At 72.7% G+C, this 53,600-nt stretch carries 53 protein-coding genes; 32 read left to right on the top strand and 21 right to left on the bottom strand.

Annotation, left to right across the window (positions count from 1 at the left end; genetic code table 11):
- Positions 1-182: 182 nt before the first annotated feature.
- Both ABD644_RS22110 and ABD644_RS22105 read right to left on the bottom strand, forming a co-directional pair.
- Complete coding sequence (locus ABD644_RS22110) at positions 183-812, bottom strand: alpha-ketoglutarate-dependent dioxygenase AlkB (protein WP_344691423.1); 630 nt, start codon at positions 810-812, stop codon at positions 183-185.
- Between the two features lie 173 nt (positions 813-985).
- Positions 986-3,220, bottom strand: coding sequence for a RecQ family ATP-dependent DNA helicase (locus ABD644_RS22105; protein ID WP_344691421.1), 2,235 nt, complete (start codon positions 3,218-3,220; stop codon positions 986-988).
- A gap of 115 nt (positions 3,221-3,335) precedes the next feature.
- Between ABD644_RS22105 and ABD644_RS22100 the strand changes: the two genes are divergently transcribed.
- From ABD644_RS22100 to ABD644_RS22040, 13 genes are all read left to right on the top strand, one after another.
- Positions 3,336-4,133 (top strand): PHP domain-containing protein, encoded by a 798-nt coding sequence (locus ABD644_RS22100; RefSeq protein ID WP_344691419.1) that lies wholly within the window; start codon positions 3,336-3,338, stop codon positions 4,131-4,133.
- The gene (locus ABD644_RS22095; RefSeq protein ID WP_344691417.1) at positions 4,130-4,663 is read left to right on the top strand and encodes a GNAT family N-acetyltransferase; all 534 of its coding nucleotides are present in this window, start codon (positions 4,130-4,132) and stop codon (positions 4,661-4,663) included. Before ABD644_RS22100 ends, ABD644_RS22095 begins: the two co-directional genes overlap by 4 nt.
- Positions 4,664-4,778: 115 nt before the next feature.
- Positions 4,779-5,483: a hypothetical protein gene (locus tag ABD644_RS22090; RefSeq protein ID WP_344691414.1), complete on the top strand. Its 705-nt coding sequence runs from the start codon at positions 4,779-4,781 to the stop codon at positions 5,481-5,483.
- Positions 5,484-5,543: 60 nt separating this feature from the next.
- A complete protein-coding gene (locus tag ABD644_RS22085) occupies positions 5,544-6,494 on the top strand; it encodes a carbamate kinase (RefSeq protein WP_344691412.1) in 951 nt (316 codons plus the stop codon).
- Between the two features lie 34 nt (positions 6,495-6,528).
- The gene (bar, locus tag ABD644_RS22080; protein ID WP_344691410.1) at positions 6,529-7,635 is read left to right on the top strand and encodes a barbiturase; all 1,107 of its coding nucleotides are present in this window, start codon (positions 6,529-6,531) and stop codon (positions 7,633-7,635) included.
- A 211-nt stretch (positions 7,636-7,846) separates the two neighbouring features.
- On the top strand, positions 7,847-8,158 hold the full coding sequence (locus ABD644_RS22075; protein WP_344691408.1) for a rhodanese-like domain-containing protein: 312 nt from the start codon (positions 7,847-7,849) through the stop codon (positions 8,156-8,158).
- 11 nt (positions 8,159-8,169) lie between these two features.
- Positions 8,170-9,552 (top strand): MBL fold metallo-hydrolase, encoded by a 1,383-nt coding sequence (locus tag ABD644_RS22070; RefSeq protein ID WP_344691406.1) that lies wholly within the window; start codon positions 8,170-8,172, stop codon positions 9,550-9,552.
- Positions 9,549-10,139 (top strand): rhodanese-like domain-containing protein, encoded by a 591-nt coding sequence (locus tag ABD644_RS22065; RefSeq protein ID WP_344691404.1) that lies wholly within the window; start codon positions 9,549-9,551, stop codon positions 10,137-10,139. The genes ABD644_RS22070 and ABD644_RS22065 overlap by 4 nt, the downstream gene beginning before the upstream one ends.
- Positions 10,140-10,143: 4 nt before the next feature.
- Positions 10,144-10,998 (top strand): sulfite exporter TauE/SafE family protein, encoded by an 855-nt coding sequence (locus ABD644_RS22060; protein WP_344691402.1) that lies wholly within the window; start codon positions 10,144-10,146, stop codon positions 10,996-10,998.
- 124 nt (positions 10,999-11,122) lie between these two features.
- Positions 11,123-12,718: a SulP family inorganic anion transporter gene (locus ABD644_RS22055; protein ID WP_344691400.1), complete on the top strand. Its 1,596-nt coding sequence runs from the start codon at positions 11,123-11,125 to the stop codon at positions 12,716-12,718.
- A gap of 71 nt (positions 12,719-12,789) precedes the next feature.
- On the top strand, positions 12,790-13,389 hold the full coding sequence (locus ABD644_RS22050; RefSeq protein WP_344691398.1) for a rhodanese-like domain-containing protein: 600 nt from the start codon (positions 12,790-12,792) through the stop codon (positions 13,387-13,389).
- Positions 13,390-13,417: 28 nt separating this feature from the next.
- The gene (locus ABD644_RS22045; protein WP_344691396.1) at positions 13,418-14,209 is read left to right on the top strand and encodes a GntR family transcriptional regulator; all 792 of its coding nucleotides are present in this window, start codon (positions 13,418-13,420) and stop codon (positions 14,207-14,209) included.
- Between the two features lie 152 nt (positions 14,210-14,361).
- Complete coding sequence (locus tag ABD644_RS22040) at positions 14,362-14,901, top strand: hypothetical protein (RefSeq protein ID WP_344691394.1); 540 nt, start codon at positions 14,362-14,364, stop codon at positions 14,899-14,901.
- A 13-nt stretch (positions 14,902-14,914) separates the two neighbouring features.
- Here the strand turns inward: ABD644_RS22040 and ABD644_RS22035 are convergent, their stop codons facing one another.
- From ABD644_RS22035 to ABD644_RS22020, 4 genes are read right to left on the bottom strand one after another with little or no spacing between them, the layout of a single operon-like run.
- Positions 14,915-15,067 (bottom strand): hypothetical protein, encoded by a 153-nt coding sequence (locus tag ABD644_RS22035; RefSeq protein ID WP_344691392.1) that lies wholly within the window; start codon positions 15,065-15,067, stop codon positions 14,915-14,917.
- Between the two features lie 11 nt (positions 15,068-15,078).
- Positions 15,079-16,194, bottom strand: a complete 1,116-nt coding sequence (locus ABD644_RS22030; RefSeq protein WP_344691390.1) for an Mrp/NBP35 family ATP-binding protein — start codon at positions 16,192-16,194, stop codon at positions 15,079-15,081.
- Positions 16,191-19,034, bottom strand: a complete 2,844-nt coding sequence (locus ABD644_RS22025; protein WP_344691388.1) for a molybdopterin-dependent oxidoreductase — start codon at positions 19,032-19,034, stop codon at positions 16,191-16,193. Before ABD644_RS22025 ends, ABD644_RS22030 begins: the two co-directional genes overlap by 4 nt.
- 10 nt (positions 19,035-19,044) lie before the next feature.
- Positions 19,045-20,577: a 4Fe-4S dicluster domain-containing protein gene (locus ABD644_RS22020; protein WP_344691385.1), complete on the bottom strand. Its 1,533-nt coding sequence runs from the start codon at positions 20,575-20,577 to the stop codon at positions 19,045-19,047.
- Positions 20,578-20,763: 186 nt separating this feature from the next.
- Between ABD644_RS22020 and ABD644_RS22015 the strand changes: the two genes are divergently transcribed.
- The 3 genes from ABD644_RS22015 (at position 20,764) to ABD644_RS22005 (ending at position 22,895) form a co-directional block, all read left to right on the top strand.
- Entirely contained in the window at positions 20,764-22,110 is a 1,347-nt protein-coding gene (locus ABD644_RS22015; RefSeq protein WP_344691383.1) for an MBL fold metallo-hydrolase, read from the top strand.
- Positions 22,111-22,208: 98 nt separating this feature from the next.
- Complete coding sequence (locus ABD644_RS22010; protein ID WP_344691380.1) at positions 22,209-22,475, top strand: metal-sensitive transcriptional regulator; 267 nt, start codon at positions 22,209-22,211, stop codon at positions 22,473-22,475.
- Between the two features lie 30 nt (positions 22,476-22,505).
- Positions 22,506-22,895 (top strand): DUF302 domain-containing protein, encoded by a 390-nt coding sequence (locus ABD644_RS22005; protein WP_344691378.1) that lies wholly within the window; start codon positions 22,506-22,508, stop codon positions 22,893-22,895.
- Positions 22,896-22,982: 87 nt separating this feature from the next.
- Here the strand turns inward: ABD644_RS22005 and ABD644_RS22000 are convergent, their stop codons facing one another.
- The 4 genes from ABD644_RS22000 to ABD644_RS21985 form a co-directional block, all read right to left on the bottom strand.
- The gene (locus ABD644_RS22000; RefSeq protein WP_344691376.1) at positions 22,983-23,267 is read right to left on the bottom strand and encodes a DUF2510 domain-containing protein; all 285 of its coding nucleotides are present in this window, start codon (positions 23,265-23,267) and stop codon (positions 22,983-22,985) included.
- A 149-nt stretch (positions 23,268-23,416) separates the two neighbouring features.
- Positions 23,417-24,571, bottom strand: coding sequence for an alpha/beta hydrolase (locus ABD644_RS21995; protein WP_344691374.1), 1,155 nt, complete (start codon positions 24,569-24,571; stop codon positions 23,417-23,419).
- Positions 24,568-25,089, bottom strand: a complete 522-nt coding sequence (locus tag ABD644_RS21990) for a VOC family protein (protein WP_344691372.1) — start codon at positions 25,087-25,089, stop codon at positions 24,568-24,570. The genes ABD644_RS21995 and ABD644_RS21990 overlap by 4 nt, the downstream gene beginning before the upstream one ends.
- A 41-nt stretch (positions 25,090-25,130) precedes the next feature.
- Complete coding sequence (locus ABD644_RS21985; RefSeq protein WP_344691370.1) at positions 25,131-25,763, bottom strand: NADPH-dependent F420 reductase; 633 nt, start codon at positions 25,761-25,763, stop codon at positions 25,131-25,133.
- Positions 25,764-25,864: 101 nt separating this feature from the next.
- Between ABD644_RS21985 and ABD644_RS21980 the strand changes: the two genes are divergently transcribed.
- Positions 25,865-26,311 (top strand): MarR family winged helix-turn-helix transcriptional regulator, encoded by a 447-nt coding sequence (locus ABD644_RS21980; protein WP_344691368.1) that lies wholly within the window; start codon positions 25,865-25,867, stop codon positions 26,309-26,311.
- 5 nt (positions 26,312-26,316) lie between these two features.
- Here ABD644_RS21980 and ABD644_RS21975 read toward each other — a convergent pair whose 3' ends face one another.
- The 3 genes from ABD644_RS21975 to ABD644_RS21965 form a co-directional block, all read right to left on the bottom strand.
- Positions 26,317-26,943 carry a hypothetical protein gene (locus tag ABD644_RS21975; protein WP_344691366.1) on the bottom strand — a complete coding sequence of 209 codons (627 nt, stop codon included), beginning with the start codon at positions 26,941-26,943 and terminating at the stop codon, positions 26,317-26,319.
- A 104-nt stretch (positions 26,944-27,047) separates the two neighbouring features.
- Positions 27,048-28,466, bottom strand: a complete 1,419-nt coding sequence (locus tag ABD644_RS21970; RefSeq protein ID WP_344691364.1) for a YlbE family protein — start codon at positions 28,464-28,466, stop codon at positions 27,048-27,050.
- Positions 28,463-30,001, bottom strand: coding sequence for an AllF/FdrA family protein (locus ABD644_RS21965; protein ID WP_344691362.1), 1,539 nt, complete (start codon positions 29,999-30,001; stop codon positions 28,463-28,465). Before ABD644_RS21965 ends, ABD644_RS21970 begins: the two co-directional genes overlap by 4 nt.
- 183 nt (positions 30,002-30,184) lie before the next feature.
- On the opposite strand from ABD644_RS21965, the gene ABD644_RS21960 reads away from it, so the two are divergent.
- From ABD644_RS21960 to ABD644_RS21935, 6 genes are all read left to right on the top strand, one after another.
- Entirely contained in the window at positions 30,185-31,642 is a 1,458-nt protein-coding gene (locus tag ABD644_RS21960; protein WP_344691360.1) for a uracil-xanthine permease family protein, read from the top strand.
- 14 nt (positions 31,643-31,656) lie between these two features.
- On the top strand, positions 31,657-32,532 hold the full coding sequence (locus ABD644_RS21955) for an FAD binding domain-containing protein (protein ID WP_344691358.1): 876 nt from the start codon (positions 31,657-31,659) through the stop codon (positions 32,530-32,532).
- Positions 32,529-33,047, top strand: a complete 519-nt coding sequence (locus tag ABD644_RS21950; protein WP_344691356.1) for a (2Fe-2S)-binding protein — start codon at positions 32,529-32,531, stop codon at positions 33,045-33,047. Before ABD644_RS21955 ends, ABD644_RS21950 begins: the two co-directional genes overlap by 4 nt.
- A gap of 70 nt (positions 33,048-33,117) precedes the next feature.
- Positions 33,118-35,541, top strand: coding sequence for an aerobic carbon-monoxide dehydrogenase large subunit (gene cutA / locus ABD644_RS21945; protein ID WP_344691354.1), 2,424 nt, complete (start codon positions 33,118-33,120; stop codon positions 35,539-35,541).
- Positions 35,538-36,191 carry an SRPBCC family protein gene (locus tag ABD644_RS21940; protein ID WP_344691353.1) on the top strand — a complete coding sequence of 218 codons (654 nt, stop codon included), beginning with the start codon at positions 35,538-35,540 and terminating at the stop codon, positions 36,189-36,191. The genes cutA and ABD644_RS21940 overlap by 4 nt, the downstream gene beginning before the upstream one ends.
- The gene (locus ABD644_RS21935; protein WP_344691351.1) at positions 36,191-37,249 is read left to right on the top strand and encodes a DUF4062 domain-containing protein; all 1,059 of its coding nucleotides are present in this window, start codon (positions 36,191-36,193) and stop codon (positions 37,247-37,249) included. The genes ABD644_RS21940 and ABD644_RS21935 overlap by 1 nt, the downstream gene beginning before the upstream one ends.
- 446 nt (positions 37,250-37,695) lie before the next feature.
- On the opposite strand, the gene ABD644_RS21930 is transcribed toward ABD644_RS21935, so the two are convergent.
- From ABD644_RS21930 to ABD644_RS21915, 4 genes are all read right to left on the bottom strand, one after another.
- On the bottom strand, positions 37,696-38,091 hold the full coding sequence (locus ABD644_RS21930; protein ID WP_344691349.1) for a type II toxin-antitoxin system VapC family toxin: 396 nt from the start codon (positions 38,089-38,091) through the stop codon (positions 37,696-37,698).
- On the bottom strand, positions 38,088-38,357 hold the full coding sequence (locus tag ABD644_RS21925) for a type II toxin-antitoxin system Phd/YefM family antitoxin (RefSeq protein ID WP_344691347.1): 270 nt from the start codon (positions 38,355-38,357) through the stop codon (positions 38,088-38,090). The genes ABD644_RS21930 and ABD644_RS21925 overlap by 4 nt, the downstream gene beginning before the upstream one ends.
- A gap of 94 nt (positions 38,358-38,451) precedes the next feature.
- On the bottom strand, positions 38,452-39,204 hold the full coding sequence (locus tag ABD644_RS21920; RefSeq protein ID WP_344691346.1) for a hypothetical protein: 753 nt from the start codon (positions 39,202-39,204) through the stop codon (positions 38,452-38,454).
- Between the two features lie 18 nt (positions 39,205-39,222).
- Complete coding sequence (locus tag ABD644_RS21915; RefSeq protein ID WP_344691345.1) at positions 39,223-40,095, bottom strand: ABC transporter ATP-binding protein; 873 nt, start codon at positions 40,093-40,095, stop codon at positions 39,223-39,225.
- Positions 40,096-40,285: 190 nt separating this feature from the next.
- On the opposite strand from ABD644_RS21915, the gene ABD644_RS21910 reads away from it, so the two are divergent.
- The 4 genes from ABD644_RS21910 (at position 40,286) to ABD644_RS21890 (ending at position 43,979) form a co-directional block, all read left to right on the top strand.
- A complete protein-coding gene (locus tag ABD644_RS21910; protein WP_344691343.1) occupies positions 40,286-41,428 on the top strand; it encodes a sensor histidine kinase in 1,143 nt (380 codons plus the stop codon).
- Positions 41,425-42,081, top strand: coding sequence for a response regulator transcription factor (locus ABD644_RS21905; protein WP_344691341.1), 657 nt, complete (start codon positions 41,425-41,427; stop codon positions 42,079-42,081). Before ABD644_RS21910 ends, ABD644_RS21905 begins: the two co-directional genes overlap by 4 nt.
- A 696-nt stretch (positions 42,082-42,777) precedes the next feature.
- Complete coding sequence (locus ABD644_RS22775; protein WP_425547497.1) at positions 42,778-42,978, top strand: response regulator transcription factor; 201 nt, start codon at positions 42,778-42,780, stop codon at positions 42,976-42,978.
- Positions 42,979-43,058: 80 nt separating this feature from the next.
- Positions 43,059-43,979, top strand: a complete 921-nt coding sequence (locus ABD644_RS21890; RefSeq protein ID WP_344691339.1) for an oxidoreductase — start codon at positions 43,059-43,061, stop codon at positions 43,977-43,979.
- Between the two features lie 78 nt (positions 43,980-44,057).
- On the opposite strand, the gene ABD644_RS21885 is transcribed toward ABD644_RS21890, so the two are convergent.
- From ABD644_RS21885 to ABD644_RS21875, 3 genes are all read right to left on the bottom strand, one after another.
- Positions 44,058-44,600, bottom strand: coding sequence for a hypothetical protein (locus tag ABD644_RS21885; RefSeq protein WP_344691337.1), 543 nt, complete (start codon positions 44,598-44,600; stop codon positions 44,058-44,060).
- A gap of 2 nt (positions 44,601-44,602) precedes the next feature.
- Positions 44,603-45,742, bottom strand: a complete 1,140-nt coding sequence (locus ABD644_RS21880; protein ID WP_344691335.1) for a serine hydrolase domain-containing protein — start codon at positions 45,740-45,742, stop codon at positions 44,603-44,605.
- Between the two features lie 91 nt (positions 45,743-45,833).
- Positions 45,834-46,184: an iron chaperone gene (locus tag ABD644_RS21875; protein WP_344691332.1), complete on the bottom strand. Its 351-nt coding sequence runs from the start codon at positions 46,182-46,184 to the stop codon at positions 45,834-45,836.
- 92 nt (positions 46,185-46,276) lie between these two features.
- Between ABD644_RS21875 and ABD644_RS21870 the strand changes: the two genes are divergently transcribed.
- The 4 genes from ABD644_RS21870 to ABD644_RS21855 all read left to right on the top strand — a co-directional run bounded on the left by ABD644_RS21870 (position 46,277) and on the right by ABD644_RS21855 (position 51,341).
- The gene (locus ABD644_RS21870) at positions 46,277-47,098 is read left to right on the top strand and encodes a dienelactone hydrolase family protein (RefSeq protein ID WP_344691329.1); all 822 of its coding nucleotides are present in this window, start codon (positions 46,277-46,279) and stop codon (positions 47,096-47,098) included.
- Between the two features lie 79 nt (positions 47,099-47,177).
- On the top strand, positions 47,178-49,877 hold the full coding sequence (locus ABD644_RS21865; protein WP_344691327.1) for a hypothetical protein: 2,700 nt from the start codon (positions 47,178-47,180) through the stop codon (positions 49,875-49,877).
- Positions 49,867-50,697 carry an ABC transporter ATP-binding protein gene (locus ABD644_RS21860; protein WP_344691325.1) on the top strand — a complete coding sequence of 277 codons (831 nt, stop codon included), beginning with the start codon at positions 49,867-49,869 and terminating at the stop codon, positions 50,695-50,697. Before ABD644_RS21865 ends, ABD644_RS21860 begins: the two co-directional genes overlap by 11 nt.
- Positions 50,694-51,341, top strand: coding sequence for an ABC transporter ATP-binding protein (locus ABD644_RS21855; RefSeq protein ID WP_344691322.1), 648 nt, complete (start codon positions 50,694-50,696; stop codon positions 51,339-51,341). The genes ABD644_RS21860 and ABD644_RS21855 overlap by 4 nt, the downstream gene beginning before the upstream one ends.
- A 127-nt stretch (positions 51,342-51,468) precedes the next feature.
- Here the strand turns inward: ABD644_RS21855 and ABD644_RS21850 are convergent, their stop codons facing one another.
- Positions 51,469-52,089 (bottom strand): dihydrofolate reductase family protein, encoded by a 621-nt coding sequence (locus ABD644_RS21850; RefSeq protein ID WP_344691321.1) that lies wholly within the window; start codon positions 52,087-52,089, stop codon positions 51,469-51,471.
- 156 nt (positions 52,090-52,245) lie between these two features.
- Here ABD644_RS21850 and ABD644_RS21845 point away from each other — a divergent pair, with 156 nt between their 5' ends.
- Positions 52,246-53,460, top strand: a complete 1,215-nt coding sequence (locus tag ABD644_RS21845) for a sensor domain-containing phosphodiesterase (RefSeq protein WP_344691320.1) — start codon at positions 52,246-52,248, stop codon at positions 53,458-53,460.
- The last annotated feature ends 140 nt before the right edge of the window (positions 53,461-53,600 follow it).

Below are 53,600 nucleotides of genomic sequence, written 5' to 3'. Positions count from 1 at the left end.
GAGCGGACGCGCACGAAACACACCCTTACGGGCTTCCCTCGTGGCTGGATGTCCAACTCTACGCCGGTTTCCAGCTGCCCCACACAGGAGGGCTGGTCCGGCGGCCCTCACGGGCCGCGCGGCGCAGGAGGAACAGTACACGACCTCCGAGGGCCCCTGCAGGGGGGTGGCGAGGTCCTTCCTCAGGCCACGCCGTGCGGGCGGAACTGGACGCTGACCCGGGGCCCCACCGGCTTCGTCGTCTTGGGGATGCAGTGCTCCCACGTGCGCTGGCACGAGCCGCCCATGACCACGAGGTCGCCGTGTCCGAGCGGGTACCGCCGGCTCTCCCCGCCACCGACCGGGCGCAGCATCAGCGGCCGGGGGGAGCCGAACGAGACGATCGCGACCATCGTGTCGGCGGTCCGGCCGCGGCCGATCCGGTCACCGTGCCAGGCGACGCTGTCGCGGCCGTCCCGGTACAGGCACATTCCGGCGGAGACGAAACGCTCGCCGAGTTCGGCCCCGTAGTGGCGGTTCAGCGATGCGCGGGCGTCGGCCAGCAGCGGGTGGGGCAGATCCTCGTCGCCGCCGTACCACCGGAGCAGCCGCGGGACGGCGACCTCCCGCTCGTACATCTGCCGGCGGTCCGCGCGCCAGCCGATGTCGCCGAGCAGCACCTCGAGGACGGCGTCCGAGCCGGAGACCCATCCCGGCAGGTGGTCCACCCACGCGCCCCGACCGAGGTCGTGCCGGACCACCCGCCCGGCCAGGGGCGTGAGCGTCGCCTCCTCGGCGAGATCCCACATCGAGGGTTGGTGTGCGAGCGCCATGGCGCTGCACGCTACTCCGGTTTCGTACACATGTGCGAATGGGAGACGGGTTCACGCCTTCGACCGGGACCTGCGGTCGCCCGGCCGTGGGCGAGCGACCCGGCTCGACTGAAGGTTTCGCACATGTGTGCGAAACCCTGTGGACAGGCCCCGCCCGGGCGGAGGGGCGTGCCCTACGCAGTGAGAGCGAGCGCGAACGGCAGGACGGCCGTCGCACCTGCCCGGCGCAGCTCCCTCCCGGCCACGGTCATGGTCCAGCGCGAGTCAGCCAGGTCGTCGACGAGCAGGACCGGGCCGTCGACCGATGCCAGCCGCTCCCGCAGCTCCTCGCCCACCACGATGCGTTGCCAGACGGCGGCCAGGCGGAAGGCGCTGTTGCCGCCCGGGCCGCCGGTCGGCCCGCCGTGCGCGAGGGACATCTCGCCGAGGTAGGGCAGCCGCCCCAGCCGGGCCAGCCCCTGTGCCAGGCCCGTCACCAGCTGGGGGCGGCGGCGTGACGGGACCGCGACGACCGCGGCCGGCCGCTCCGCCCAGTCCCACGCCCCGAGCACGCGCGCGCACGCACGGAGGAGGTCGTCGTCCGGCGGCACGTCGGACACCGAGCGCTGGACCGGGACGTCGAAGGCGGCGTCCGGGTCCTCCTCGATGCCGGGCGCCTCGTGGTCCAGGGTCACCGTGCCGCCGACGCCGTCGTCACCCAGGAGCGTGCGCAACCGCTGACCCCAGCCGAGGTCGGTCAGTCGGGCGACGGCCCGGCCGGGCTCCAGCTGGTCGCCGGGCGCGATCTTTCCCTTGACCTCGACGCCGAGCCGGTCGGCGCCGGTGGGCCACTGCGCCCGCGGCGCGAGCTCGACGCCGGGGCGGTCCAGCGCCGCCGACGCGGCCTGGGCTGCGGCCTCGGGAACCTCGGCGGAGTACCAGGCCCCGGCACAGACGTCGCACCGGCCGCAGGGGGCCGCGGTGGGGTCGTCGAGGGCCTCCTGCAGGAACGCCATGCGGCAGGACGCCTCGTCGACCGGCCGGGCGTAGGCGATCATCGCCCGCTGCTCGGCCTCCCGGGTGCGGGTCACGCGGGCGTACCGGTCGGCGTCGTAGACCCACGGCTGCCCGGTCGACCGCCAGCCGCCCTGCACGCGCTCCACCGCGCCGTCGACGGCGAGAACCTTGAGCAGGAGCTCGAGCCGGGAACGTCGCACGTCGGCCACCGTCTCCAGCCGCGCGACCGACCAGGCCTTGCCGTCGGCCATCGCGCCCAGGACCGCGGCCGCGTGGTCCTCCCGTGGCATGGACGACGTCGCGAACCACTGCCAGATCGCGAGGTCCTCCGGGCCGGGCAGCAGCAACACGTCGGCGTGCTCGACGGCCCGCCCCGCACGGCCCACCTGCTGGTAGTAGCTGACCGGGGACGACGGCGCCCCGAGGTGGACGACGAAGCCGAGGTCGGGCTTGTCGAAGCCCATGCCGAGGGCGGAGGTGGCGACCAGGGCCTTCACCGCGTTCGAGCGCAGCGCCTCCTCGGCGTCCTTGCGGTCGGCGTCGTCGAGGCGGCCGGTGTAGGCGCGCACCTCGTGCCCGGCATCGCGCAGCAGCGACGCCGTCTCCTCCGCGGCGGCGACCGTCAGCGTGTAGACGATCCCGCTGCCCGGGAGGTCGCCGAGATGACTGGCGAGCCAGGCCAGGCGGGCGCGGTCGGACGGCAGCCGGAGCACGCCCAGCCGCAGGGAGTCGCGCGAGAGGGGGCCGCGGACGGTCGTCACACCCACGCCGCCGGCGCCGAGCTGCTCCGCGACATCGGCGACCACCCGCTCGTTCGCCGTCGCGGTCGTCGCGAGGACCGGCGTCCCGGCCGGCAGCGTGCCCAGCAGGTCGCGGATGCGCCGGTAGTCGGGCCGGAAGTCGTGCCCCCAGTCGGAGACGCAGTGCGCCTCGTCGACCACGACCAGCCCGCAGCGGGCCACGAGCCCGGGGAGCTGCTCCTCCCGGAAGCGGGGGTTGGTCAGCCGTTCCGGCGAGACGAGCAGGACGTCGACGTCGTCAGCGGCCAGGCGCGCGGCGATGTCGTCCCACTCGGTCATGTTCGCGCTGGATATCTCGACGGCGCGGATGCCGGCCCGCGCCGCGGCGGCCACCTGGTCGCGCATCAGGGCGAGCAAGGGGCTCACCAGCAGCGTGGGGCCGGCACCGCGGCGGCGCAGCAACGCGGTGGACACGAAGTAGACGGCCGACTTGCCCCAGCCGGTGCGCTGCACGACCAGCGCGCGCTCCGAGCGCTCGACCAGCGCGGCCACGGCGGCGTCCTGCCCTTCCCGGAACACCGCGTCGGGCCGGCCGGTGAGTTCGCGCAGGATCTCCAGCGCCTCGGTGCTCACGGAGCGGGCGAGCTCGGACGGCGGCGCTGCGGTGCTCATGCGACGACAGTAGGCAGCGCGTCCGACAGAAGGTGCCCCCGAGCGAGAGCTGGGGACGGAGGGGGAGAATCCACAGGCGATGCGACCACCGGACAGCAGGCCACCGGACAATCACGTGCACACCGGGTGGTCCTGGGACACCCCGACCTCCTCGACCATGCGTCGGGCGTGCGAGCGCGCGGTGTCGCTGGGCCTGCCGGCGATCGCGTTCACCGAGCACCTGGACTTCACCGACTGGCTGGACAACGACCGGGCGACCACCGACGGCCTGCTGGGCCGGCACCCCGCGCACCAGTTGCCGATCAACGTCGAGGGCTACTTCGCCGAGCTGACCGAGGTGCGCGAGCGGTTCCCGGAGCTGCGCATCTGGTCCGGGGTCGAGACCGGGGAGCCGCACCTGTTCGCCGCCAGCGTCGCGGCGCACCTGCGCGACTCCCCCGTCGACCGCGTCCTCGGCTCGCTGCACTCGCTCGACCTCGACGGCCACCTGGTCGGCGTCGGCCGGGTCCTCTACACCGATCCCGACACCACGATGCGCCGCTATCTCGGCGAGCTCGTCGAGATGATCGAGGAGAGCGACGTGTTCCAGGTGCTCGCCCACGTCGACTTCCCGCGCCGCTACTGGCCCGGCGGGCACGACCGGTACGTGGAGAAGGACTACGAGGAGGAGTACCGGGGGGTGTTCCGGGCCCTGGCGTCCACCGGCCGCGCGCTCGAGGTGAACACCACCAGCCCACTCGCCTCGGTCGACCAGGTGCGCTGGTTCTACGAGGAGGGCGGCGAGGCGGTCAGCTTCGGCAGCGACGCCCACGCCCCGACGGCGATCGGGCAGAAGTTCGACCTCGCCGTCGACGTCGTCGAGGCGGCCGGGTTCCGCCCCGGACGCGACCGGTTCGACTTCTGGCGCCGGTGACGGCCGTCCGGAACGCCGGGCCCGACGACGGCGCGGCCTGCGCAGCCATCTACCGGCCCTACGTCACCGACACGGTCATCACCTTCGAGGACGAGCCGCCGACGGCGGCGGACATGGCCCGGCGGATCGTCGCGGCGCAGGAGCGGCACGCCTGGCTGGTCCTCGAGGACGACGCGGCCCGGGGTGGCGGCCGGGTCGTCGGCTACGCCTACGCCGCCCCGGTCAAGGAGCGGGCGGCCTACCGGTGGGCGTGCGAGGTCAGCGTCTACCTCGAACAGGGACGGCGACGCGGTGGCGCGGGACGGGCCCTCTACACCGCGCTGTTCGACCGGCTGGCCGCCCGCGGGTACCGGCGGCTGGTCGCCGGCATGACGCTGCCCAACCCGGCGAGCGAGGGGCTGCACCGGGCGATGGGGTTCGAGCCGATCGGCGTGCAGCGGCGGATCGGGTGGAAGCACGGCGGCTGGCACGACGTGGCGTGGGTCCAGCGCCCGCTCGGCGACGACGGTCCGCCGACCGAGCCGCGCTGACCCGGCTGCTCGGGAGAACGTCCCGGCTGGGGCGGGAAGGCGCCTCACGACGGCACGGCGGCGCGGCGGCACGGTTTCCGGTGACCGGATCGACCGGTCATCGAAGGAGGGCCAGATGTCCAGGACGACGTGGCGGGTAGCAGGGGCTCTGGCCCTGGGGCACGTGGGCCTGATCCTGGTGGGGATCAGCCAGCAGAGCTCTCCTCGACTCGGGGACGACGCCGCGGCGGTCACCACCGAGTTCGTGGACAGTTCGCTGGCGCGCGTGCTCGCCGGCGGCTACGTCGAAGCCCTCGGGTTCCTGCTCCTGCTGCCGGTCATGGTGTTCCTGGCACGTGCCGTCGGCCGTCGGACCGAGGTCGGTTCGTGGGCCGCGCAGACCGCCTTCGCGGCGGGGACGGGCTACGTGGTGCTGAGCCTGGCGCCGGGCCTCGCCGCAGGAGGAGCGGCGCTGTACGGGGCCCAGCGCGGCGCCGACCTCGGCACGGTGATCGTGGTCAACGACGTGCGGAACTTCGCCTTCTTCCTGAGCCTCCTGCTTCTCGCCGTCCACGCGGCGGGTGTCGGCATCTCGGTCCTGAACGACCGTGCCCTGCCGTCGTGGCTCGGGTGGGCGGGACTGGCGACGGCCGTCGTCCTCGCGGTCAGCGTCCCGCTGGCAGGTTCGGGGGCCGCAGACCACGCAACGCTGGTGTGGATCGTCTGGTTCGTGACCCTGGCGGGCGCCATGATCGTCCGCCGGCCCGACCAGGTCGGCAGAGCGGCCGCATCGGGCGGTGGGCGCGGATCGGGCATCGCCACCACCGCGACTCTCCGCTGACGATCGTCGTGCCGATCCGGGTACTTCACCGCTAAGAGAAATCCCGCTAGGGTGGCCGGGGTGACCTCCTCCCGCGTCGTGATCGCTCTCGGCGGCAACGCCATGACCGGCCCCGACGGGTCGGCGACGCCCGGCGCTCAGCGGGACGCGATCGCCGTCGCCTCGGGTCACATCGCCGACGTCGTCGCCTCGGGCGTCGACGTCGTCCTCACGCACGGCAACGGACCGCAGGTGGGCAACCTGCTGGTCAAGAACGAGATGGCCGCCCACGTCGTCCCGCCGGTGCCGCTGGACTGGAACGTGGCGCAGACCCAGGCGACCATCGCCTTCACGCTCGCCGACGAGCTCGATGCGGCTCTGGAGCTGCGCGGGCTCCCGCAGCGGACAGCCGGTCTGGTCACCCGCACGCTGGTCGACGCCGACGACCCGGGCTTCCGCGAGCCGTCGAAACCCGTGGGCCGATTCGTCCCGGAGCAGGAGGCCGAGCGGTTCATCGCGCACGGCCAGATCTGGGAGGACCGCGGCGAGAAGGGCTGGCGCCGCGCCGTGGCCTCGCCGGAGCCGCTGTCGGTCGTCGACTCCCCCGCCATCCACGCCCTGGTCGACGCCGGGTTCGTCGTCGTCTGCGCCGGCGGCGGCGGGATCCCGGTGGTCGACGACGGCCAGGACGGGCACGCGCTGCGCGGCGTCGAGGCCGTCATCGACAAGGACCTGACCGCCGCGATCCTGGCCCGCGAAGTGAATGCCGACACCCTCGTCATCGCGACCGACGTCCCGAACGTCATGATCGACTTCGGTACGCCGGCGGCCCGCCCGCTGGGCCGGGTGACCGTCGCCGAGCTGCGCGAGCACGCCGCGGCCGGCCAGTTCGCCCGCGGCAGCATGGGCCCCAAGGTCGACGCCGCCCTGCGCTTCGTCGAGGGTGGCGGGTCCCGCGCCGTCATCACCTCCCTCGAGCACATCGCCGACGCCGTCGCAGGTGACGACGCCGGCACCGTCCTTACCGTCTGACCACCCGCCCGCCACACCCGCGAGAGGAACCGCTGTGCCCGCACCGATCGAGGTCCGCAAGGTCCCACTGCACAACGTCAGTGACGCCTCCGAGCTGGCCAAGCTCATCGACGACGGCGTCATGGAGGCCGACCGCGTCATCGCCGTCATCGGCAAGACCGAGGGCAACGGCGGCATCAACGACTACACCCGGATCATCGCCGACCGCGCGTTCCGCGAGGTGCTGCTGGAGAAGGGCTCGCGTCCGCTCAAGGAGGTCAAGCAGATCCCGATCGTCTGGTCCGGCGGTACCGACGGCGTGATCAGCCCGCACGCGACGATCTTCGCGACGCTCCCCGAGGACTCGGTCGAGAAGACCGACGAGCCGCGGCTGACCGTGGGATTCGCGATGAGCGAGGTGCTGCTGCCCGAGGACATCGGCCGGGTCGCGATGGTGGAGAAGGTGGCCGAGGGCGTGCGGCGCGCCATGGAGGCCGCCGGGATCAGCGACCCCGCCGACGTGCACTACGTGCAGACCAAGACGCCGCTGCTGACCATCGACACGATCCGCGACGCCCACGAGCGCGGCCAGACCACCATCCTGGAAGAGCCGCACGGCTCGATGGACATCTCCAACGGCACGACGGCGCTGGGCATCGCGGTGGCCCTGGGCGAGATCGAGATGCCGACCCAGGAGCAGATCATGCGTGACCTCTCCCTCTACAGCGCCGTCGCCTCCTGCTCGTCGGGCGTCGAGCTCGACCAGGCGCAGATCGTCGTCGTCGGCAACGCCCGCGGGCACGGCGGCAACTACCGCGTCGGCCACTCGGTCATGAAGGACGCCCTCGACCAGGACGGCATCTGGGCCGCGATCCGCGACGCCGGCCTCGAGCTGCCCGAGCGCCCGCACCACACCGACCTGGGCGACCGGCTGGTCAACGTCTTCCTCAAGTGCGAGGCCGACCCCACCGGCAAGGTGCGCGGCCGCCGCAACGCGATGCTCGACGACTCCGACGTCTCCTGGCACCGCCAGATCAAGGCCTGCGTCGGCGGCGTGACGGCGTCGGTCACCGGCGACCCGGCCGTGTTCGTGTCCGTGGCCGCGGTGCACCAGGGCCCCTCGGGCGGCGGCCCGGTGGCCGCCATCGTGCGCGCGTCGTAGGGCTCGGACACCCAGCCACGGGGCTTCCTGAGGGGAAGGTGCGGCCCGGACACCCGTCCGGACCGCACCTTCCCCTCAGTCGTGTCAGGTGTCACTCCCTCGGAGGGATCAGCAGCGCCCCCGAGCCTCCGGGAATGTCCGGACAACTGGTACGGTTCGACGAGTCATACCCCCAGGGGTATCCACGACCAGTCGAACACAGGAGGTCCCCGTGGTTCCCGAGATCGACCAGCACGCCTTCGCCGACCGCCTGCAGGACGGCGCCTACGTCGTCGACGTCCGCGAGGCGCGCGAGTACCGGCCCGGGCACGTGCCCGGCGCGATCAACCTGCCGCTGAGCCTGCTCCCCGTGCGCCTGTCCGAGGTGCCCAAGGACCGGCCGGTCTACGTCATCTGCCAGGCCGGTGGGCGCAGCGCGCAGGCCACCCTGCTGATGCGTGGTGTGGGCATCGACGCACGCAGCGTCGCCGGCGGCACCGGCGAGTGGATCGCGTCCGGCCGGCCCGTCGACACCGCCGCCTGAGAGGACCCGTCATGATCACCGTCCTTCCGCTCGACACCCCCGGTCTGGGTGACCGGACCTACCTCGCCCACGACGGCGAGGTGGCCCTCGTCGTCGACCCGCAGCGCGACTACGACCGCGTCCTCGGTCTCGCCGAGGCCGCCGGGGTGCGCATCACCCACGTCTTCGAGAGCCACATCCACAACGACTACGTGACCGGCGGCCTCGAGCTCGCGCGCGCGGTCGGCGCGCAGTACCTGCTCAACGCCGACGACGACGTGTCCTTCGAGCGGACCGGCGTCCGCGACGGCGACGTCGTCGAGGTCGGCGACCTGATGCGGGTGCGGATCCTGCACACCCCGGGTCACACGCACACCCATCTCTCGTTCGCCCTCGAGGCCGACGGCGAGTCGGTGGCCGTCTTCACCGGCGGCTCGCTGCTGTTCGGCTCCACCGGACGCCCCGACCTGCTCGGCCCCGACCACACCCAGACGCTGGCGCACGCCCAGTGGCACTCGGCCCGTCGCCTGGCGGCCGAGCTGCCCGACGAGACCGCCGTCTACCCGACGCACGGTTTCGGCAGCTTCTGCTCGGCGACCCAGTCCGGCGGTACGGCGAGCACGATCGGCCAGGAGAAGCTGGCCAACCCGGCGCTCACCACCGACGAGGCGCGCTACGTCGACGAGCTGATCGCCGGCCTGGACGCCTACCCGGCGTACTACGCGCACATGGGTCCGTCGAACTCCGCGGGCCCGGGCACGCCGGACCTGTCCCTGCCCCAGCAGGCCGATCCGGCCGAGCTGCGCCGGCGCATCGAGGCCGGCGAGTGGGTCGTCGACCTGCGCAGCGGGACGGCGTTCGCGGCCGGCCACGTCGGCGGCACGGTGAACTTCGGCCTGGACGGCCAGTTCGTCACCTACCTCGCCTGGCTCATGCCGTGGGGCACCCCGGTGACCCTGCTCGGCGAGACCGCCGACGACGTCGCCGAGGCCCAGCGCGAGCTGGTCCGCGTGGGCATCGACCGGCCGGCCGCCATGGCGACGGGCAAGCCCGAGGACTGGACCGGCGACGACGAGCTCGCCCGCTTCCCGCAGGCGACCTTCGCCGACCTGGCCGGCGAGCTGACCCAGCCGGAGCCGCCCGTCGTCCTCGACGTCCGCCGCAACCAGGAGCGCGCCGAGCGCTTCATCGACGGCTCGGTGCACATCCCGATCCACGAGGTGCTCGACCGGATCGCCGAGGTCCCGGCCGGCCGCGTGTGGGTGCACTGCGCCGGCGGCTACCGCGCCGGTGTCGTGGCCGCCCTGCTCGACGCCCACGGTCGCGACGTCGTGGCCGTGGACGACTCCTTCGACAACGCCGGCCCGGCCGGCCTTCCCCTGATCACCCCGAACCTCCAGGAGCTGCCCGCATGACCAGCACCACCGTCCGGTCCACCGTCGATGCCCCCTCGCTGCAGGAGCGCCTCGAGGACACGGCGAGCTCGGACCCGACCCTGATCGACGTCCGGACGCCGGTGGAGTTCGAGGCCGGGCACATCCCCGGTGCGATCAACGTGCCGCTGGACCAGCTGCGCGGCCAGCTCGACGACATCTGCGAGGTGCTCAGCGAGCACGACGTCGTCCTCGTGTGCCGCTCCGGCCAGCGCGCCGGGCAGGCCCAGGAGGCCCTGCACGGGGCCGGGCTCGGCCGCAGCACGGTGCTGAGCGGCGGCATCGTCGACTGGCAGGCCACCGGGGGCGACCTGAACCGGGGCCGGCAGGCCTGGGAGCTCGAGCGGCAGGTCCGCCTCGCTGCGGGCTCGCTCGTCGTCACCGGGATCGCCGCCAGCACCGTCGCCCCCAAGGCCAAGTGGTTGTCCATGTTCGTCGGCGGCGGGCTGATGTTCGCCGCCCTGACCAACACCTGCGCCATGGGCATGGCCCTGGCCAAGATGCCCTGGAACCAGCGCGGCGCCCGTGCGACGGGTTCGGCCCTGGACCAGCTGACCAGGAAGCAGTGATCTGATGCTCCTCGCCGTCACCGCAGTTCTCGCCGTCGTCGTGGGCGTCACCCTGGGCCTGCTGGGCGGCGGGGGCTCGATCCTCATGGTCCCGCTGCTGGTGTACGTCGCGGGGCTGGACGCCAAGGCCGCGATCGCCACGTCACTGCTCGTCGTCGGCGTCACCTCGGCGGTGAGCGTGTTCGGTCACGCGCGGGCGGGCCGGGTCCGCTGGCGGACCGGGCTGATCTTCGGCGCCGCGGGCATGGGCGGCGCGCTCGTCGGCGGGTTGATCGGCGGCCATCTCCCCGGCCAGCTCCTGATGGGCGCGTTCGCGGTGATGATGGTCGCCACCGCGATCGCGATGCTCCGGGGCCGCAAGGCCGTGGACGCCTCCGCGGCACACACGGAGCTGCCGATCGGACGGGTCCTGCTCGACGGCGCGGTCGTGGGCCTGGTCACCGGCCTGGTCGGGGCGGGTGGCGGCTTCCTCGTCGTCCCGGCGCTGGCACTGCTCGGCGGGCTGCCCATGGCCGTGGCCATCGGCACCTCGCTGCTGGTCATCGCGATGAAGTCCTTCGCCGGCCTGGCCGGGTACCTGGCCACCGTGCCGATCGACTGGGCACTGACGGGTGTGGTCACCGCGGCCGCCGTCGTCGGCAGCCTGCTCGGGGCGCGGCTCGTGGCGCGCATCCCGGCGGAGTCGCTCCGGCGGGGCTTCGGCTGGTTCGTGCTGGCGATGGGCGCGTTCGTGCTGGTGCAGCAGGTGCCCGGCGACCTCCGGCTGGTCGCGCTGGCCGGCGTCGCGGCGGTGGGCGTGGCCATGGGCACGTGCTCGGCCTTCGTCCCCCGCTGCCCCCTGCGGGCCGCCCGCGCCTGACCAGCCCCTGCCAACACCGCCAGATCTGGACACTCGCCCCCATCAGGGTCCTGACAGGGGCGAGTGTGCAGATCTCGCGCGTTCGGCGGGGGATGTACGGACAACGCCCCCTACGATCCGGCGTGTGGGAGGTCCGGTGGGCTCGGGACGTCGGCGGGGCCGCCGCCGCCTGACGCCGCCCGAACGCGGTGACGTCATCGCCGCCGTCACGGTCGCGCTGGTCCTCGTCCCGCAGTCGCTGGCCTACGCCAAGCTGGCCGGGCTGCCCGTCGTCACCGGGCTCTACACGGCGGTCGTGGCCACCATCGCCGGCGGGCTCGTCGGCTCCTCGCGATACCTGCAGACCGGGCCCGTCGCGCTGACCAGCCTGCTGACCTTCGGTGCCCTGACATCGGTGGCCGACGCCGACAGCGGCGACTTCGTGGGCCTGGCCGCGGTGCTGGCCCTGGTCGTCGGCGCGACGCGCATCCTGATCGGCCTGCTGCGGTGGGGATTCGTCGCCTACCTGATGAGCCAGCCGGTGGTGGCCGCCTTCACCGTCGGCGCGGCGCTGCTGATCGCGCTCTCGCAGGTGCCGGCGCTGCTGGACGTGCCGGCCACCGGCAGCCCGTTCACCGCGGCCGTCGACGCCGCCAGCCGGCCGGCCGAGTGGGATCCCGTCGCCATCGCCCTGGGGCTGGTGATGGTCGCCCTGGTCCTGGGCGGACGGCGGATCGGCCCCCGCTTCCCCGGCGCGTTCCTGGGTCTCGTGGGTGCTCTGGCGCTCACCGGCCTGGGCCTGATCGCGGTGACCGAGGTGGGCGACGTGCCCAGCGGCCTGCCGACGCCGACGCTGGACCTGCCCTGGTCGGCCACGCCGTCGCTGGTGCTGGCCGGCGTCGTCATCGCCCTGGTCGGTTTCGCCGAGGCGTCGAGCATCGCGCGGCAGTACGCGTCCGAGGACCGCGAGACCTGGGACCCCGACCGCGAGTTCGTCGGCCAGGGCCTGGCCAACGTGGCGGCGGGGGTGTTCCAGGGCTATCCCGCCGGGGGCTCGTTCTCCCGCTCGTCCCTCAACCGGCTCGCCGGGGCCCGCACCCGCTGGAGCGGCGTCCTCGCCGGGGTGGTCGTCCTCGCGGTCATGCCCGTGGCGTCGGTGCTCTCCGGCCTCCCCCAGGCCGCACTGGCCGGGCTGATCATCGCCGCCGTCGTCCCGCTGATCCGGCTCCGGCCGTTCGCCGAGCTGTGGCGGGTGTCCAAGCCGCAGTTCGCCGTCGCCGCGCTGACCTTCGCCGTCACGGTGGCCTCGGCACCGCACGTGGAGCGCGGCGTGCTGGTGGGGGTCGCGCTGTCGCTCGGCGTCCACCTGTGGCGGGAACTGCGGATCGAGATCGAGACGTGGAGCGAGGGCAGCACACTGCACGTCCGGCCGCAGGGCGTCCTCTACTTCGGTTCCGCGCCGGCCCTGGAGGAGCGCGCCGCCGCCCTGGTGGCCGCCGACCCGGGTATCGAGACCGTCGTCCTGCACCTGGAACGCCTGGGCCGGCTCGACGTCACCGGCGCGCTGGCCCTGCGGTCGCTGGTGGCCGACATGCACCTCTCCGGCGTGACCGTCGTCCTCGCCGGCAGCCAGCCGCAGGCCCAGCGGGTGCTGCGGACCGCGCTCGGTGACGCGTTCGACGCGGTGGATCCCGGGGAGCGGCGGGTGGCGGACCGGCGGCGCGAGGTGCGCGACGAATGAATGTCCTGACCTCCCTTGCGTGAACCAGGTCACGAGGTGAGACTTGTCCGAACATCTCGGAGGAGATCGCCGTGGCCACGACCGCTGTTCAGGACACCGTCCGCCGCCCCCTGCCGCCCCGGGTGTCGCCCGCCGAGCTGCAGTTCCACCTGCGCGCCGATCCCGGCAGCGTCCGGCTGCTCGACGTCCGGACCGCCGGCGAGTACCTCACCTGCCGGATCCCCTCGGCGCTGAACGTCCCGCTCGACCAGCTCCCCCGCTACCGCGACGAGGTGTCCGGCTGCCCCGACCCCGTCGTCCTCGTCTGCCAGCTGGGGTCGCGGGCCGAGCAGGCCCAGCGCCTGCTCACCGAGGCCGGTCACCCGCAGGCCCACGTCCTGGACGGCGGGATGGTGGCCTGGCAGCAGGCCGCGGGCGAGGTGGAGCACGGGGAGCCCCGGTGGGCGCTCGAGCGGCAGGTACGGCTGGTGGCCGGGTCGATCGTGCTCGCCGGAGTGCTGGGCAGCGTGCGGATCCCCCGGCTCAAGTGGATGTCGGGCGCGATCGGCGCCGGCCTCACGTTCGCCGCGCTCAGCAACACCTGCATGATGGGGACGATGCTGTCGAAGCTGCCCTACAACCGCGGCAGCCGGCGCGACGTGGAGCTCGCGGTCTCAGCGCTGGCCGCGTAGCCGCTCGCACCGACTACCTTCTCGGAGCATGACGACGGCCGAGGGAGCACGCAGCGGCCTCCTGGACCGACGCTCGTCGCAGCCGTTGTGGGCGCAACTCGTCGACGACCTGGACCGGCGGCTGCACCGGAACGAGTTCACCGACGAGTTCCCCGGCGAGCACGAGCTCTGCCGCGAGTACGACGTCAGCCGCCACACGGTCCGCGAGGCGCTGCGCAGGCTGCGCGAACGCGGGCTGCTCGACAGCGGCCGCGGCCGGCCGACCCGCGTGCGCCAGCACCTGATCGAGCAGCCGCTCGGCGCGCTGTACAGCCTGTTCCGCGAGGTCGAGTCGCGGGGGCTGGTGCAGCGCAGCCATGTGCTCGCGCTGGCGGAGGTGACCGACGCCGCCGCGGCCGACCGGCTCGGGGTGGTGGAGTCGACGCCTCTGCTGCACCTGGCCCGGCTGCGGCTGGCCGACGACGAACCGCTCGCCGTCGACCGCGCCTGGCTGCCGATGTCGATCGCCGGGCCACTGCTCGGCGTCGACTTCACCCACGCTGCGCTCTACGACCAGCTCGAGCTGATCTGCGGCGTCCGGCCGACCGGTGGGCGGGAACTGCTCACGGCCGGGGTGCCCGACGACGGCGACCGGGCGCTGCTCCAGCTGCCGGACGACGTGGGCACGCTGCGCATCGAGCGCACCGCCGACATCGACGGGCAACCCCTCGAATGGCGCGTCACCTGGCTGCGCGGCGACCGGTTCGCGGTGTCGGCCGACTGGTCGCGCTACTCCGAGTACCGCATGGACCTCGCGGCCGCGAACCCTCCGCGCACGTGACCTGATGCCGCGTACCTGACCTGATCCCGCGCTGATGCGCATTCCTGCGGTCGTGGCGACGCCAGAACCGCACCCATGCGCATCGCAGCGGCGCCTCCGAAACCCACCGCGGCCCGATGATCGATCGGACCCTACGAGAAGGACGTGCTGACGTGGCAGAACCGGGTGGGCAGGTCCCCCGACCGCCGAGCGGACCCGAGGGCGGCCCGTGGTCGCCCCCGCAGGCGCCTGCGTGGCACGCCTACCCGTCGCCGCCCTACCACCCGGCGATGCCCCCGCGACGCCGCCGCAGCCGGTGGCTCACCGTCGGGTTGCCCGTCGGGGCCGCTCTCGCGCTCGGTGGAGCCCTGGTGTGGTTCCTCGTCGGGGCCGTCAGCGACCTGACCGGCTCCCTGGGCTCCGCCCAGGAGAGCACTGCCGCCTACGCCGACGCCCTCGTCGACGAACGCTGGGTCGACGCCCACGCGTTGCTCTGCGCCGAGAGCCGAGCAGCAGTCACCGCCGAGGACCTGGAGGAGCACTACGCGGGGCGCGAGCTCACCGGGTACCGCGTGACCGGCGTCAACGTGCGCAACCACAACGGAGTCGAGTCCGGCCAGATCGACATCGTGTTCACGACGGCGGACGGGCTGGACGACGCGACGACCATCCCGCTCGCTCGGGAGGGCGACGACTGGCGTCCGTGCCCCTGACGGTGCGGACCCGCTAGCCCGAGCTCGATTCCGCTCCCGTGGCCCCGGTCTCGCCGGAGGCGTCCTCCGCGCCGTAGGCGACCTGGCCGGCCTCCTCGGCGGCGGTCATCTCCTCGGTCCCGTCCGACGGGTCGGACCGTTCCGTCCGGCGTTCCGGCTCGGTCATGCAGGGCCTCCTCAGGCGACGCTGAGCGGGAGCGGCACACCCACGAGGCTGCGCCGCACGACGGGGAGATCGGCCGCGAGCTGCCGGAGCACCTGCGCCGAGGCGGCCGTCGGGTCGCGCCGGACGACCGGCACGCCCGCGTCGCCGGCCTCGCGCAACGCGGCGTCCAGCGGCACCTGCGCCAGCAGCGGCACGCCCATCTCGCCGGCCAGCTGCGCCCCGCCGCCGGAGCCGAACAGGGCCGTCCCGTGGCCGCAGGCCTCGCACACGGCCGCCGACATGTTCTCGACGACGCCGGCGACCGGCATGCGGGCATCCTTCGCCATCCGCCCGACCCGGCTGGCCACGACGCGGGCCGCCGGCTGCGGCGTGGTGACGGCGAGCAGCGCGGCACTGGGCACGAGCTCGAGGAGGGAGAGCGTGATGTCGCCGGTGCCGGGCGGCAGGTCCAGGAGGAGGACGTCGAGATCGCCCCAGTGCACGTCGGCGAGGAACTGCTCGAGTGCCTTGTGCAGCATCGGCCCGCGCCAGACGACCGGCTCGTCCTCGGGCACCAGGAAACCGGTGCTCATCAGCCGGACGCCGTGCGCCTCCACCGGGAACATCAGCCCGGACAGTGCGACCGGTGCCCGGCGGGTGCCGAACAGGTGCGGCACCGAGTAGCCCCACACGTCGGCGTCGAGCAGCCCGACCGAGAGCCCCTGATCGGCCAGCGCGACGGCGAGATTGGCCGTCACCGACGACTTGCCGACGCCGCCCTTGCCGCTGGCGACGGCGTAGATGCGGGGTGCGGGCACCGGGATCCCGCGCTCCGGGCCGCGCAGCCGCGCCGAGAGGTCGCGGCGGGCCCGCTCGTCGAGAGCGCCGAACACGACCTCGACGACGGCTCCCGGCGCGACCGAGTGGACGGCGGCCGTGACGGCGACCCCGAAGGCGTCGCGGAGCGGGCAGGTCGGCGTCGTCAGTCGGACCTCGACGCGGACGCCGCCGTTGCGCGCCGTGACCTCCCCCAGCATGCCGAGGTCGGCGATGGGCCGGTGGATCTCCGGGTCCTCCACCCGGCCGACCGCGTCGCGGATCGCGGCCAGGTCCAGGTCGAGGTCGGCCCCGCGGCGGAACCGGCTCATCGCCGGAACGCCCGGCGCTTGGGCTTGACCGGCCGCATGAGGAACTCCGGCCGCCGCTGCCCGTCGGGGCCCAGCGCGGGCCGGGTCTTGGCCAGCCACTCGGCGTAGACCTCGCGCGACTTCGTCGTGTCGACGACGACGTCGGCGTACCGGTCGCCGGGGTGCGCGCGCTCCAGGGTCACCTTCTGCAGCCAGCAGTGCGCCCCGGACCACGGGTCGGGCTGCACCGGGAAGGTGAGGTTCTGGTGCACACCCGGGTCGTCCCAGTAGATGCGCTCGCTGTCCTTGTCGGCGGAGGAGAAGGCCTTCACCCCCTGCTTCTGCCGCATCGTCCACACGCCGTCGGCGTGGTCGAGGTCGACCAGGCCGGTGACCCACCGGCTGCCCTCGCCGTCGCGCAGCCGCCAGCGGCCCATGTGGTGCGAGAGCGCGACGACGCCGGGCCGGATGCCCTCGGTGGCCCACACCTTGACGACGAAGTGCCCGATCCGGGTCGAGACGCGGACCAGGTCGCCGGTGCGCACGCCGACCCGGGCGGCGTCGCGCCCGTTCATCCAGAGCGGGTGGGTGTTGCTCAGCTCGTTGAGGTACTTGGCGTTGCCCGACCGGGTGTGGATCAGCGTCGGCAGCCGGAACGTGGGCACGAGGACGAACTCGCCACGGTCGGGCTCGACCTGGCGGCGACTGACGTGGCTCTCGATGTAGGTCGGGGTCGCGTACTCGGCCCAGCCCCAGTCGCGCATCGCCGTGCTGTACACCTCGAGCTTGCGCGAGGGCGTGAGCCAGCCGAAGGTGCGGCTGCCATCCGCGTGCTCCAGCCCGACCGCGCCCGCCTCGCCGACCAGCGGCGGGGCGGAGTCGAGGGTCACGGGCTTGCGCAGGACGCCGTCGTCGTCGGGGACCGCGCCGTCCAGCTCGACGTCGGTGAGCGGCCGCTCGTCGACGCGGTAGATGTCCGAGGCCACCTCGACGACGCCGAACTTGCGCATGTACTGCAGCGGGGACATGCCCAGCGCCTCGGCCTTCGCCGGCAGGCCGGGCACCTGGTTCTCGAAGATCCACCGGTAGTACTCGTCGACGGTGACCTTCTCGCCGGGGCGGTAGGGCGACTCGAAGTACTTCCGGATGCCGAGCGAGCCGTCGGGGTCGATCCGCCACGACAGCTCGAACCAGTACTCGTTCTCCTCCCAGACCTCGCCGGGGTTGGACTCGCGGGTGTCGGCGACCGGGCGGCCCATCTTCTCGGCGGCCACGCGGGCGACCGGCTGGCGGAAGCCGAGCCACTTGCCGGCGTGCGTCTCGTAGGAGTGGGTGTCGTGCCGCTCCAGCGAGTGCCCCATCGGCAGCACGTAGTCGGCGAACTCGGCGGTCTCGCTCCAGGTCGGGGTCAGCGCGACGTGCAGGCCGACCATCGACTCGTCGGTGAGCGCCTCCATCCACGTGAAGCCGTCGGGGTTGGTCCAGATCGGGTTGTAGACCCGGCTGAAGTAGACGTCGAGCTTGCCCCGACCGTCCTTGAGGAAGTGCGGCAGCAGGATCGACATCTCGTTGGTCGACATCGGGTACTCGGCCGGCCAGGTCAGCTCGTTCCACGAGTCGATGGCGGGCGGCATGTTCGGCCCGTGCGGGATGAACTTGTCCCAGCCGTTGGGGCTCGTCCCGCCCTTCGTGCCGATGCTGCCGGTCAGCGCCAGCACGAACCACAGCGCCCGCGACACCGCCCAGCCGCCGTAGTTGCCGGCCGCCGCGGAGCGCCAGACGTGCGCCGAGAGCCGGCCGTCGCACTGGGCGACCAGGCGCGCCATCTCCTCGATGCGCTCGACCGGGATCTGGGCCTCGCCGGCCGCGAACTCGAAGGTGTAGCGGGCGTAGTCCTCGGTCAGCAGCTCGAGGAAGGTGGCGAAGTCGCGCGGGGCGTCCGGGTGGACGTTCTCCAGGTAGACGTCCCAGTTGAACCAGCGCTCGAGGTAGGCGGCGTCGATCTGCTTCGTGCGCAGCAGGTAGGAGGCGATGGACAGCAGGATCGCCGCCTCGCTGCCCGGCCACGGCGCCACCCAGAGGTCGGCATGGCTGGCCGTGTTCGACATCCGGGGGTCGACCACGATCAGCTTCGCGCCGTCGAGCTTGCCCTCCATGATCCGCTGGGCGTGCGGGTTGAAGTAGTGGCCGGTCTCCAGGTGGCTGGAGAGCAGCAGGATGACCTTGGCGTGCGCGTAGTCGGGCGAGGGCCGGTCGAACCCGCCCCACAGCGTCTGGCCGAACCGGGCACCCGACGAGCAGATGTTGGTGTGGCTGTTGTGCCCGTCGACGCCCCAGGCCATGAGGAAGCGCTCGGCGAAGCCGTCCTCGCCCGGGCGGCCCACGTGGTACATGACCTCGTTGCGGCGGCCCTCGGTGATGGCGGTGCGGATGCGGCCGGCGATGTCGTCGAGCGCGGCGTCCCAGCTGACCTGCTCCCACTGCCCCGCGCCCCGCGCCCCGACCCGCTTGAGCGGGTGCAGGATCCGCTCGGGGTCGTTGATCTGGTTGATCGTGGCCGGTCCCTTGGCGCAGTTGCGCCCGCGCGAGCCGGGGTGGGCGGGGTTGCCCTCCACCTTCTTGATGGAGAGGTCTTCCTTGTCCACGTAGGCGAGCAGCCCGCAGGCCGACTCGCAGTTGAAGCACGTGGTCGGCACGAGCATGAACTCGCGCGGCACCTTGCGGGGGTGGGCCTTGGCGTCGTTGACGACGACGGAGTCCCACCGGTCGGGGTGCGGGAAGTTGTGCAGGTTCTCGTGCGTGCGCGCGCCGGGCAGGTCCGGCTGGGCAGCCTGCTGCGATCGGACGTCCTCGATGGTCACGCCGGCTCCTTCACGACAGGGGGACGTCCTGGCCGGCGCGCACGTAGACGCTCTCGTACGCGAGCAGGACGACCTGGACGAGCAGTCCGGCGACGGCCGCCAGGACGAGCAGGTCGCCGTCCCAGCTCGGCACCGCCAGGGCGGCGGCGACGACCGCCAGGCCGATCGACGCCCGGAACAGCGGTGCGTACCGGCCGGAGGTGACCATGTGCGCGGCGGCGGCCGCGTGCCGGGTGGCGTGCCGGCCGCCGTACTCCACGGCGAGGATCAGCACGTGCGCGGCGGTGGCCAGCACCAGGGTGCGGACGACGAGCGCCGCGCCGTCGGCCCCGGTGTCGGTGAACGGCAGCGCGAGGGCCAGCGCGCCGGCCCCGACCATCAGCGCCTGAGCCTGCAGGTGCCAGAACAGGACCGGGGACTGCCAGAGGTCGCGGCCCTCGGCCTGGCCGAACAGGAACGCCGTGTAGCCGGCGGTCATGACGGCGGCGGGGATCGCCACCCACGCCAGGACGTCGAGCGCCGGGCCGAGGTCGAGCAGGTCGAACTCGGTGGCGACGCCGGCCAGGAACCACAGCCCGGCGACGAGCGCACCCACGCCGAGGGCGACCCCGCCCAGGAACAACCAGGAGGTCGGATTCGGCTTCAGCAGGATGTAGAGGAAGCGCTCGGGGCGCTTGAGGTCCCAGATCAGCAGCCCCGCGGTGGCGGCGAGCATGACCAGGGCGAGGGCCGGCGCGACCACCGTGCCGAGGATGCCGAGGTCGACACCGGTGATCAATGCGAGCGCCGCCACCAGCAGCGCGCCGGCCGCGATGCCCTTGGTCCACAGGTACGTGGTGACCTTCCAGCCCCACGGGCGAGGGTGGGCGGTGTTGTACACCGTGCGGGCCCCGCGGACCGCGTCGGCGCGGGTGTCCTGCGCGACCTCGAGGCGGTGCGCATCGGGGTGCGACCAGATGTAGGTGTCGTCGACCGGGGCGTCGAGCGGTTCGAGCACGGCGCGGTCGGCGCCCAGGTAGAAGACGTTCGGCCCGGTGTTCTGCTCCGGCGAGCGCACGCTGGTCGCGTTGCCGTTGATCAGCCGGCTGATGCCCGAAGTCGGGTCGTCGAGGTCGCCGACCCAGATCGAGTGGGTGGGGCAGACGACCACGCAGGCCGGCTCGAGGTCGTCGTCGATCCGGTGGGCGCAGAAGTTGCACTTGGCCGCGGTGTGGGTGTCCTCGTCGATGTAGATCGCGTCGTACGGGCAGCCCTGCATGCAGCTCTTGCAGCCGATGCACCGGTCGCGGTCGAAGTCGACGATGCCGTCGTCCCGCTTGTAGAGCGCCTTGGTCGGGCAGATCTTCACGCACGGGGCGTCGGTGCAGTGGTTGCACCGCATGACGCCGAACTCGCGGGTCGTGGCCGGGAACTCGCCCTTCTCCACGTACTTGAGCCAGGTGCGGAACTGGCCGACCGGCACCTCGTGCTCGGTCTTGCAGGCGACGGTGCACGCATGGCACCCGATGCACGTGCGCTGGTCGATCGCGAACCCGTACTGCATCCGGCTCCCCTGAACGTGATCCGCGTCGCCACGGTTGTGCGGACATTACGGCGGCCCGGGCACCGGCTGCAAGGCTTGTCCGGACAATAAACAGGGATCGATGAGATCGATTGCATCACTTGCCCGCGTCGACCCACCGGCCTAATGTCCGGACATCCCCCGACCGAGCCGGCCCCTGGAGGCACCGTGCGCGTCGATGTGATCGAGACCCCCGACCTGGGCGACCGCAGCTACGTCGTCAGCGACGACACCTGTGCGATCGTCATCGACCCGCAGCGCGACGTCGACCGGGTGGAAGCGCTGCTCGAGCGACTCGGCGTCCCCGTGACGCTGGTGCTCGAGACGCACATGCACAACGACTACGTCACCGGCGGGCTGGTGCTCGCGCAGCGCACGGGCGCCACGTACGTGACGTCGGCCCGCGACGAGGTCGCCTTCGAGCGGCGCGGGGTGAACGACGGCGACGAGCTCACGGCCGGCTCGATGACCGTGCAGGTGCTCGAGACCCCGGGGCACACCTACAACCACCTCTCCTACGTCGTCCGCCACGGCGACGAGCCGCCCGCGGTCTTCTCCGGCGGGTCCCTGCTCTACGGCAGCGTCGGGCGCACCGACCTGCTCGGCTCGGACCGCACCGACGACCTGACCCGCAAGCAGTTCCACTCCGCGCGGCGGCTGGCCGAGCTGCTCCCCGACGAGGCGCCGCTCTACCCGACGCACGGGTTCGGCAGCTTCTGCTCCTCCGGCGGGGCGACCGGCGGCAGCTCGGGCACCATCGGGGAAGAGCGCAAGCAGAACGACGCGCTCCTCGAGGAGGACGAGCAGGCCTTCGTCGACCGGCTGGTCGCGGGCCTCACCGGCTACCCGGCCTACTACGTGCACATGGGGCCGCTGAACCAGCAGGGTCCCGGCGCCCCCGACCTCTCACCGCCGACGCCGGTGGACCCGGTCGAGCTCGCGGCCCGGATCGGCGCCGGCGAGTGGGTCGTCGACCTGCGCGACCGGTCGGCCTACGCGGGCCGGCACCTCGCGGGCACCCTCTCGATCGAGTTCGGCCAGCAGTTCTCCACCTACGTGGGCTGGCTGCTGCCCTGGGGCGCCCCGATCACGCTCATCGGCGAGTCGCCCGAGGATGTCGCCGACGCCCAGCGCCAGCTCGTCCGGATCGGCATCGAGCGCCCGGCCGGGGCGGCGACCGGCGAGGTGGATTCGCTGGCCGAGGGCATCCCGGTGCGCTCCTACCCCCGCGCGGACTTCGAGCAGGTGGCGGCGGAGGAGGGCGCGCAGATCCTCGACGTCCGCCGGCACGACGAGCGCAAGGACGGCTACATCGCCGGCTCGGCGCACATCCCGATCGACGAGCTGACCGACCGGCTCGACGACGTCCCCGGGGGCACTGTCTGGGTGCACTGCGCCAGCGGCTACCGGGCGGGGATCGCCGCCAGCCTGCTCGACCGGGCCGGGCACGACGTGGTGCACGTCGACGACGACTACGCCAACGCGGAGAAGGCCGGCCTGCGCATCACCCGCTGAGGAATGCCCTCCCCGCGCGCGACGCTGCACCCCTCGGGTACCCACCGGGGTATCCTGGATGTCGTGCGCGGCGCGGGTCGCGCCTGGGAGGACGGGTCATGCAGCTGGAGAACACACAGGTCGTCGGGGACGTGGTCAAGCGGCTGCGCCGCGCCGAGGGCCAGCTGGCCGGCGTGATCCGGATGCTCGAGGCCGGGCGTGACTGCGAGGACGTCGTCACCCAGCTCGCCGCGGTCTCCCGCGCGCTGGACAAGGCGGGGTTCGCGATCATCTCCACCGGGCTCGAGCAGTGCATCACCCAGGGGCAGGCAGGCGACTCGGTCGACCGCGCCCGCCTCGAGAAGCTCTTCCTCTCCCTGGCCTGACCGGTCTCGCCCCCGAACGCGGAGGACCTCGTGAAGTACTTCGACAGCGTCCGGCTCGATCTGCCCTACGACCAGGCGCTCCCCCGCGTCCGCGAGGCGCTCAAGGAGCAGGGCTTCGGCGTCATCACCGAGATCGACATGCGCGCGACCATGCAGCAGAAGCTGGGCGAGGAGATCGAGGACTACACGATCCTCGGCGCCTGCAACCCCGGCCTCGCCTTCCAGGCCCTCGGCGTCGACCGGTCACTCGGCCTGCTGCTGCCGTGCAACGTGGTGGTGCGGGCCGACGGCGAGGGCAGCGTGGTGGAGATGCTCGACCCGCAGACCATGGTCGACATCCCCGAGCGCGAGGACCTGCGCCCCGTCGCGAACGAGGCCGGCACCCGACTCTCCGCCGCGCTGGCCTCGCTCAGCGGGTAGCCGCCCGATCCGTTCCGAGCCCGAACCAGATCTGCACACTGGCCCCTGTCAGGCGCTGCAAGAGGGCCACTACGCCGATCTCGCCGGTCAGTTCTGGGTGTTCGGCGTCCACTGGGCGCCGTCGAACCACCGCAGCCGTGCCTGGCGCTGGGGATCCGGGTACCAGCCCGGCGCCATGGGCGACTGGGGCATGGGCCGCGGGGGCATGGGCTGGCCGTACGGGCCGCCGAACGCAGCCGGCTGCGCCGGCGCGGGATTCCGCCTGGCCAGCCAGACCGCGAGGCCGATGGCGGCCAGCACGAGCACGACCCCCACGGCGATCAGCACGAACAGCAACGAGTTCGAGGACGACTCCTCCGCGGTCAGCACCACGGGGCGGCACCCTGCCCGATCGAGGACGCACCCGTCCAGCACCACGCCGCGCGACGGGGAGCGCAGGCCGACCTCTGACTGCGCGAATGCGACGAACTCGTGGCCATCAGCGGTTGATGGCCACGAGTTCGTCGCACTCGACCGCTCCGTCAGTCGGCGCCGGTCGCCCAGGCGTGACTGGTCTCGACGATCGCGGTGACGACGGCGAGTTCGTCGTCGTCCCTCGGGCCGTAGACCATCACGAAGCCGGGCGAGAGCCGGACGCCGGCCCACGGGTGCGGGACCGCCCAGCCCTGGCGGACCGCGTCGGCGGCCAGCGCCGGCGGGAGCGCCAGGTGCAGCGAGCCGTCGTAGCCGGGGTGCAGGTGCGCGAACTCCCGGGCGGCCGGGACCAGGTAGGCGTCGGCCGGGCCACGCAGCGGCGGGTCGAGGACGAAGCCGCGGGCGCCGGGCACGGAGATGGCCGACGGTCCGCTGGTGACCCCGGCCAGCGCGGTCGCGGAAGCGAACAGCCGCTCCTGCAGCTCGACCGGCGCGTTGTCGGAGATCTGCTGCTGCGGGATGGAGTGGCTGATCGCCGGCCGGGGACCTCGCCGCTCGCGCAGCGCCCCTCCGGGGAGGCGCGACCAGGACGTCGGACCGGGTGCCGCCGGCCCGTGGTGCGCCAGGAACGACAGCCGGTCCTGCAGCCACGCGGCCAGCTCGCCGACGGCGCCGGCCGTGATGGCGTGCCCGACGGGGTCGCGGCGGCCGGTGGTGGGCGCCCCGGACTCGTCGTGCAGGTAGTTCCAGGTGCGGTCGAGCAGCTCGCGCGGGATGACCACGTCCTGCTCGCCCTGGGCCACGAACACCGGGACGCCGACGAGCCGGCCGGGCGTCACCGGCAGCCCGGCGTCGAACGGCAGGGTGCCGGAGAGGATCGCGGCGCCGGCGTAGCGGGACGGGTCGTCGAGCAGCAGGCCGCCGGCGAACGCGGCACCGCCGCTGAAGCCGATCAGCACCACCGGGCGGCCGGCGGGTGCGACACCGTCGAGCCAGCCGCGGAACCAGTCCATGGTGGCGCGCAGCGACGCCTCGACCGGCCGGCCGATGCCCTGGTTGGCGAACCAGGCGTAGCCGCCGCCCTCGCCGATCGGCGCCCGCACCGCGGCGTAGGCGACGCCGCCGGGCAGGTGGTCGGCCAGGCCGATGATGGCGGCCTCGTCGGCACCGCGGCCGTGCAGCAGCACGGCGAGCGGTGCCCGGGGGTCGGTGCTCCCGGCGGTGACGACGACGGGTGCGGTGAAGGCGGTCGCCGTCGTCATGCCGTCGCCTCCACCGAGCCGGGCACCAGCCGCCCCGCCGTGCCGACGCCGGACCAGCGGCTGACCTCGGCACCGAGGTCGAGCCGGTCGACCGGCGCCGCGTTCTCGTACTCGCCCCAGGCCTCGCGGGGCAGCATCCACATGACCTCGAACTCGTTGCCGTCGGGGTCGATGCCGTAGACGCTCTTGGTCGCGCCGTGGCTGGACTCGCCGGTGAAGGCGCCCAGTTCGGCGAGGGTCAGGCGCGCGTGCTCGAGCTCGTCGATCGTGTCGACCTGCCACGCGAGGTGGTAGAGCCCGACGGTCCCCCGCTGCCGCGGGGCCGCACCCTTCCCGATCCCGAACAGGCCGAGGTCGTGGTGGTTGCCCGAGCGCGGCAGCCGGAGGAAGGCGGCGTTGGCCCGGAGCTCCCGAGCGACGATCTCCATGCCGAACGCCTCGGTCCAGAAGCGCAGCGAGCGCTCCAGGTCGGAGACGAAGAGCACGGCGTGGTTGAGGCGGACGGCTGCGATGGTCATGGCGATGTCCTCTCGGTCCTCTCGGGAGCTTCCCGCGGCGATCAGGCGGCGGTGGGGCCGACCAGCTGGAAGTGGCTCTGCCACACCCAACCGTTGCCCGCGTTCAGCGCGATGTTGAGGAAGGCGACCTCCTCGAGGGTGCGGGCGAAGCGGAGGCTGGGCGCCTCGACGGGGGCGAAGCCGAGCGAGGTGGCGAGCTGCGCGACGGTGCCGCGGGCGGTCGCGTCGTCCCCGGCGACCAGGACGGCGAGCGGGGCGCCCTGCTCAGCGGGGTTGCCGTAGCGGCCGGCGAAGACGGTGTTGAACGCCTTGACGACCGGGGTGCTGCCGGCGGCCAGCTGCACGGCGGCGGCACCGGAGAGGCCGTCGATCGCGAGGCCGTCGAAGCTCGCGTTGAGCGGGTTGGTGGCGTCGACGACGACGGCGCCGGACAGGGCCGGGGCGATCTCGGCGGTGACGGCCGGCGCCTCGGTGCCGGGCACGGCGAGGACGACGACCTGCGCGCCCTGGACGGCCTCGGTGTTGCTGTCGGCGGCCTGCGCGCCGACCTCGGCCGCGACGGCCCGGGCCTTCTCCGGGTGGGCGGCACTGATGACGACGTCGTGCCCTGCCGCGACGGCGGCCCGGCTGAAGCCGCCACCCACGTTGCCGGCCCCGATGACTGCGATGCGCATCTCGATCCCCTCAGATAGTTGACGGCTCAGATATTGAGCACGCAGCAGACGTTAGGTCCAGATAGTTGCGCTGTCAACTACTGACGCAGTAACTTTCTCCCGTGACCCCCATCTCCTCGAGCGACGACGCACTCATCAGCACGTTCGGCCGCATGGTCGAGGTGCAGAGCCGTCTGGAGCGCCGCCTCGGGGCCGATCTGGAGGCACGGTTCGGGCTGCCGCACGCGTGGTTCGAGGTGCTCGTCCGGCTGTCCCGCTCGGACGACGGCCAGCTGACGATGGGGGCCCTCGCCGAGCAGGTGACGCTGACGACCGGCGGGGTGACGCGACTGGTCGACCGCATGGAGGCAGCCGGGCTGGTCGAGCGCATGCCCTGCCGGACCGACCGCCGGGTCTCCTACGCCGCGATCACCGATGCCGGACGCGCGAGGCTCGATGAGGCCGCGGAGGCCCACGCCGCCAACCTGCGCACGGTGTTCGACGGCTTCAGCGCGAAGGAGCTCAGCCTGCTCGACGGTCTGCTCGACCGGCTGCGCGCCGGCTCCTGACGACGTCAGGAGCCGGCGAACCAGCTGTCGGCCGGTAGGTCCGGCGGTGCGGGGGGCTCCCGCTGGTCCATCTCGGGTGGGGGCGCCCACGGCCAGAGCACGACGACGTCGTCGACTGCCGCCCGGATCGCCGCGCCGTCCAGGACGACGCTGCGCTCGGAGATGCCCAGATCCGGGCAGCGGACCACGATCCGCAACGGCCCGTCCGGCGGCAGCGGGTGCAGCCACCACGACTGCTCGACCGACGCCTGCCCGCCCGAGCCACCCCCACTGACGAACACTACGTCCTCGCCCTCGCCGGGCCCGTGCCGTCCGGATGCGTTGCTCGCCCGGCGGCCGTCGGCGAACTCCACCCCGAGCAGGAACCGGCCACCCCCGGGCCCGCCGTGCCAGATGAGCTCGTTCAGGTCTCGGCCGTCCGCCCGGGCCGCGTCGGGACGAAGGCGGACGACGAGGTCGAACGCGATCCCCGTCGTGTAGACGCTCAGCCGCTGGAGTGCGATCACGGCGTCGTCCGTCCGGCCGAGCACGACGTTCTGCGGCAGCGCGACCGGGATCTCGTTCTCCGGCGCGCTCATCCGTCGGTGGAACTCCTCCGGGTCGTCTCCGTCGTGCCCGTACGCGGTCCACATGGGGCGGAGCTTGTCGGCCGGGGCGCCCAGCGGCAAGCCAGATCTGCACACTCGCCCGCTTCAGGGGCCCGAAAGGGGCCAGTGTGCAGATCTCGCCGGGAAGGTCAGGCGGTGCGGGCGGCCTCCGCGAGGGCGGCCAGCGCCTGCTCGAAGCACTCCTGCGGCGGCTGGACCAGGCCGGCGCCCACCTGGCCGGTGCCGGCGACCCGCCCGGCCATGCCGGTGTTGATCTGCGGCAGCCAGCCGGTGCGCGCGACCTTGAGCACGTCGATGCCCGTCGGTGAGCCGCGGAAGCCCATGATCGGGATCGCCATCGCCGGGTTCTCGGCCAGCGTGAGCTGGTACATGCGCTCCGTCGTCGCCAGGGCGTCGGGCACGGTGCCGCCGACGAACCGGACGATCGCCGGGGCCGCGGCCATCGCGAACCCGCCGACGCCGTAGGTCTCCATGATCGCGGAGTCGCCGATGTCGGGGTTGGCGTCCTCCGGCCCGTAGTCCCCGAGGAACAGGCCGACCGGGGTCTGCGCCGGTCCGGTGAACCAGCGGTCGCCGGTGCCCGCCGTCTGGATGCCGAACTCGGTGCCGTTGCGCGACATCACCGTGAGCATCGTCGAGCCCGGGACGTCGCGGGCGGCGTCGAGCGCGAGCTTCGCCGTCGGCATGCCGAGGTTGAGGAAGAAGTGCTCGTTGCCGCCGGCGAACTTCAGGACGGCGGCGATGTCGGACGACGGCGCGTCGACGGCGACGATCGACGGCGACAGCTCGCGCAGCGCCATGAGCGACCCGGCCCGGTTGCGGTTGTGCCCCTCGTCGCCCATCTGCAGCATCTGGGCGAGGATCCCCTTGACGTCGATCGGGTCGTTGCCCGCGTCGATCGAGCCCCGCACCGCCTTCGACAGCACCGGGCCGAGCACGTCGCGCATCCAGCGCAACCGCTCCTGCACCTCGTCGTTGAAGGCGCCCATGCGCAGCACCTTGCCGAGGCCCTCGTTGAGGTTGCAGTAGGCCTTGCCGCCGGAGACCGGGTCCTCCAGGCACCACATCCACATCGACGGCGACGTCACCCCGGCCATCGGCCCGACGGTGCGGTGGTGGTGGCAGGGGTCGAGGGTGACCTCGCCCGAGGCCAGGATCTTCTCCGCGTCCTCGACGGACGACGCCCAGCCCTCGAACAGGCAGGCGCCGATCAGCGCACCGCGCATCGGGCCCGACGCGTTCTCCCAGAGCAGCGGCGGGCCGGAGTGCAGCAGCATCCGGTCGCCGATGTCGAGCACCTCGCGGGCCGGCCGGACGTCGACCAGCACCGAGCCGGCGGCGAGCAGGCGCTCCACTGCCGTCCGGTTGGCCGCGGCGCGCCGCCGGTCGAGCGCCAGGACGGCCAGGTCGGCGGGGTCGCCGAAGTGCGGCGGCCGCCACTCGACGTCGTGGACGTCGGCGCCCTGGGCGCGCAGCGCGTCGGAGAAGACGTCGACGCCGGCGGCGACGATCGCCGGCGGTCCGTCGAGCAGTCCGCCGAGTGTCATCTCGCAGCTCCCAGCAGGTCGAGGGCGTACCGCGTGGCCGCGGAGTTGGAGGCGAAGACGGCAGCGCCGGCGGCGGCGAGCGCGTCGGCCTGCTTGCTCCAGCCCTGCGGGTCGCCCTCGGTGCCGACGAGCGCGATCACGACGGGCAGCGGGTGCTCGGCGGCGTCGCGGGCCGCGCTCAGCGCCGGCACCAGCGCGCCGGCCGGGTCGGGGTCGGCGCCGTACCCGAGCACGACGTCGAGCAGGAGCACCGCCGGCTCGTCGGAGGCGGCCACGGCGGCGATCGCCTCCAGCCGCAGCGTCGGGTCGATCATCGGGTGCGCGCGGCCCACGGTCAGGGCGTCGTCGCCGAAGTCGATGACGACGTGCCCCGGGGCGAACTGGTCTTGGGCGGATGGGTCGAGGGCAAGGTGCAGGTGCGGGCTCAGCGGGGTGTTGGACCGGATCTCGCCGAGCGCGGGGGCTGCGATGAGCATCGTCTCGTCGGCCAGCGTGCCGCCGGAGTAGAGGCCCTTGAGCACCGCACCCGGGGCCGCAGCCTCGGCCGCGCCGGGGCGCGACGGCCACACCGGCACGTCGAGGCCCATGTCCCGCAGGAGGCCCTCGACGGCGGCGGTCAGGTCGGGCGTCTCGGCCGAGAGGACGGCGGAGCGCACCGGCACCGACAGCGTCGCGGCGGCGGCCTCGACGGTCGCGGCCACCGACGGCGCCGGCGGCTTGGACACCACCATCACCCGCTCGGTGGCGGGGTCGGCGTCCAGGGCCGCCAGCGCGTCGAGCGTGGCCAGCCCGCCGACGGCCTCGGACAGGTCGCGGCCGCCGACCCCGAGCACGTGTGAGACCCCGACGCCGGCCATGTCGAGCAGGCAGGAGACCTGTTGCGCGCCGGTGCCGCTGGCCGCGACCAGGCCGACCGGCCCCGGGCGGACCACGTTGGCGAAGCCGAGGGCGACGCCGGAGACGATCGCCGTCCCGCAGTCGGGGCCCATGACCAGCACGCCGGCGTCGTGCGCCGCCCGCTTCAGGGCGACCTCGTGCTCGACCGGGACGCCGTCGGAGAAGACCAGGACGCTGCGGCCGGCCGCGATGGCGTCGGCGGCCTCGGCGACGGCGTACTGGCCGGGAACCGAGACGATCGCGAGCGCCGGGCCGTCGGTGGTCCGCTCGGCCAGGCCGCCCCCGATCGTGCGCTGCGGGATCGCCTCGGCCGATCCGGTCGACCGCTCCCGCTCGGCCAGGGCGGTCTCGACGGCGGCGACCGCGGCGGCCAGCGCCTCGTCGTCCTCGGCTGCGACACCGATCAGGAGCTGCTCGGGCGAGGCGGCCTCCTCCGGCGCCAGACCCATGTTCGTCGCGAGCTCGAGGTTCAGCGGCGTCGCCATCGCGACGATCACGCCGGTCACCCCGGGCAGCGCCGCGACCGTGCGGCTGACCTGCATGAGACGGACCGAGTCGGCGTAGACGCCGGACCGCAGGGTGACCGAGCGAGCGCCGGCCGTGACGGATGGGGCGCCCGAGGGCGGTGATGCAGTCACCCGTCGAACCGTACTCAGAGATGTCTCAGCGGTGAAGTATCGGCATCTCACCGCAATAACGATTTAGCAGTGAGGTACTTCCCCCCGACCGGTTCTGGTGCGACATTGGCGCCTCCCGGTGGGCCGACACCCGTCGACCGGCACCGGTTCGGTCGGAAAGTGCACGTCGAGGAGGCACTGGAGATGGCGTTCAGCTGGAAGCTCTACGGGGACGGCAAGACCCCGCCGCTGGGCGAGGCCGTCGCCCCGGACGAACGGTTGTCCTGGCCGCGGACCGTCGGCATCGGTGCGCAGCACGTGGTCGCCATGTTCGGCGCCACCTTCGTCTTCCCGCTCATCATGGGCCTGGACCCGAACCTCGCGATCATGATGAGCGGCGTCGCGACGATCCTGTTCCTGCTGATCGTGAAGGGTCAGGTGCCCAGCTACCTGGGCACCAGCGCCTCCTTCGTCGGCGGTGTCGTGGCGATCCGCGCCAACGGCGGCGAGTCCAGTGACGTCGTCGGTGCGATCCTGGTCGCCGGTGTCGTCCTGGCCATCGTCGGCCTGGTCATCCACTTCGCCGGCGTCGGCGTCGTCAACAAGGTGCTGCCGCCGGCTGTCACCGGCGCGGTGGTCATGCTGATCGGGTTCAACCTGGCCCCGGTCGCCGCCGGCATCTACTGGCCCCAGGACCAGTGGGTCGCCCTGGCCACGATGGCGTTCGTCATCGTCTGCTCGCTGGCGCTGCGCGGCTTCCTCGCCCGCATCGCGATCTTGCTCGGCCTGATCTTCGGCTACCTGCTCTCGGTGCTGCTCGACGTCACGACCGGCCCGATCACCTCGGTGCTCGGCGGCGCGACGGAGGCCACGGAGCACGACCGGATCAACTTCGACGCCGTCGGCGCCGCCGACTGGTTCGGCCTGCCGACCGTCACCTTCCCGACCTTCTCGCTGAACTTCAGCCTGCTCGTCCTGCCCGCTGTGATCGCCCTCGTGGCCGAGAACGCCGGGCACGTCAAGGCCGTCGCCGAGATGACCAAGCGCGACCTCGACCCGATGATCGGCCGGGCCGTCTTCGCCGACGGCGTCGGCACGGTCGTCGCCAGCGCGGTCGGTGGCTCGCCCACGACGACCTACGCCGAGAACATCGGCGTCATGGCCGCCACCCGGGTCTACTCGACCGCGGCGTACTACGTGGCGGCGATCGTGGCGATCCTGCTCGGCCTGATCCCGAAGTTCGGCGCGCTGATCAACATCGTCCCGGGCGGCGTCCTCGGCGGCATCACCGTTGTCCTCTACGGGATGATCGGCCTGCTGGGCGCCAAGATCTGGAAGGAGAACCGGGTCGACTTCGCCAACCCGATCAACCTGGTGCCGCTCGCCGCGGGCATCATCATCGGTATCGGCAACGTGACGCTGACCTTCACCGACAACTTCTCCCTCGCGGGGATCGCGCTCGGTTCGATCGTCGCCGTCGTCGCGTGGCACGTGGCGCGCGCAGTGGCGCCGGCCGACATGAAGGCGGCTCTCCTCCGTGAGGGCAGGCACCCGGCCGCCGGCTCCACGTTCGGCCACGTGCACGGCGAGGAGGCCCTCGTCGGCGGGCACGAGGTGACCGAGTCGGGCGCTGACACCGTGCGCCGCGACACCAACCGATAGGACACGCTCGCCCCGTGAAACCTGCTCCCTTCCGTTACGCCGACCCCGGCACCCTCGACGAGGCCCTCGCGGTCCTGTCCGACGAGGGTGAGGGCGCCAAGGTGCTCGCCGGTGGCCAGTCGCTGCTCCCGCTGCTCTCCATGCGGCTCGCGGCGCCGACCACGCTGGTGGACATCAACCGGGTGCCCGGCCTCGACGCCGTCGAGGCCACCGGGGACGGCGTGACGGTGGGAGCGCTCGTCCGGCACAACGCACTGCTCCACGACGCCGCCGCCGCCCGGGTCCAGCCGCTGCTGGCCCGGGCGACGGCGAACGTCGCCCACCCGGCGATCCGCAACCGGGGCACCACCGTCGGCTCGATCGCGCACGCCGACCCCTCCGGCGAGATGACCTCCGTCCTCGCCCTCACCGACGGCTCCGTCACGGTCGCCACGCCCTCCGGTCTGCAGACCGTCGAGTGGCGCGACTTTTTCGTGGGCCCGCTGGAGACCTCGGTCCACGGGCCGGCCGTCGTCACCTCTGCCTTCTTCCCCGCGCTGCCGCCGCGCTCGGGCACCGCCTTCGCCGAGGTCGCCCGCCGCAAGGGCGACTACGCGGTCTGCGGCGCCGGCGTCGTCGTCACGCTGGACGCCGACCGCCGGGTCGAGCGCGTCCGCGCCTCCTACGTCTCGGTGGGCCTGGTCCCCGAGGTGCACGACCTGACCGAGGCCGTCGCCGGCTCGCCGGTGGACAGCGCCGACTGGGCCGCTGCGGGGGCCCTGGCGCGCACACTGGTCGACCCTGACACCGACATCCACGCCAGCGCCGACTACCGGCGCCTGCTCGTGGGTGTCCTCACCGAACGAACTCTTGCTTCTGCGGCCGCCGAGGCGGCGGAGAGGGCGGCATGACCTCCGTCGACACGGAACGCACGATCACCGTCACCGTGAACGGTGTTCCACGTGAAGCCACGGTCCCGGTGCGGCGGCTGCTGTCGGACGCGCTGCGGCACGACCTCGGGCTGACCGGCACGCACGTGGGCTGCGAGCACGGCGTCTGCGGGGCCTGCACGGTGCTGGTCGACGGCGACCCGGTGCGCTCGTGCCTGCTGCTCGCCGTCCAGGTGGACGGGCACGAGGTGCAGACCGTCGAGGGTCTGGCCCGTGACGACGGCCGCGGCGGCCAGATCCTGCACCCGGTGCAGGAGGCGTTCCGCGAGTGCCACGCGCTGCAGTGCGGCTTCTGCACGCCGGGCTTCCTGATGACGATCGCGGCCGGGCTGGAGAAGCGGGACAACGCCGTCGAGCTCACCGAGGACGAGGTCGACGACATGGTCGGCGGCAACCTCTGCCGCTGCACCGGGTACGCCAACATCAAGAAGGCCGTGCACCACGCCGCCGCCACGATGAAGGACAGCCCCCGATGACGCTTTCGGTACAGAAAGCTGCGGTTCCCCGCTCAGCTTTCGGTACAGAAAGCGGGAAGGGGGGACGGCGGTGACGACGAAGCTGTTCGGCGAGCCGGTCCGCCGGCGCGAGGACGCCCGGCTGATCATCGGCAAGGGCCGCTACCTCGACGACATCGGGCACGACGCCCTGGCCGCCGCCTTCGTGCGCAGCCCGCACGCACACGCGCGCATCACCGACATCGACGTCGAGGGCTGTCTCGACATCGAGGGTCTGGTCGCGATCTACACCTACGAGGACCTGCACGGCCCCATGGCCGAGCCGCTGCCGGTGCTCATTCCCCACCCGCAGATGCACGCCCCGCGCACCGGCTACCCGCTGGCGCGCGGAGAGGTCAACCACGTGGGCGAGCCGATCGTCATGGTGGTCGCCACCGACCGGTACATCGCCGAGGACGCCGCCGAGCGGATCCTGGTGTCGTACGAGGAGCTGCCGGTCGTGGTCGGCGTCGACGCGGCCCGCGCCGCGACGACCGCCGTCCACGAGGACATCCCCGACAACGTCGCCGCTCGGCACCACCAGGAGACCGGCGACGTGGCGGCGGCCCTGGCCGCCAGCCCGCACACGCTGGAGTTCACCCAGTACATCGAGCGCAGCGCCTGCATGCCGATGGAGGGCAAGGGCGTGCACGCGAAGTGGGACGCCGACGACTCGTCGCTGCGGGTCTACACGAGCACCCAGGCCTCGACGTCGGTGCGCGCGGCGATCGCGGCGAAGCTCGAGCTGTCGCTGGACAAGGTCGAGGTGATCGCGCCCGACGTCGGCGGCGGCTTCGGCGTGAAGATCGTGCACCCGTGGCCCGAGGAGCTGCTGGTGCCGATGGCGGCGATCGCGCTGGGGCGGGAGGTGAAGTGGGCGGAGGACCGCCGGGAGCACTTCATCTCCAGCGCGCACGAGCGGCAGCAGCGGCAGGAGATCCGGGTCGGGTACGACGACGACGGCCGGCTCACCGCCCTGGACGTGCACATCTGGCACGACAACGGTGCCTACACGCCCTACGGGATCATCGTGCCGATCGTGACGGCGACCCAGCTGGTCGGCCCGTACGTGATCCCGACGTACCGGGTGATCGTCGAGAGCGTCTACACGAACACCGTCATCGTGACGCCGTACCGCGGCGCCGGGCGGCCGCAGGGCTGCTACGCGATGGAGCGGACGATGGACCGCATCGCCGACGCGCTGGGGCTCGACCGGGCCGTCGTCCGCGAGCGGAACCTGATCACCCCCGACCAGTTCCCCTACGACCACCACCTAACGTTCCAGGACGGCCGGCCGGTCATCTACGACTCGGGCGACTACCCGGGGCTGCTCCAGAAGCTGCGTGCGCTCGTGGGCTGGTCGGAGGCTTCCCGCCTGCGGGACGACGCCGCCGCCCGCGGCAAGCTGCTCGGCATCGGCATGGCCATGTACGTGGAGGGCACCGGGCCCGGCCCGTACGAGGGCGGGCACGTGCAGGTGCTCGGCAGCGGCAAGGTGCTGGTCTCCACCGGACTGACCTCGCAGGGCCAGGGCCACGAGACGGCGTTCGCACAGATCGTCGCGTCGGAGCTCGGCGTCCCGATGGAGGACATCGAGGTGACCACCGGCGACACCCGGCGCTTCGGGTACGCCGTAGGCACGTTCGCCTCGCGGGCCGCCGTGATGAGCGGCAACGCGATCGCGCTGGCCGCGCGCGGCGTGAAGGAGAAGGCGCTGCGGATCGCGGCCGACGTCCTGGAGGTCGACCCGGGCGATCTGGAGATCGAGGAGGGTCTGGTGCAGGTTCGCGGGACGCCGGGGGCGTCGATCCCGCTGCGCACGGTCGCCGTCCTGTCGAACCCGCTGCGGTACGCGTTCGACGAGGCCGCCAAGCAGGCCACCCAGTTCGCCGTCCCGGGGGACGACTCCAAGCCGCCGGTCGCCGTCGGCGACGCGCCGGGCCTGGAACACCGCGACTACTACTCGCCGATCCGGTCGACCTTCGCGTCGGGCGCGCACGCGGCGATCGTGGAGATCGACCCGGCGACGTGGGAGATCGACGTCGTGAAGTACGCGGTCGTGCACGACTGCGGCAACGTGGTGAACCCGATGATCGTCGAGGGCCAGGTGCACGGCGGCGTCGCGCAGGGCGTGGGCGGCGCGCTGTACGAGCGGATGGCCTACGACGCCGACGGGCAACTGCAGAACGCCTCGTTCATGGACTTCTTGATGCCGTACGCATCCGAGGTGCCTGACATCGACATCGACCACCAGCAGACGCCGTCGCCGCTGAACCCGCTCGGGATCAAGGGCGCCGGCGAGGCCGGCGTCATCCCCGGGACGGCGGCGATCGCCTCGGCCATCGAGGACGCCGTGGGACGGCGGATCGCGGCGATGCCCATCTCCCCCACCCAGCTGTACGACCTGATGCGAGACGACTCTTCCGAACGGACCGCGGCGTCTTCGCGCCGCGAGGGAACAGGAGCGATGGCGTGAACCTCGACGGATCTGCGGTGCTGCATGCCGAGCCGGAGAAGGTCTGGTCGGTGATCACCGACCCGGCGGTGCTGGCGCGGACGATCCCGGGCTGCGAGACGCTCGAGCAGGTCGGCGACGACGAGTACAAGATGAACGTCACTGTCGGGGTCGGCGCGGTGCGCGGGACGTACGCCGGCGAGGTGCGGCTGGCGGACAAGGAGCACCCGAAGTCCTACGTCATGCACGCGTCGGGCGCCGGTGGGCCCGGGAACGTGCGGGCAAAGGTGCTGATCAGCCTCGAGCCGTCGGAGGACGGGACGACGCTGACCTACTCGGCGGACGCCGTCGTCGGCGGCGCGGTGGCCGGGGTGGGCCAGCGGATGATGACCGGCGTCGCCAAGCGGATGGCCGGGCAGTTCTTCAAGGCGATCGACGACGAGCTGACCGGCCGGGCCGTGGTGCCGATCGGTGCCGCACCGTCCGCGGTCGCGGCTGGGGCTCCGGGGGCCGGCGTCGAGGCGCCGCGGGTGTTCGCGGGTCGCGCCGCCGCTGCTCCGGCGGCCGCCGACGTGCGGACCCTCGTCCTGGGCGCCGCCGGAGGCGCGCTGCTGACCCTGATCAGCATCCTGATCGGCTACCGACTCGGCCGCCGTAAGGGGCCAGCCTGATGGCCAGACCGCGGGTCTTCATCAGTTCCACTTACTACGACCTCAAGCACGTCCGCGCGTCGATCGACCTGTTTGTTCGATCTTTGGGATTCGATTCAGTTCTTTCGGAAAAGGGGGATATCGCGTACAGCTTCGACCGCCCCCTGGACGAATCCTGTTACGCGGAAGTCGGATCCAGCGACATGCTGGTACTCATCATTGGCGGGCGTTACGGCGCTGCGGCTAGCGACCAGGAGCCCGCCGATCCAAAGAAATTCTTCGAACGCTACGAGTCGATTACGAAGCGGGAATATGAGCGTGCCGTCGAGCTTGACCTGCCAATATACATTCTGATCGAAAAGAGCGTTCAAGCCGAATATCGCACCTTCTTGGCGAATCGGCCGAACAGAGATATCAACTATGCCCATGTAGACAGCGTCAACGTGTTTACGATGATGGAGGAGATTCTTGGGCGGCCTCGCAACAATCCTGTGGCAACGTTCGAACGATTCACGGATATCGAAAACTGGCTCCGAGAGCAGTGGGCGGGCCTGTTTCGTGACCTCTTGAAGCGGTCGAGCCAGCAGAAGCAGCTACGGGCGCTGAGCGAACAGGTCGCAGACTTGCGCTCCGCGAGCGAAACCCTCAAAACATACGTGGAGGCCGTTGCATCCAAGGTGGTACCAGAGCAGTCCGAGGCTCTACGAGACGAAGAGCGTCGACGTTCAAGCGAGAGGGCGGCTCAGAAGAAGCTATATGATTCCTTGGCTGTCAGATATCTCAGCAATCGACTCGATGCGCCTCGCAACGAGGTAATTGCTGCGATTGCAGAATCGGAAGACCTGCCACAACTGCTTGCACGCTTGCGCGATTTGGACCGCATGTATGCACAGGATCCTGACATCGAAGTGGCACTCGAGGTTCTCGCTGGACATGAGGACTTTCTCGCCGATTTGAATATTGCTCGCGCCGCACTCAGTGAACCACCGTTTGTTCAGACTTCGAGAGAACCATCGACACCGAGGCGGCCGCGTCGTCCCTCTGGGACGCGTGGACCATCAGAAGCGAACGAGACTTAGACGAGGTAGCCGTCAGCCATGTCCATTGGCCGGGTAGCGCCCTTCCCGAGTCGGTGAGCACGCAGCATGACGTATGTGGGCAACGGCAGGACTATCAAGTTGCGTGCGAAAGTCCTGCCGTCAGCCACATGAGCGGATAGCGACGCCGCGCGGCGGCGGGTAAGGACGACGCCGGCTACCGCGATGACCACGACCCAGCCGCCCAGGGTCGGCGTATGTGCGGTGGTCCCGTCACCCGTGGCGAGTTGCAGCGTGGCGTTGGACGGGTCCAGCGCGTCGGCGACCTCGGACTTCCAGATCCGCACCTGGCATCGCGCTGAGGATCGTCAAGTAGAGGCCCGTCGGCGCCGGTCGGGGTCTTGGCGAACGCCACCCCCACTCCGACCTCGATCACGGCGAATGCGCATCGGAGCCAACCGAGTCGCCGATCACAGGGAACCGCCGGATCAGGTTCCGGGCCGGCTGACCAGCAGGCCCGCGGCCTCGGCAGCCCCGAGCAGGCGCTCGTCGTAGGCGACGAACGCCTCGAGGTCGGGGCCGATCCGCAGCGCGCTCGCCAGGTGGAGCGCGTCGAGACTGCGCAGGTCGCTGCCGGGCAGGTCGGCCGCTGCGCCGAGGACGGCATCGTCGACCGGGACCAGGTGGAGCGCGCCGACTACTGCGCGGCCGGTGTCGAGCAGCCGCGCGTCGATCCGCCGGCACGCCCGGAGCACCTCCACTCGCGCGAGTGCGCTGCTGATCAGCAGCGCATCGCGCCGGTCTCGGAGCCACGCCCTGAGCGCGGCCGTGTACTCCTCCGCGCGGACGAGCTTGAGCAGAGCGGACGAGTCGAGGTAGATCACAGCCGATCAGCACGCTGCTCGTCGAGAACCTCGCCGGTCGAGGGTCCCTCGACGTGCAACGGCTCGGGAAGGTCCAGTGACCCCGTCGCAGGGATGAGCTTGCCTTCGGCGATCAGCCGCTCCCGCGCCGAGTCCCCCGGCCGAGGCGGGGTGAGCAGGGCGACGAGCGACCCCCGCTCGGTGACCTCCACCGTCTCGCCTGCCTTGACGCGCGCGAGGTACTTGCTGGCGTTCTGCCGCAGCTCGCGCACTCCGATCCGAAGCATGGGCCAATGTAGCACCGATAGTGCTACATCAAGCAGGAACTGAGGGCTGCCTCCCGATCCCGGGAGACAGCCCTCAGCGTGTGGAGATCGTGCGCTACGACACCGCGCGGCGGCGGGTGAGGACGACGCCGGCCACTGCGGTAACCACGACCCAGCCGACCATGGTCAGCGCGTGGGCGGTGGTGCCATCACCCGTGGCCAACTGCAGCGTGGCGTTGGACGGGTCCAGCGCGTCGGCGACCTCGGGCTTCCAGATCCGCAGCGCGGGCATCGCGCCGAGGATCGTCAGGTAGAGACCGGTCAGCGCCGCCGGGGTGTTGGCGAACGCTGCGCCCACGCCCGCCCCGATCACCGCGAACGCGGCACCGGCGGCGATCGAGATGCCGATGGCCAGCGAGGCGCCGGCCCACGACGGGTCGCCGACCCCGGGCACCACGTACAGCACCGCTGCCGTGGCGGCCGCGGCCACCGCTGCGATCACCGCGCCCATCACGGCGACGGCCACGTACTTGGCGAGCACGACCCGGCCCCGGCGGGGCTCGAGCAGGAAGGTCGTCTCCGCCGTCCGGTGGCTCCACTCGGTGGCGGTGGCGAGCACGCCCAGCGTGATCAGGATCAGACCGGTCACCATGCCGAGCGCGGCGATCGGCCCGCGAACCTCGTCGAGTGGTTCGCCGGTCAGCGACAGCATCGCGGCGATGGCCGGCGTCAGGGCAGCCGCGGCGAACGCCACGGACTTGCCCGACCGGGTGGACAGGGACTTGCGGATCTCCAGCCCGACGGCGGAGACCGGGGACGGTCCGCCGGAGCGGACGGCGGGACGGGCGGGAACGGTCAGGGTGGTCATCGGAGTCTCCTCGAGAGATCAAACGGTGGTCAGCTGGAAGAAGAGGTCCTCGAGCCCGCGCTCGTTCGCGCGCAGCTCGGTGAGCACGTGGCCGCCGGCGGCGGCGACCGCGAAGACCCGCGAGGGGTCGGCGCCGGTCACGAGCAGGGCGCCGTCCGGGCGCGGCTCGACCGGGAAACCGGCCGCGGACAGGTCCGCCGCCAGCGAGGCCGGGTCCGTCGCGCGGACCGTCGTCCCGTCGCCGTCGAGCAGCGACGCGACCGATCCGTCGGCCACGATGCGGCCGGAGCCGATCACCAGCAGCCGGTCGACGGTGTGCTCGACCTCGTTGAGCAGGTGCGAGGACAGCAGCACCGTGCCGCCGCGGGCCGCGTGGCCGCGGAGCAGGTCGCGCATCCACCGGATGCCCTCCGGGTCCAGCCCGTTGGCCGGCTCGTCGAACACCAGCACGGGCGGGTCGGCCAGCATCGCCGCGGCGATGCCGAGCCGCTGCCGCATGCCGAGGGAGTAGCCGCCGATCCGGCGCCGGCCGGCGTCGCCGAGCCCGACGAGCTCCAGCACCTCATCCACCCGGGAGTCGGCGACGCCGACAGCCGAGGCGAGCAGCCGCAGGTGGGTGCGCCCGGTGCGGCCGGGGTGCACCGCCGAGGCGTCGAGCAGGGTGCCGACGACGGCGCCCGGGTTGGGCAGCTCGACGTAGGGCCTGCCGTCGACCAGGGTCGAGCCGGCGGTGGCCGGCACCAGGCCGGTCATCATCCGCATCGTCGTCGTCTTGCCGGCGCCGTTCGGACCGAGGAAGCCGGTGACGGTTCCCGGCTCCAGGGTGAACGAGACGTCGTCGACGACGTTCCGGTCGCCGTACTTCTTGGTCAGTCCGCTGACCGTGATCATGATGGCCTCCGTTGCGACCGGCTTCTCCGGTCTCGGTGCCACTAGAGAACGCCGCGACCACCCCTGCCCGCGTCGCCCGGAGGCCGCGAATGCGCTGGCCGGACGGCTCGACCGCGTCATCCGAAAGTTGACGCGGTGGGGTACGAACGGGCGACCCGGGAGGGGTCCGCAGCGCCTTACGCTCGCCGTCATGGGGATCCGGGCGCGTCTGTGGCCGGGCCTGTCCACGCGCGGGATCTGGCTCGAGGTCGTCGTCGCGCTGCTCGGCACCGTGCTCGTCGGCATCAACGTGGGCACGTCGGACTCCGGGTGGCTGCCCACCCCGTTCGTCGTCGCCGGCACGACCGTCCTCGGGATCCTGCTGCTGGCCTTCCGCCGCCGCGCGCCGCTCATCCCGTTCGCGGCGAGCGTGCTCCTGGCCTCCGGCTCGTCCGCGGTGGCCATCGGCGTCCTGCTGACCTGTTACGCGGTGGCCCGTTACGTCGCCGCGTGGCCGGTGCGCATCGCGGCCGGGGTCGTCGCCTCGATCGCCGTCACCCAGGCCTGGACCATCGACACCGCCAACGAGGCGTTCGCGTCGCTGGGCGGTGCCGCCCTCGTCGTGCTGCTGCCCGGCGCCCTCGGCGCCTGGGCCCGCACCCGCGCCGACCTCCTCGCCGCCCTCACCGAGCGGGCCGAGCGCGCCGAGGCCGAGCGCGAGCTCATGGCCCGCGAGGCGGTGCTGGAGGAGCGCACCCGCATCGCCCGCGAGATGCACGACGCCGTCGGCCACCGGGTGAGCCTCATGGTGCTGCAGGCCGGGGCGATCGAGATGGCGGCGGCCGATCGGGACCGCGTCGAGCAGCTGGCCTGCAACGTGCAGGTCGCCGGGCGGGCTGCCCTCGACGAGCTGCGCCAGATGGTCGGCGTGCTGCGCGGCGGCGAGGTCGACGAGGACGCGCCGCTCGGGCCGCAGCCCTGCGTCGAGGACCTGCCCCAGCTCGTCGAGCAGTCGCGGAAGGCCGGCATGGTGGTCGATCTGCAGCAGGCGGACGGCGCCGACCGGGTCGACGCGGTGATCAGCCGCGCGGCCTACCGGATCGTGCAGGAGGCGCTGACCAACAGCAGCAAGCACGCGCCGGGGGCACCGGTGCACGTCGACGTCGAGCGCGGCACGGGCGAGCTGCGGATCCGCGTCGTCAACGGGGCCAGCGAGGAGCCGGCCGACCAGGCGCCCGGCGGCGGCTTCGGGCTCGTGGGGTTGGGTGAGCGGGTGCGCACGCTGGGCGGGCAGCTGAAGGCCGAGCCGCGGCTGGACGGCGGGTTCGTGGTTGAGGCGGTGCTGCCGACATGATCTCCGTGCTGCTCGTGGACGACGAGGAACTCGTGCGGTTCGGTCTGCGCACGGTGCTCGAGGCGGCGGGCGACTTCGAGGTCGTGGGCGAGGCCGGCGACGGCGCCGCGGGCGTGCGGGCCGCGCGGGAGCTGCGCCCCGACGTCGTCCTGATCGACATCCGCATGCCGGTTCTGGACGGGCTGGCCGCGACGCGGCGGATCCTCGCCCAGCCGCAGCCGCCGCAGGTCGCCGTCCTGACGACGTTCCACGTGGACGAGTACGTCTATGCCGCGCTCGCCGCCGGCGCGGCCGGTTTCCTGCTCAAGGACACCCCGCCGCGCGAGATCGCCGCCGCCGTCCGGGCCGTCGCCGACGGCACCGCGACCCTGTCGCCGAAGGTGACCGCCGGGCTGATCGAGTCGTACGTGGACAAGAAGGCCGCCCCCCGCAAGGCCCAGGCGTTGCGCCGCTTGTCGGAACTCTCCGAACGGGAGCTCGAGGTGCTGCGGCTGCTGGGCACCGGGGAGTCCAACGCGGAGCTGGCCAGGAAGCTGTTCGTCAGCGAGGCGACCGTGAAGACCTACGTCTCCCGACTGCTGGCCAAGCTGGACCTCACCAACCGCACGCAGGCGGCGATCCTCGCCCACGAGGCCGGCCTGCTCGACGGCTGAGGTGCACCGACGCGGGGCGACTGGCGGCGGAAGCTAAAGGGCAGAGGCCCCGTTGACCTGCGGGCCGAACGATCGCACCTACCCTTCGCCAGGTGGCGAGTCTGGGTGCAGTCGAAGAGTACGAGCTGATCTTGATCTCGGAGCTTCCCCCCGCACACAACCTCTTTCGATACGGCGTTGCGAGTGACTGGGAGCGATTAGCGACAGGAACGAGAGTCAGTCGCTTCCTCGATCGCCTGTTGCCGAAGCCGATGCGCGAGCGCCGGGCACGGACAAGACGTTCCAGAGCAGACAGGGCCGTAGGCCATCGTCTGAACAGCTTCGTAGATCCGCGAGATTCCAGTCGTAGCCATTGCGGCTGCGACTTCGACGAGGCGGTCGAGCGCGCCGTTCAGTTGACGCGGACGGTCCGACCATGGACTGAAGGCCACATCTATCGCGCAATCAACCCGACAAGGTCAGAGCCTCTCGACCCGCAAACGCGACTCGCCTGGTCGCTGCTCAACGACCCCATTACGTGGGATGGCGGTGACGTGGTCGCTAACGGCCAGCATCGAATCGCCGGTGCGCGCGCGGCCGGTGCCTTCAGGCTGCTAGTACGGCGGATCAGGTAGCCAGCTTCACCTGCAGGCGCTCGTTCGAGGTCGCGGCGGGGAGATGCGCATTTCCCGGCTCGGCTGAGCGCCAAGCGCCGGAATGCTCTCCCGCCTTCAATACGAGGATTGCACTTCCTGCTCACGGGCAGCAGGGGAGTCCAACGCGGAGCTGGCCAGGAAGCTGTTCGTCAGCGAGGCCACGGTGAAGACCTACGTCTCCCGGTTGCTGGCCAAGCTGGACCTGACCAACCGCACGCAGGCCGCGATCCTCGCCCACGAGGCCGGATTGCTCGACGGCTGACTGTGCGCCGATCCACCGAGCGCAGAGCGGATTCGGTCGCTGGGCGCACACCCGCGGGTGCCCCCGACGACACTGGGCCCATGGCCTGGACCCCGGACGACATCCCCGACCTCACCGGACGCGTCGCGGTGGTGACCGGGGCCAACGGTGGGCTCGGCCTGGTCACCGCGCACGAGTTGGCCGCCAAGGGCGCCCACGTGGTCATGGCCGCCCGCGACCAGGAGAAGGCCCGGACGGCGGAGGAGCAGATCCGCGCCCGCACCCCGCAGGCGAGCGTCGAGGTCGTCCCGCTCGACCTGGGGTCGCTCGCCTCGGTGACCGACGCCGCGGACAAGATCCGCGCCGGCCATGAGGCGGTCGACATCCTGGTCAACAACGCCGGCGTGATGGCGATGCCGGAGCGCCGGACCGTCGACGGCTTCGAGATGCAGTTCGGCGTCGACCACCTCGGCCACTTCGCCTTCACCGCCCACCTGCTGCCCGCGCTGCTGCAGGCCGACCGCGCCCGCGTCGTCACCGTCACCAGCGTCGCCCGCTTCCGTGGCCGTGGCCTGGACGCGAAGAACCCGCACCTCGACGGCCGCTACCGACCGTGGCGGGCCTACGCCCAGGCGAAGCAGGCCAACTACCACTTCGGCCTCGGCCTGCAGCAGCAGTTCGAGCGGGCCGGGGTCCGGGCGCAGAGCCTTCTCGCGCATCCCGGCCTGACCAACACCGACCTGCAGGCCCGCGCCGTCCGCGAGGGCGGGGGCGGCTGGGGCGCGGCGCTGTCGGAGGTGATGGCGAAGCGGAGCGGCATGTCGCCGGCCGAGGGCGCCCGGCCCCAGCTGCGGGCGGCCACCGATCCGCGGGCGCGCGGCGGCGAGCTGTACGCCCCGCGTTACGTCTCCAACGGTCCCGCCGTCCGCCGCCCGATCCTGCGCCGGTGGGACCTGAACAAGCGGATCGCCGAGCTCTGGGCGGTCTCCGAGCGGGAGACCGGCGTCGTCCTCGGACTCTGACCCGGTGCCGCGGTGCGGTCGCGGCGTCCGCGCTCCACCGCGGACGCGGTGACCCCGACGCGGTACCGAGAGGGCACGTCAGTCCTCGGCGCGCAGCGCGACCGCGGCCAGCACCTCCCACCGGATCGCCGAGCTCCCCGGCCGGACCAGCCACCAGTACCGCAGGAACCGCCGTCCGGTCGCGGGATCGGTCGCCGCGACCCGGGTCTCGCAGCTCAGCCGCGTCCCGCCGAGGGACGGCGCCAGCCGGAACTCCATCCCGACCTTCACCCAGCCCGGCTCGGCGAACTCCCGCACTCCCGCCGCGTCGAGCGATGGAGGCTGCTCGCCGCCCGACCACCGCCACGCCTGCAGCACCCCGCCGAACACCACCGCCGTCGGCGGCTCGGACGACAACACCGGGATCGGCACGACGTCGAGGAACGTGCGGTCGAGGCCGCCCCGCGCCCGACCCGACAGCAGGACCGGCAGGGCTCGCACGGCGCTGAGCACCAACGTGACCGGCAGCGACGACAGCTTCAGCCGGTGCAGCTCGTCCCAGACGACGGACGGCGGCGCGTCGATCACCCGCGACTGGCGGGTGACGTGCTCGGCAACCGGCACCACGTCGTCGAGGTCCACGGTCAGCCCACGGCGGCGGAGAACGCGGCCTCGAAGTACGCCTGGCTGCGGTCGGAGCCGACGATGCCGGGGGCCATCCGGTTCATCATGTAGCTGAACGTCAGCCGCCGGTCGAGGTCCATCACGATCAGCGAGCCGCCCCACCCACCCCAGAAGCACACCCGGCCCTCGGGCAGGTAGGGCACCGCGGCCGACGGCGTCAGCCCGAAGCCGATGCCGAACCGGAACGGCACTCCCAGGACGAGGTCCACCCCGTCGGCCTGCTCCCGGAAGATCAGGTCGATGGTCGGCTGCGACAGCAGGCGGACGCCGCCGGTCTCGCCGCCGAGCGTCACAGCCCGCATGATCTGCAGGACGCCGCGCGCGTTGGAGTGACCGTTCAGCGCCCCCATGTCCGCGTTCCGCCAGTCCGGTGAGTTCGCGGCGGCCGCCGAGGCCACCGGTCCGGTGAAGGTCCGGAACAGCGGCGAGGTCTGGTCAAGCGCGGCGAAGTCGATGTCCATCGGTGGCGGCGGGACGACCGGCGCGACGCGGTGCCAGTCCTTCTCCGCGCAGCCGACCTGGAAGTCCGCCCCCACCGGCCCGGCGATCTCCTCGGCCACGAACTGCTTGAACGTGCGCCCGGTGATCCGCCGGATCAGCTCGCCGACCAGGTGGCCCTGGTTGTTCGCGTGGTAGCCCGACGCCGTCCCCGGCTCCCACCACGGCCGCTGCTGGGCCAGCCGCTCGGTCGACGTCGTCCAGTCGTACATGTCCTCGACCGTGAACGGCGGATCCCAGCCCGAGACGCCGGAGGTGTGCGACATCAGGTGCCGCACCAGCACGTCCTTCTTCCCCTTGGCCGAGAACTCCGGCCAGTAGTCGCCCACCGGCGCGTCGACGTCGAGCTCGCCGCGGTCGACCAGCATCAGGGCCGCGAGCGAGAGCACGGTCTTCGTCGTCGACCAGACGTTGACGATCGTGTCCTCGGTCCAGGGCGTCGTCCGCTCCTCGTCCCGGTAGCCGCCCCAGACGTCGACGACGCGCTCCCCGTCGAGGTCCACGGCGATCGACGCACCCAGCTCGTCGCCGTCGAGGTGCTGCCCGAGCGCATCCCGGACCGCCCCGAACCGGTCGTCGCAGCTGCCGTGCACCTCGGCCATGGGCCCTCCTCGTCCGCGGCGCGACCCCGGTGTCGCACCCCGGCGATCAGACCACGCTCCCGGAGCCGCCGACAACGGCGGTGCAACGTTGTCAGCCGGCGCGTGCCCGCTCGCCGAGCGCCGCCACCACCTGCTCGATCAGCTCCGTCGGCAGCGGACAATCGTGCGGCAACTGCATCGCGTCCTTCGCTCCCCGCCACCGATCGGCCTCCTGCCGCAGCTCCCCCGCCAGCTCCGGCAGCGGGTAGAGCGCGATGTGCCGTTTCCAGGCGGCCAGGTGGACCACCGAGCGGCCGTCGAGGGTGAACGTCGGCATCGCGTAGCTGAGCCGCTCGCCGGCACCGGGGACGACGCGGTGCACCAGAGCGCGCAACGTCTGCATGCGCTCGCGCACCTCGGCCGGCAGTTGATCGAGGTACTCGTCCACGGTGGCGACGGCCATGGCGTGCTCCTGACGTCGGGGGGCCCATCCATGCAGACGGCGGGACGTCGCGGAAGTCAGCGGTGCGGGCCGGGCTGCCCCAGGATGTGCCGATGCCGACCGCTCCCGACACCGCCGGACCGCTGGACGGCTGGTCCGAGGCCCCGTTCACCGCCGCGGGGTACACCCACCGCGTCTTCACCCGATCCCCGGAGCACGGCGAGGGGCCGGGAGTCGTGCTGCTGCCCGAGATCCCCGGCATGACGCCACAGGTGATGGGCCTGGGGAACCACCTCGTGGCCGAGGGCTTCACCGTCGCCATCCCGTCGCTGTTCGGGGAGCCCGGCCGGGACATGACGCCCGGCTACGCCGTCAGCACGCTCGCCAAGGCCTGCATCGCCCGGGAGTTCGCCGCCTTCGCCCGGCGGGCGGACCGGCCCGTCGCCGAGTACGTCCGCGCGCTGGCCCGGCACCTGCACGAGCGGACCGGCGGACCCGGCGTCGGGGTGATCGGCATGTGCTTCAGCGGCGGTTTCGCGCTCGCCGCCGCCGTCGAGCCCGCCGTCCTCGCGCCCGTCGCCAGCCAGCCGTCCGTCCCCTTCCCCCTCGGCGGGGCACGGAAGCGGGACCTCGGGATGTCCGACCGCGAGCGCGACGCCGTCGCCGCACGCGTGCGCACCGAGGGACTGTGCCTCGTCGGCCTGCGGTTCCCGCAGGACGGGGTAGCTCCGGGGGACCGCTTCGCGGCGCTGCACGCCACCTTCGGCGACGGCTGGCGCGTCATCCCCCTCGGCAGCGGCGACCGCAACCCGCCGGGAGCGGGCCGGTTCGCCCACAACGTGCTGACTTATGAGGACGTCGAGCAGCCGGGACACCCCACGAACGAGGCTCGGGCGCAGGTCACCGCCTTTCTCCGCGAGCGCCTCACCCGCTGAGCGACGGCGTCCAACCTCGATGGTGCGCTCGCCGTGAGGCACCTCCAGAATTCCGGTCCTGACCGGTACTTTCCGCAGAATGTTCATGCGCCGGCCCCAGCGCTCGCTGCTGCGCCGGCTCCGCATCCGGCTGATCCCGCTGCCCGGGCAGGCGATCGGGCTGGCCGTGCTGGTCGCCGTCCTCGCCGCCGCGCTCGTCTCCGCCCCGTTGATGATCGCCTCCGCCGAGCGCGGCGCCTGGGACCTCGAGCAGCAGCGCCTCGATGGCACCCAGCTGGGGACGACGCTCAGCTCGTCGACGATCGCCGGACGGCAGGTCTCCAGCGACGGGCGGGTCGTCCGGGTCGCCGAGTTCGATGCGGCGATCGCCGCGGCCGCCGCGCAGGCGGGCCTGCCGGAACCAGTCGGCTACGGCCTGTTCCGCGACCCGCTCCTGGCACGGTCCGCCACGGGTGCCGCGATCGCGCAGGTCACGTACCGCACCGGCGCGGAGGAGCACCTGGAGATCGTGGCGGGCGCGCCCAGCGACACCGGCGTGCTCGTGCCCACGGAGTTCGCCGCCGCCCTCGGGGTGGCTCCCGGCGGCACGATCTCGCTGTCCGGCGAGCGAGGGGAACCCGTCCTCGTCCCCGTCAGCGGCACGTACACGACCCCGACCCTGCCGATGGACCCGTACTGGCGGTCCTACGGCTTCCTCTTCCTGCCGACCCTGGGCCCGACCGGCGACCTGGTGTATCCCCCGGCGGCGCTCGTCGCGCCGCGCGACCTCGCCCTCGACGTCGCCGCCGCGACCTTCGAGGACCTCTTCCTCGAGTGGTTCCTCCCGCTCGACCCAGGGCTCCCGGTCGCCGAGGCGCGCGCCACCGTGGCCCGGGTCGAGCGGCTGCAGGCGGCCATGGCCGCCCCCGAGTCCCCCGTCACGGCGCTGATCACCGACGAGGGCTATCCCCGGCCCACCCCGCGCACGGTGCTGCCGGGCGCTCTGGCGGACGTCGACGCGACCGTCGATCTGCTCTCCCCGCCGGTGACCGCGGTCGGCGTGGGTGGCGGGCTGGCCGCGCTGGCGCTCGTCGGCGCCTGGGCGGGCCACCGCACGAGACGGCGCGAGGACGAGCTCCGCTCGCTGGTCGCCCGGGGGCTCTCCCCCGCTCGTGCCGCGGGGGACGCCGCCCGCGAGTCGCTGCTCCCGGTCGTCGCCGGCCTGGTCGCCGGCGGCGCGACCGGCTGGTTCGTGGTGTCCCGGTTCGGCCCCTCGCCCGACCTGCCGGCCGGTGTCGCCACCCGCTCGGGGATCGTGCTCGCCATCGGCGGACTCGCCGCCCTCGCCGTGGTCGCCGCGGTCACCGCCGTCCTCGTCACCCGGATGGACTCCGTCGGGCGCGGCCAGGCCGCCCACCTGCTCGGCCGGATCCCGTGGCTGCCGGTCACCGCCGCGCTCGCCGTCGTCGCCACCGTCCCCCTCGTCACCGGCACGCCGGACCCGGACGGCGGGGGGATCGACGTGCTCACCCTCATGGTCCCGCTGCTGATCACCGTGGTCGTCGCCGGCGCGGTCACCGCGGCGCTCCCGTGGATCGGCCGCCGCGCCGACGCCCGGCTGCGCCGGCTGCCCACGGGCGTCTTCCTCGCGCTTCGTCGCGTCCTCGCCGGGCAGGCCGCCGCCCGCCTGGTCGTCGTGACGACGGCACTCACCCTGGGCCTCGTCGTCTACGCCGGCGCGCTCGCGGACTCGACCAACCGCACGATCGCCGCGAAGGCCTCGGTCGCGACCGGCAGCGACGTCGTCGTCCCGCTGCCGCGGGTGGCCGTCGCCCCCGGGGGGCTGCCGAGCACCGCGACGATCGTCGGCACGGAGGGCGACGCCCGGATCGTGCCCGGCGACCTCGACGCCGACCTGGTCGCCGTGCGGCCGGGCGACATCCCGGGCGTGGTCCGCTGGAACGACGAGCTCGCCGAGCAGCCGCTCGAGGAGCTGATGGCCGCGCTGACCGGATACGACGGCGACCGGGTGCCGGTGCTCCTGGCCGGTTCGGTCAGCGACACCCTGCTGGAGGGCACCGGCAACGAGCTCACCGTGGACTTCGGGTACTACGCCATGCCGGTGGAGGTCGTCGGTCGCGCGGTCGCCTTCCCCGGCCAGAGCGCCCGGCAGCCCCTGCTGGTCGCCGACTGGGACCGCTACACCGCCGCGCTGCAGGCGGTCGGCCGCGACGCCGACCTCGTGCTGACCCGCGAGGTGTGGGCCCGCGGCTCGGTCGCGGAGGTCCTCGACGCCCTGGCCGCCGTCGGCGTGGACCGGCCCGCCGAGGACGACGTCGAGACCGCCGCCGACTTCGCCACCCGCCCCGGGCTGCACGCCCAGACCTGGTCGCTGGGCTACCTGCGCGCGGTCGCGCTGGCCGCGGGCGTCCTCGGGCTGGTCGGCGTCGCGATGCACGCGGTCTCCCAGCAGCGCCGGCGCACCGTCTCCGCGCTGCTGCTCCGGCGGATGGGCATGGGCCGGCGCGCGGCCGACGCCACCGCCGGGCTGGAGATCGGGCTGCTGGGCGGGCTGGCCGCGCTGGTGGCGGTCGCGGTCGCCCTGCCGTCGTCGGTCCTGGTCCTGCGGCTGCTCGACCCGGTGCCGAGCCTGCAGCCGGGCACGCTGTTCGACGTCCCCTGGGCCAGCATCGCCGCCGTCGCCGGCGGCGTGGTCCTCGTGACCGCCGTCAGCGCCCTGCTCGTCGGCCGGACGGCGCGGCGCGCCACGGGAGGGCAGGTGATGCGCGATGCGGCATGACACGACCCCCGCGGCGGTGTGTGAGGGACTGGTCCGCATCTACTGGTCGCCCAGCGGCGAGGTGCACGCGCTCAAGGGTGTGGACGCCGTCGTCCCGGCCGGCCGGCTGACCGCGATCACCGGTCCTTCGGGGTCCGGGAAGAGCTCGCTACTGCGGATCCTCGCCGCCCAGGACCGGCCCACCGCCGGGCGCGCCGAGGTCGCCGGTCACCCGCTCACCGGGCTGTCCGCGCACAAGCTGCGCGCGCTGCGGCGCAAGCACATCGGCTACGTCTTCGCGCGGCCGCCGCAGAACCTGCTGCCGCACCTGACCGGCCGCGAGCACCTGGCGATGGCCGCCTCCTTCCGGGGCGTCCCCCGCGCCGAGGCGGGCAAGCAGGGGGAGGAGCTGCTCGACCTGCTGGGCATCGCCGACCGCGCCGAGCACCTGCCCGGCCAGCTCTCCGGCGGCGAGCAGCAGCGGCTGGCCTTCGCCCAGGCGGTCATCGGCCGGCCGGCACTGGTCGTGGCCGACGAGCCGACCAGTGAGCTGGACAGCGCCACCACCGCCGACCTGCTGGCCGCCGTTCACGAGCTGACCCGCACCGGCACGACCGTCGTCATGGCCACCCACGACCCGCTCGCCGCCGGCGCCGCCGACCAGGTGATCCACCTCCGGTCGGGTGCGGTCGCGCACGAGGAGGTCGCCGGCCGGCGCCTGGCGGTCATCGACGGCGACGGCCGCATCCAGCTGCCGGAGGAGGCGCTGGCCCGGTTCACCGCCCGCCGCGTGCTCATCGACATCACCGACGACGGCGTCGTCCTGCGGGAGCCCTCGTGACCGGCACGCTGCGGGCGATCGACCTGCACAAGAGCTACCGCCGGGGCCGCGAGCAGGTGCACGCGCTGCGCGGGGTGAGCATCGACGTGCAGCCCGGCGAGGTGGTCGCGCTGCTGGGCCGGTCCGGGTCGGGCAAGACCACGCTGCTCAACTGCCTGCTCGGCTGGGAGCGGCCCGACCGGGGCGCGGTGGAGGTCCCCGGCACGGCGGTGCCCGCCGAGGCCCCGTGGTCGACCGTCGCCGTCGTCCCCCAGCGGTTCGGCCTGCTCGATGAGCTCACCCTGGCCGACAACGTGGCCCTGCCTGCGCGCCTGGCCGGCCTGCCCGACCCCCGCGCCGCGGCGATCGAGACCCTCGAGGTGCTGCGGCTGGGCCACCTGGTCGACCGCACCCCCGACGAGGTCTCCCTCGGCGAGCAGCAGCGGACGGCGATCGCCCGGGCGCTGGTCGTGGGCCCCCGCTTCCTGGTGGCCGACGAGCCGACCGGCCGCCTCGACGAGGACCTCTCCATCCACGTCCTGACGACGCTGCGCGAGGTCTACGCCGCAGCGGGTACCGGCGTGCTGATCGCCAGCCACGACCCGGTCGTCGTCGCCGCGTCCGACCGCGTCGTCCGCCTCGGCGACGGGCTCGTGGAGGGCTGAGCCCGAGTTCGAACCCCCGCTGGACGGGTGGTCACCTCGGGCGAGGGCCGCCGTGTGGTCGCGAGAGCCGCGCTCTACCGCGGCTCTCGTGGCCCCAGGGCGGCCCCGGCTGTCCACGGCGCGACGATCACTCGTCCTCCGGGCCCATCGAACCGATCTCGACCTCGCCGACCCGCTCGTAGGCGGCCATGACCGCTCCGCTCGGAGTGGTCGACGACGACGTGAGCCGCCACGAGCGCGGGATCGCGCCGTCGCCGAACAGCCGCTTGCCCTGGCCCAGCACGACGGGGAAGACGATCAGCCGCAGCTCGTCGACCAGGTCCTCGGCCAGCAGCGTCTGGATCAGGCCGGGCGAGCCGTGCACCTGCAGCTCACCGCCGTCCCTGTCCTTCAGCGCCCGGACCGCGCCCGGCACGTCGTCGCCCAGGAGCTCGGCGGTCTCCCACTCGAGCGAGGTCAGCGTCCGCGACGCCACGTGCTTGGGCTTGAAGTTGATGCCCTGGGACACCGGGTCGTCGGAGATCATCTTCGGCCAGGAGGCGTAGAAGATCTCGTAGGTCCCGCGACCGAGCAGGAAGTCCTCGGCGCCGGTGAACCACCGGGTCACCTGCTCGCCCATCGCCTCGTCGAAGAACGGCACCACCCAGCCCTCGTAGCTGAAGCCGTTCGACGGGTCCTCGCCGGGGCCGCCCGGCGCCTGCATGACGCCGTCGAGGGTGACGAACGTGGTGACGACGAGCTTGCGCATGACTGCTCCTCCGCGACAGCGGAACGCTCCCACCGAGCACTCCCTCCGTACAGACGTCGAACGCTGGCGCCGCTCATCGACATCGGCGGCCGAGGTTTCTCAAGATCCGCTCCCCGGGGGTCGATGAGAGAGGGACGACGTCGAGATGAGGAACCCATGGGCAGGAAGCGCTCGGACGCCGAGCAGCAGATCGCCGAACTGCTGCGCACGGCGCGGAAGTCGCTGCAGCTGAGCGTGGCCTTCCTGAGCCGGCTCGACGGGACCACCCAGCACCTGGAGGTGGTGGACTCCTCGATCCCGCTGCTGTTCCATGACGGCACCACGCAGGTGCAGGAGACGTCGTTCTGCCAGGCGATCCTCGACGGCCGGCTACCGGCGGTCATCCCCGACGTCAAGAACTTCCCCGAGGCGATGAAGTTGCCCAGCGCCCGGATCCCGCGCATCCGCAGCTACGTCTCCGCCCCCGTCCGGCTCAGCGACGGCGAGCTCTACGGCACCTTCTGCGCCTTCGGCATGACCTCCGACAAGGAACTCGCCGAGCGGGACAAGGCCCTGATGGAGGTGCTCGCCTCCGCCGCGGCGGTGATCATCGAGCCCGAGGTGCGGGAGCAGGCCATCCGCACCGAGGTGCACGAGCGGCTCGACCCGCTGATCGCGTCGGGCGGGCCGGCGATCGCCGTCCAGCCGATCGTCGACCTCGCCTCCGGCCGGCGGGTCGGGGCCGAGGCGCTCAGCCGCTTCCCGGCCGAGTGGGGAACCCCGCCGGACGTCGTGTTCGCGGAGGCGCACCGCGTCGGCCTCGGGCACCGCCTGGAGCTGCTCGCCCTGGAGCGCGCCGCCGACCTGCTCGGCCGGATCGACGGCTACATCGCGATGAACGTCTCCCCCGCCACCCTGCTGACCCCGGAGTGCGGCGAGCTGCTCGGCCGGCTGCCGCTGCGCCGGGTGCTGCTGGAGCTCTCCGAGCACGACCAGGTGGAGGACTACGGCCTGCTCACCGCCGTCCTCGCGCCCCTCCGGGCCGGGGGCATGCGGCTGGCCATCGACGACGTCGGTGCCGGCTTCTCCTCGCTGCGGCACATCGTCGTGACCTCACCGGACGTGATCAAGATCGACCGCAGCATCGTCACGGGGCTCAACAGCGATCCGGTGCTCAACAAGCTGGTGCAGTCGCTGGTGGAGTTCGGGCACGGGTGCCGCGTGCGGGTGGTCGCCGAGGGCGTCGAGACCGACGGCGAGGCCGCGGCGTTGCGGACGCTCGGCGTCGACTACGGCCAGGGCTGGCACTACGGCCGGCCCGGCCCGCCCGAGGCGCTGACCGCGCTCGCCGACTCCCGGATCCCCACGCAGCGGGCCGCGCAGCCCGCCTGAGGCTGCCGACGGCTCAGACATCCCATGGTGTGGGGCGTCAAGCCGCGGTGGCGGTGAGCTGGGGCCAGGCGGTGTGTTCGTTGTACTGGGTTCTGGTCTTGAGGCAGCCGTGGAGGATGCCGACCAGGCGGTTGGCGAGT

The organism is Blastococcus jejuensis (genome assembly GCF_039534705.1).
In the GTDB taxonomy this organism is placed as follows: domain Bacteria; phylum Actinomycetota; class Actinomycetes; order Mycobacteriales; family Geodermatophilaceae; genus Blastococcus_B; species Blastococcus_B jejuensis.
Note: the sequence above shows the minus strand (reverse complement) of the source record. Positions and strands in the feature narration are given on the sequence as shown.

What these genes read in the sequence shown, in the direction of transcription:
- ABD644_RS22110 (WP_344691423.1), bottom strand. Translation starts at nt 812, where the DNA reads ATGGCGCTCGCACACCAACCCTCGATGTGGGATCTCGCCGAGGAGGCG.
- ABD644_RS22105 (WP_344691421.1), bottom strand. Translation starts at nt 3,220, where the DNA reads ATGAGCACCGCAGCGCCGCCGTCCGAGCTCGCCCGCTCCGTGAGCACC.
- ABD644_RS22090 (WP_344691414.1), top strand. Translation starts at nt 4,779, where the DNA reads ATGTCCAGGACGACGTGGCGGGTAGCAGGGGCTCTGGCCCTGGGGCAC.
- ABD644_RS22070 (WP_344691406.1), top strand. Translation starts at nt 8,170, where the DNA reads ATGATCACCGTCCTTCCGCTCGACACCCCCGGTCTGGGTGACCGGACC.
- ABD644_RS22065 (WP_344691404.1), top strand. Translation starts at nt 9,549, where the DNA reads ATGACCAGCACCACCGTCCGGTCCACCGTCGATGCCCCCTCGCTGCAG.
- ABD644_RS22060 (WP_344691402.1), top strand. Translation starts at nt 10,144, where the DNA reads ATGCTCCTCGCCGTCACCGCAGTTCTCGCCGTCGTCGTGGGCGTCACC.
- ABD644_RS22045 (WP_344691396.1), top strand. Translation starts at nt 13,418, where the DNA reads ATGACGACGGCCGAGGGAGCACGCAGCGGCCTCCTGGACCGACGCTCG.
- ABD644_RS22035 (WP_344691392.1), bottom strand. Translation starts at nt 15,067, where the DNA reads ATGACCGAGCCGGAACGCCGGACGGAACGGTCCGACCCGTCGGACGGG.
- ABD644_RS22030 (WP_344691390.1), bottom strand. Translation starts at nt 16,194, where the DNA reads ATGAGCCGGTTCCGCCGCGGGGCCGACCTCGACCTGGACCTGGCCGCG.
- ABD644_RS22020 (WP_344691385.1), bottom strand. Translation starts at nt 20,577, where the DNA reads ATGCAGTACGGGTTCGCGATCGACCAGCGCACGTGCATCGGGTGCCAT.
- ABD644_RS22010 (WP_344691380.1), top strand. Translation starts at nt 22,209, where the DNA reads ATGCAGCTGGAGAACACACAGGTCGTCGGGGACGTGGTCAAGCGGCTG.
- ABD644_RS21995 (WP_344691374.1), bottom strand. Translation starts at nt 24,571, where the DNA reads ATGACGACGGCGACCGCCTTCACCGCACCCGTCGTCGTCACCGCCGGG.
- ABD644_RS21990 (WP_344691372.1), bottom strand. Translation starts at nt 25,089, where the DNA reads ATGACCATCGCAGCCGTCCGCCTCAACCACGCCGTGCTCTTCGTCTCC.
- ABD644_RS21985 (WP_344691370.1), bottom strand. Translation starts at nt 25,763, where the DNA reads ATGCGCATCGCAGTCATCGGGGCCGGCAACGTGGGTGGCGGCTTCAGC.
- ABD644_RS21975 (WP_344691366.1), bottom strand. Translation starts at nt 26,943, where the DNA reads ATGTGGACCGCGTACGGGCACGACGGAGACGACCCGGAGGAGTTCCAC.
- ABD644_RS21970 (WP_344691364.1), bottom strand. Translation starts at nt 28,466, where the DNA reads ATGACACTCGGCGGACTGCTCGACGGACCGCCGGCGATCGTCGCCGCC.
- ABD644_RS21960 (WP_344691360.1), top strand. Translation starts at nt 30,185, where the DNA reads ATGGCGTTCAGCTGGAAGCTCTACGGGGACGGCAAGACCCCGCCGCTG.
- ABD644_RS21950 (WP_344691356.1), top strand. Translation starts at nt 32,529, where the DNA reads ATGACCTCCGTCGACACGGAACGCACGATCACCGTCACCGTGAACGGT.
- ABD644_RS21935 (WP_344691351.1), top strand. Translation starts at nt 36,191, where the DNA reads ATGGCCAGACCGCGGGTCTTCATCAGTTCCACTTACTACGACCTCAAG.
- ABD644_RS21925 (WP_344691347.1), bottom strand. Translation starts at nt 38,357, where the DNA reads ATGCTTCGGATCGGAGTGCGCGAGCTGCGGCAGAACGCCAGCAAGTAC.
- ABD644_RS21920 (WP_344691346.1), bottom strand. Translation starts at nt 39,204, where the DNA reads ATGACCACCCTGACCGTTCCCGCCCGTCCCGCCGTCCGCTCCGGCGGA.
- ABD644_RS21915 (WP_344691345.1), bottom strand. Translation starts at nt 40,095, where the DNA reads ATGATCACGGTCAGCGGACTGACCAAGAAGTACGGCGACCGGAACGTC.
- ABD644_RS21910 (WP_344691343.1), top strand. Translation starts at nt 40,286, where the DNA reads ATGGGGATCCGGGCGCGTCTGTGGCCGGGCCTGTCCACGCGCGGGATC.
- ABD644_RS21905 (WP_344691341.1), top strand. Translation starts at nt 41,425, where the DNA reads ATGATCTCCGTGCTGCTCGTGGACGACGAGGAACTCGTGCGGTTCGGT.
- ABD644_RS22775 (WP_425547497.1), top strand. Translation starts at nt 42,778, where the DNA reads ATGCTCTCCCGCCTTCAATACGAGGATTGCACTTCCTGCTCACGGGCA.
- ABD644_RS21890 (WP_344691339.1), top strand. Translation starts at nt 43,059, where the DNA reads ATGGCCTGGACCCCGGACGACATCCCCGACCTCACCGGACGCGTCGCG.
- ABD644_RS21880 (WP_344691335.1), bottom strand. Translation starts at nt 45,742, where the DNA reads ATGGCCGAGGTGCACGGCAGCTGCGACGACCGGTTCGGGGCGGTCCGG.
- ABD644_RS21875 (WP_344691332.1), bottom strand. Translation starts at nt 46,184, where the DNA reads ATGGCCGTCGCCACCGTGGACGAGTACCTCGATCAACTGCCGGCCGAG.
- ABD644_RS21870 (WP_344691329.1), top strand. Translation starts at nt 46,277, where the DNA reads ATGCCGACCGCTCCCGACACCGCCGGACCGCTGGACGGCTGGTCCGAG.
- ABD644_RS21865 (WP_344691327.1), top strand. Translation starts at nt 47,178, where the DNA reads ATGTTCATGCGCCGGCCCCAGCGCTCGCTGCTGCGCCGGCTCCGCATC.
- ABD644_RS21860 (WP_344691325.1), top strand. Translation starts at nt 49,867, where the DNA reads ATGCGGCATGACACGACCCCCGCGGCGGTGTGTGAGGGACTGGTCCGC.
- ABD644_RS21850 (WP_344691321.1), bottom strand. Translation starts at nt 52,089, where the DNA reads ATGCGCAAGCTCGTCGTCACCACGTTCGTCACCCTCGACGGCGTCATG.
- ABD644_RS21845 (WP_344691320.1), top strand. Translation starts at nt 52,246, where the DNA reads ATGGGCAGGAAGCGCTCGGACGCCGAGCAGCAGATCGCCGAACTGCTG.